The sequence below is a fragment of the Achromobacter sp. Marseille-Q0513 genome (assembly GCF_018195695.1).
GTDB lineage: Bacteria > Pseudomonadota > Gammaproteobacteria > Burkholderiales > Burkholderiaceae_B > Achromobacter.
The window spans coordinates 1-51,677 of sequence record NZ_JAGTJY010000024.1 but is presented as its reverse complement, the minus strand read 5'-3'; the positions used below and the strand labels follow the sequence as shown (position 1 = coordinate 51,677).

The following is a 51,677-nucleotide window of genomic DNA, read 5'->3' as shown; positions in this document are numbered from 1 at the left end:
GTCCAGATGCGCGGATGCGTGATGCCCTGGGCCTCGTCATAGGCGCGCGACACGTCGAACGGCATGCAGTGGTCGAAGATCACCCAGTCGCTGTAGCGCGGCTTCATGAAGTCGTAGACCTCGCGATAGATGGTCTTCAGGTCCTTGCCCTCGGCCACGCCACGGTTCACGGCGCCGTACAGGTCGGTCAGGAAGGCGCGGGTGCCGGCCAGGCCCTTGCGGACTTCCTCGGCGTTCTTCAGGGCCGGGCCGCGGCCGGGCACCATCTTCTCGGCGTTGAAGCCGGACAGCGCGTCCAGCGTCGAGGGCCAGTCGCGGAAATAGGCGTCGCCGCAGTAGGGCGTGGACTGGTATTCGACCAGGTCGCCGGCGAACAGGATCTTCTGCTCGGGCAGCCAGGCGATGGTGTCGCCCTTGGTGTGGCCACGGCCGACCTGCAGCAGCTGGACTTCCAGGTTGCCCAGGTTGACGGTCATTTCGCCCTTGAAGGTCATGGACGGCCAGACCAGGCCCGGCGGAATCGATTCGGCGTTGCGGAACAGGCGCGGGAAGCGGCCGATCTCGCTGGCCTTGTCCTGCTCGCCGCGCTCGGCGATCAGGTCGTAGGTGTCGCGGCTGGCCAGGATTTCCTGGGCCTGGTAGGCCGACGCGCCGAACACGCGCACGGCGTGGTAGTGCGACAGCAGCACGTACTTGATCGGCTTGTCCGTCACTTCGCGGATGCGGCGGATCACGTCCTGGGCCATGACCGGGGTGGCCTGGGTGTCGACCACCATGACGGCCTCGTCGCCGATGATCACGCCCGTGTTGGGATCGCCTTCGGCGGTGTAGGCATAGGCGTTGTCGGACAGTTTTTCGAACGAGACGACCTTGTCTTCCAGGTCGGCGTGCGAGGCGAATTGCTTGCTCATGGGGGCTCCTTCCACTGTTTTATAGGAATAGGGTGTGGAAGGAATATAGTCTGGCGTTAGTGTTTGTGCAATACGTTTGCTATAAACAAACTCTCACAAACCTCCATCGTGCCGCACGACATGACGGGCGAGGGCGGAACAGCCGCCCCGCTCCCAAGCCGCCCCAACCGGGGCCGCGCGGATCCGGTTTTGCCGGTCCGCGGCGGCGCCCCTTGAGGGGGAGCGCGTAGCGCTCGGGGTGGGGCTCGCCTGCCGGTCCGCGGCGGCGCCCCCCTGGGGGGGAAGCGCGCAGCGCTTCGGGGGGGTTACACCCTCTGGCATTTGGGGCAGTAGTAGGTCGCCCGTTGCCCTTGGACAATGCGCTTGATCGGGGTGGCGCAGACCCGGCAGGGCTGGCCTTCCCGTTCGTAGACGGCGGCGTGGATCTCGAAGTAGGCGCCCGGCTCGCCGGTGGCGCCCACGTAGTCGCGCAGGGTGCTGCCGCCCGAGGTCAGGGCGTCTGATAGCGTGGCGCGCACGCATTCGGCCAGCCGGTCGCAGCGGGCGGGCGACAGCTTGTTGGCCGGCGTCTTGGGGTTGATGCGGGCGCGGAACAGGCTTTCGGATGCGTAGATATTGCCCACGCCGACGACGGCCGCGCCGGCCAGCAGCACCTGCTTGATGGCGGCGCTGTGGCGCTGGAAATGCCGATGCAGCCAGGCGCCGTCGAAGCGCGGGTCGAAGGGTTCGATGCCCAGCTTGGCCAGCAGCGGATGCGCCTCGATCGGGCCGTCGCCGGCGGCGTGCCACAGCACCGCGCCGAAGCGGCGCGGGTCGTGCAGCCGCAGCACCGCCTGGTCGAAGATCCATTCGACGTGGTCGTGCTTGCGCAGGAATTCACCCGGCGCGACGCTGCGCAGCGAACCCGACATGCCCAGATGCACGATCTGGGTGCCATGCTCGAAGCGCAGCAGCAGGTACTTGCCGCGGCGCGCGCATTCCAGCACCTCGCGGCCGGCCAGCAGGCCGGGCAGATCGGGCGGAATGGGCCAGCGCATGCGGGCTTCGTGGATGACCAGCCGGGCGAGCTTGCGGCCGGTGATGACGGCGTCTATTCCCCGACGCGTGGTTTCGACTTCGGGCAGTTCCGGCATGAGCCAGTGTAAGATCAACAATTGGTGTTCGAAGATTGTGCCATCAACCGGACGGGCCGCGTGAAGTCGTCTATCAAACAAATGAATATCGGTATCGCCGCATTGGCGCTTGCTCTGGCGTCAACGCTGGCCCAGGCGGCGGACGGCCGGGCGCGGGACGCGACGGGCCCGCGCATGGCCCCCCAGACCCGCCAGGCGGAAACCGAAGTGATCCGCCTGCGGGCGGGCCAACTGCCCTATGTGTCGCTGACCGCCGACATCTTCTATAGAGTGCTGGCGTCCGAGATCGCCGCCCAGCGCGGCATGTACGGCACGGCTGCCACCACCATGGTCGGCCTGGCGCGCGACACCGGCGACCCCCGCCTGGCGCGCCGCGCGCTGGAATTCCAGCTGGCGGGCGGCAACCTGCCCGGCGCCCTGGACGCGGCCCGCGTCTGGGCGCGCCTGTCGCCCAACGACCTCGAGGCCAGCTCCACCGAGCTGGCGCTGGCGGCGGCCAACGGCCAGACCCGTGGCCTGTCGCAGGCGCTGCGCAACCGCATCGACGCCTCGCGCGACAAGCCCGCCGCCATCGGCCAGGCCCTGGCCGTGCTCAGCCGCCTGAACGACCGCAGGCTGGCCCTGCGCATCCTGGACGAATCCTTCAGCGACGGCGTGCGCAAGCTGCCCGCCGCTCATATGGCGCTGGCCGACGTGGCCTCGGCGGCCGGCGACGACGAGCGCGCGGCCCAGGAAGCGCGCGCCGCGCTGGCGTCCGATCCCAAGTCGGAACCCGCCGCCCAGCGTGTGCTGGAGTACGGCTTCAAGGTCGATCCGCAGCGCGCCCAGACCGAGGCGCGCGCCTATATCGCGCGCAATCCCAACGCGCGCAAGGTGCGCCTGATGCTGGCCGGTCAACTGGCCGACAGCGGCGATTACAACGCCGCGCTGGCTGAGTTGCAGTCCATGTCGCGCCGTTCGCCCGAGGACTTCGACCTGCTCTTCATGCAGGCCCAGCTGGCCTACAAGGCCGGCCAGTTGCAGCAGGCGCGTACCTTGCTGCAGCAGTACCTGGACGTGCAGAACCAGCGCCAGCGGGCCACGGTGCCCGGCGCCACCGACGCCGGCGCGGCGGCTGCCGACGCGCACGTGCTGCTGGCGCGCATCGCCGAGGATCAGGGCCGCTACGACGAAGCGATCAACGAACTCGGCCGTATCGAGGATCCCACGCTGCGTTTTTCCGTGCGCATGCGCCAGGCCGCGCTGCGCGCCAAGGAAGGCCGCGTCGACGACGCCCTGGCCATGATCGATGCCGCCGGCCCGCAGGACGAGGAAGAGCGCACCCAGGGCGTACTGACCAAGGCGCAGATCCTGCGCGACGCCGATCGCGTCGGCCAGGCGGTGGCGGTGCTGGAGGCCGCCGACCGCGACCTGCCCGACACGGTGGAAATCAAGTACGAGCTGGCCATGCTGTACGAGCGCCAGGACCGCGTGGCCGACCTGGAGCGCCTGCTGCGCCAGGTCATCGCGCTGGACCCGGACCACGCCCACGCCTACAACGCGCTGGGCTACACGTTGGCCGACCGCAACCAGCGCCTGCCCGAGGCGCTGGACCTGATCACGCAGGCGCTGGAACTGGCGCCCAACGATCCGTTCATCCTGGACAGCATGGGCTGGGTCAAATTCCGCATGGGCGACCAGGCCGCCGCGGCCGAATACCTGCGCCGCGCCTACAGCACGCGTCCCGAGGCCGACATCGCCGCCCACCTGGCCGAAGTGCTGTGGAGCCAGGGCAAGCGCGACCAGGCGGTGGAACTGCTGCGCGGCGCCAAGCTCAAGGATCCGACCAACCGCGCCCTGCTCGACACCATCAAGCGGCTGGGGGTCGCGCTTTGACCACGGCCGTCATGGTCCGCTGGCGCGACGCGTCGGCGTGGCTGCGCGGGGCCTTGATGGTCATGCTGGCGTTCACGCTGGCGGCCTGCACCACCACGCCCAAGCCCATCGAGGGCATTGGGCCCGACGCGTTCTCGCGCATCGGGCGCTTCGCCATCACGGTCAACGAGGAAAGCGGCAAGCAGAATGCCGTGCAGGGCGGTTTTTCCTGGTCCGACGATGGCCGTCGCTACGTGCTGGACCTGACCAATCCGCTGGGCTCCACCGAGGCGCGCGTCGAAGGCCTGCCCGGCAGCGCCAGCCTGACCAAGGCCGATGGCACCCGTCTGGTGGCGGACAACCCCGACGCGCTGGCCGAGGACGCGCTGGGCAGCAGCATGCCGGTGTCCGGCCTGCGCGACTGGCTGCGCGGCAAGCTGCCCGCCGAACCCGAGCCGGGCGAGTTGTCGCGCGATGAACTGGGCCGTCCGGCCGGCTTCGAGCAGGGCGGCTGGCGCGTGCGGCTGTCGCGCTACGACACGAAAGGGCCGATGCTGCTGGTGATGGAACGGCAGGAGCCTGGCCGGCGCATCCTGGTGCGGCTGGTGGTCAACCAGCCCTGACGCGTCGTGCGCGGTTGCGCATGCCAGGAACAAGGCGCCCCATGGGGCGCCTTTTGTTTGCCTGCCGCATGGCTGACTTGCGTGTCTGTTCCGCCCTTTCTTCGGCACGAGGCTGCAAAGGGCCTGCCCGCGGACCGCATGAGGGCTGCGCCGGTGCTACAGAAAGATTTCATCGATGCAATAAACAGAAGGAAATCAGTATTGTTACTGATGGAAATATTTCGTCGAAGTTGAATAATTCTCCTCATGCCCGTTCGGGCTACGAGCCCGGACGGACCGCAAGACCGGCGTCGAACCAAGCCGCCGCCCCTACGGAGAATTGCCCATGTTCAGGAACACCCGCGTCGCGACGATACTGCTGGGAATCATCGCGACTTTCTTCACCTTCCAGTTGCTGGTCGGAGGCATGGGCTTCGTCGCCCTGCGACAGACCAATCAGGATGTCGGACAGCTCTACCGCCTGTCCTCGGAGCAGGTCAACGCCGTCAATTCCGCCGCGTTGTCGCTGGTGGCGGCGCGCACCGACCTGACCCGTTATGCCGCCCGCGTGGCCAAGGGCAATCCCGGAGACACCACCGCATTGCGGCTGGCGCGCCAGCGCATCGCCGCCGGCGACCGCAATTTCCAGGGCTTCGCCAGCGGCCTGAGCGCCGAGGAGAAAACCGCGTCGGCGGATCTGATCGAGGCCTACACCACCTTCAGCGGCAATCTGCAGTCCCTGGGCAAGGCGCTGGAGGGCGGCGACGCCGACGCCTACGGCAAGCCCGCCACGCAGCAGGCGCAGGAGATCCTGGTCAACGAGCGCGACGCCTTCATGCGCCGCGCCGAGGAGGCCGGGCAGGGCGTGATGGAAGAGATCTCGCTGTTCCAGTCGCTGTTCGTCTATGTGCTGGCGGGCCTGCTGGTCGCGGGGTTGGTCATGGCGGTCGGCGCACACGTGCTGATCCGGCGCATGATCGTGCGGCCGTTGCTGGAGGCGGGCGAGATCTTCAGGCGCATCGCCGAGGGCGACCTCACGCGCCGCGTGGCAGATCGAGGCCGCAACGAGATCGGCGCCTTGCTGGCGGCGCTCAAGGGCATGCAGGATGGCCTGGTCCGCACGGTGTCCTCGGTGCGTCGCGGCGTGGATGAGATCCATGTGGGCTCGCGCGAAATCTCCTCGGGTAACGCCGATCTTTCCAGCCGCACCGAGCAGCAGGCCGCGTCGCTGGAGCAGACCGCGGCCAGCATGGAGGAACTGGCTTCCACCGTGAAGCAGAACGCGGGCATCGCGCACGAGGCCAACCGCATGGTGGGCGAATCGGCGGCGGTCGCGCGGCGCGGCGGCGAGGCGGTGGCCGGCGTGGTCGAGACCATGCGCGCCATTTCCGGCAGCTCGGCGCGCATTGCCGACATCGTAGGCGTGATCGACGGCATCGCGTTCCAGACCAATATCCTGGCGCTGAACGCGGCCGTGGAAGCGGCGCGCGCGGGCGAGCAGGGCAAGGGTTTCGCCGTGGTCGCGAGCGAGGTGCGCACGCTGGCCCAGCGCAGCGCCGCGGCGGCCAAGGAGATCAAGCAGCTGATCGAGGACTCCACGCAGAAGGTCGGCGTGGGCTCGGCCCAGGTCGAGCGGGCCGGCGCCACTATGCGCGAGATCGAGGACTCCGTGCAGCGCGTCACCAGCCTGATGGGCGAGATCTCGGCCGCGTCCGAAGAGCAGTCCAGCGGCATCGATCAGGTCAACCGCGCCGTCGCGCAAATGGACAACGTGACGCAGCAGAACGCGGCGCTGGTGGAGCAGGCCGCCGCCGCGGCCGGCGCGCTGGAAGAGCAGGCGCGCCAGCTTGCGGACGCGGTGTCGGTGTTCAAGCTGCCCGGCGGGCAGGTGATCGAGGCACAGGCCGCGCAATTGCAGGGCGCGCCCGGCGCCACGCCGCAGCTGGCCTGAGCGCGCTGGCTAAAATCCGGGAATCGCATCCGTTTCGGCCGATTCCCGTGACTCTCTACGACGTACCCGCGCCCGCCAAGCTCAACCTGTTCCTGCACGTCGTGGGGCGGCGCGCAGACGGCTACCACCTGCTGCAGACCGTGTTCCGCTTCATCGACCTCTGCGACACGCTGCATTTCGAGACGCGCGCTGACGGCATCATCAGCCGCGCCACCGATCTGCCCGGCGTGCCCGAGGACCAGGACCTGACGGTGCGCGCCGCGCGCGCGCTGCAACGCGCCACCGGCACGCGCCAGGGGGCGCAGATCAGCCTGGAAAAGCGCATCCCGCAGGGCGGTGGCCTGGGCGGCGGCTCCAGCGACGCGGCCTCCACGCTGATCGCGCTGAATCGCCTCTGGGGCACGAATCTCAGTCGGCGCCAGCTGATGGATCTGGCGTTGCCGCTGGGCGCGGACGTGCCCGTGTTCGTGTTCGGGCAATCGGCTTTTGCCCAGGGCGTGGGCGAGGATCTCAGCGCGGTGGCGCTGCCCGAGCGCGCCTATCTGGTGGCCCAGCCGGATGCCAGCGTGCCCACTGTTGGAATTTTTTCCGCAGAGGATTTGACAAGGGATACTTCTTCGATCACAATAGCGGACTTTCTTGCTTCGCCTACTTTCTGCACCGAAAATTGCACTGAAAGCGAACGGGGATCTGGTCTAAACGCCGGGCCCGCCAGCTTCGAATTTTTTGGCAGAAATGATCTGGAGCCGGTGGTTTACCGTCTTTATCCTGAGGTTCTCAGGGCATCGCGGTGGCTTACTGAACATGGAGTCCATGTTCGTATGTCGGGGTCTGGTGCGTGTTTGTTCGCCGAATACTCCAAACTTTCCGAAGCCGCTTTGGCGAAAACGGAAATTACCGCTACAATGCGCGGCGCTGTTAAAACAAATAGTTTTCAGCAAACCGCTCATCCACGGTTTCGGTTGGTTCAGGCTTGCGCCGGATTAGCTGAACACCCACTGCGGGATTGGATTGCAAGATAGTTGGGGAGTCGCCAAGCTGGTTAAGGCACCGGATTTTGATTCCGGCATGCGAAGGTTCGAATCCTTCCTCCCCAGCCAGCCGAATACATAAAAAAGCTGTTGAACACGCCTGTCAGACACTGGCCCCGGTTCAGCAGCTTTTTTGTTTTCCGGCCAGGTTCTGCTTTAGCGCAACACCTCGCGTCACCCTGCATCACCCCCGCTTCACTCCGTTCGCGTCTGTTTCAAACGACCATCGCATCATCCATCATGGCAAACGATAGTTTCATGATCTTCACGGGCACCGCCAACACTCGGCTGGCCGTGGACGTAGTCAACCACCTCGACATGTCCCTGGGCAAGATGACCGTGGGTCGCTTCTCGGACGGCGAGGTGATGGTCGAGATCAACGAGAACGTGCGCGGCAAGGACGTCTTCGTCCTGCAGCCCACCTGTGCGCCCACCAACGACAACCTGATGGAAATCATGGTGATGGTCGATGCCCTGCGCCGCGCCTCGGCCGGCCGCATCACCGCCGCGATTCCCTATTTCGGCTACGCCCGCCAGGACCGCCGCCCGCGCTCGGCGCGCGTCGCGATCTCGGCCAAGGTCGTGGCCAACATGCTGCAAGTGGCCGGCGTGGACCGGGTCCTGACGATGGACCTGCACGCCGACCAGATCCAGGGCTTCTTCGACATCCCCGTGGACAACATCTACGCGGGTCCGATCCTGCTGGGCGACATCTGGCGCCGCAACTTTTCGAACCTGGTCGTCGTGTCCCCGGACATCGGCGGCGTGGTGCGGGCCCGCGCGCTGGCCAAGCAGCTCGAAGCCGACCTGGCCATCATCGACAAGCGTCGTCCGCGCGCCAACGTGTCGGAAGTGATGAACATCATCGGTGAAGTCGACGGCCGCACCTGCATCATCATGGACGACATGGTCGACACCGCCGGCACGCTGTGCAAGGCGGCCCAGGCCCTGAAGGACCGCGGCGCCGGCGCCGTCTACGCGTATTGCACGCACCCCGTGCTGTCGGGCGGCGCGATCGAGCGCATCGAGGGCTCGGCCCTGGACGAGCTGGTCGTCACCGACACCATCCCGCTGTCCGAAGAAAGCCAGGCCAGCGGCAAGATCCGCCAGCTGTCCTGCGCGGCGCTGCTGGGCGAGACCATCCTGCGTATCTCGAACGCGGAATCGGTCAGCTCGCTGTTCGTCGACTGAGGCCAGTCGGCACTACCCGGATTTGCGTCTTGCTGGTCGCGGCAGGACGCGAAAAACACGGCGCGCACCTTGCGCGCCGTGAACACAACCGGCGAACCCGTTTCGCCATTTTTTGCTTTTGGAGTTTTCCATGAAATTCAATGCCACTGCGCGTAGCGTCCAGGGTTCGAGTGCGAGCCGCCGCCTGCGCCGCGCGGGCCGCGTTCCCGCCATCGTTTATGGCGGTACGGCTGCCCCCCTGAACATCGAACTCGACCACAACGAGATCTACCACGCCCTGCGCAAGGAAGAGTTCCACGCTTCCATCCTGCAAATGGCGCTGGAAGGCGCTGCCCAGGAAGAGCAAGTCCTGCTGCGTTCGGTTCAATGGCACGCCTACAAGCCGCAAGTCCTGCACGTGGACTTCCAGCGCGTGGACGCCAACCAGGCCCTGCGCACCAAGGTGCCGCTGCACTTCCTGAACGCTGAAGTCTCGCCGGCCGTCAAGCTGAGCGGCGCGATCATCAGCCACGTGCTGACCGAGCTGGAAGTCACCTGCCTGCCGGCCTCCCTGCCGCAGTTCATCGAAATCGACCTGAAGGACCTGCTGCCCGGCGCGTCGGTCCACCTGGCCGACATCAAGCTGCCCAAGGGCGTGACGTACGTCCCGCACGGCGCTGAAGCCAACCCGCTGCTGGTCGCTGCCGTGGTCAAGGGCGGCGCCGCCGCTGACGACGCCGCCGAAGCTGCTCCGGCCGCCTAAGCCAGGTCGCAAGCCCCCGGGCTTGCGCAAGGCTGACGCCGAAACCCTGCGCGTGCATTTGCATGCGCAGGGTTTTTTGGTTTAAACACCCCCATCATGTCTACTCCCATACGCCTCATCGTCGGGCTGGGCAATCCCGGCCCCGACTACGAAACCACCCGGCACAATGCCGGCTTCTGGCTGGCCGACCATCTGGCCGACGATCTGCGCGCGTCCTTCGCGCTGGAGAAGTCGTTCTTCGGCATGGTCGCCAAGGCCCGGCTGGGCGCGGACAACGTGCTGCTGCTCAAGCCCAACACCTACATGAACCGTTCCGGCCAAGCGGTCGGCGCGCTGGCGCGCTTCTACAAGCTCGCGCCTGAGGCCGTGCTGGTGCTGCACGACGAGCTGGACCTCATGCCCGGCCAGGTGAAACTCAAGCAGGGCGGCGGGCACGCCGGCCACAACGGCCTGAAGGACATCCAGGCGGCGCTGGGCAGCCCCAATTTCTGGCGCCTGCGCATCGGCATCGGCCATCCGCGCACGCTGGGGCTGGCGCAGCAGGTCGCGGACTTCGTCCTGCACCCGCCGCGCCGCGAAGAGCAGACGGCGATCGAAGCGGTGATCGATCGCTGCCGCGCCGTGGTGCCGGCGATGCTGGCCGGTGATTTTCCGCTGGCGACGCGGCAACTTCACAGCGGCAACGATGCCTAAAGGGGTTGTAGCCGTCTGCCGCGGGCGATGAGCCCGCACCTTGAATCGTTGAAATGCACATGTCCGCCCAGCCTGTCGTGTCCACATCCCGCAAAACGCGTTTTCGCGACGAACTGGTCGATTTCTGGCGCTTCATCCGCCGGCCGAGCCCGGCTCGGCTGCCGGGGCGCGGACCGGGCGGCGGCGTGTGGCGCGATTTCTGGCCCGGCGTGCGCCCCGGCCGGCTGCTGGCCTGGGCGCTGCTGCTATGGTGCGTGAACCTGTTCGCGCTGGGACCGGTGGCGGTCGCCGCCGCCGGACTCGCGGGCGCCACGCATAGGCTGGATCCCACCAACATCCCCTGGCTGACCGCCATCATCTGGGCGCCGCTGGTCGAGGAAATGCTGTTCCGCTACGGCCTGCGACGGCCCAGGCAGGCGTTGTGGCTGTGCCCGGCGCTGGTGCCCGTGGTGCTGTGGGGGCCGCGCATCTGGACCGGGCTGCTGCTGGCCGCGTTCCTGTTGCTGGCCGTCTGGGCGCTGATCCGGCGCGCGCAGCCGTTGCAAGGCTGGGATACGACCTGGCGTCGCTACTACCTGAAGCATTTCGGCCTGGTGTTCCACCTGGCCACGCTGACCTTCGCCGCCGTGCACCTGAGCAATTTCGTCTTCAGCAAGACGCCGTACTGGCTGCTGCCCCTGCTGGTGCTGCCGCAATGGCTCACGGGTCTGGCGCTGGGCTGGATGCGGGTGCGCAGGGGCATCGGCGCGGCCATCGCGCTGCACGCCGTCTTCAACGCGGGGCCGATCGTGCTGATCTGGGCGGTGATGCGCTGGGTGCCTGGGGCGGCCACCTAGCGTGGCATGTCGCCGGAAGCTGGCCCGCACGCCCGCCGGCCAGGCTGCCGCGTCCCCATATGCCTGACGCAGGGCCGGGGTAAACTAGAACGTTAACGATCAATACCGTACCTACACAGGATTCCCATGGCTCTGCAATGCGGCATCGTCGGCCTGCCCAATGTCGGCAAATCGACGCTTTTCAACGCTCTGACCCGCGCCGGCATCGCCGCCGAGAACTATCCGTTCTGCACCATCGAGCCCAACGTGGGCGTCGTGGAAGTGCCGGATCCGCGCCTGCAGAAGCTGGCCGAGATCGTCAAGCCCGAGCGCATCCTGTCGGCCACGGTCGAGTTCGTGGACATCGCCGGCCTGGTGGCCGGCGCGAGCAAGGGCGAAGGCCTGGGCAACCAGTTCCTCTCGCACATCCGCGAGACCGACGCCATCGTCAACGTGGTGCGCTGCTTTGAAGACCCGAACGTGATCCACGTCGCCGGCAAGGTCGACCCCATCGCCGACATCGAGGTCATCGAGACCGAGCTGGCGCTGGCTGACCTGCAGACCGCCGAGAAGGCCCTGCAACGCCACCAGAAGACCGCGCGTTCCGGCGACAAGGAATCGCAGCGCATCGTGGCCGTGCTGGAAAAGTGCGTGGCCCAGCTGAATGAAGCCAAGCCCATCCGCGCGTTGGACCTGACGACCGAAGAAAAGGCCGACATCGCCCAGCTCTGCTTCATCACCGCCAAGCGCGCGATGTACGTGGGCAACGTGGCCGACGATGGTTTCACCAACAACCCGCTGCTGGACCGCCTGACCGAGTTCGCCGCCAAGCGCAACGCGCCCGTGGTCGCCATCTGCGCCGCCATCGAGTCCGAGATCGTCGACCTGGACGACGCCGACCGCCAGGCCTTCCTGAGCGACATGGGCATGGAAGAGCCGGGCCTGAACCGCCTGATCCGCGCCGCCTTCAAGCTGCTGGGCCTGCAAACGTACTTCACCGCCGGCGTGAAGGAAGTGCGCGCCTGGACCGTGCCGATCGGCGCCACCGCGCCCCAGGCCGCGGGCGTGATCCACACCGACTTCGAACGCGGCTTCATCCGCGCGCAGACCATCGCCTATGAAGATTACATCGCCTACAAGGGCGAGCAGGGCGCCAAGGAAGCCGGCAAGATGCGCGCCGAAGGCAAGGAGTACATCGTGCAGGACGGCGATGTGATGAACTTCCTGTTCAACGTCTGATCCCGGCCCGCGCACCCGCTTCTCACGGAACGGATGCGCCCAGCGGCAAAAGCCGAGGCCCGCCATCTGGCGGGCCTCGGCTTTTTTTCATAGCGCCTCATCGCGCCTCAGCGCCCGCGCTTGCGCCTGATCGCCACTTCATACGCCCGCAGCGTTTCATCCATCTTGCGCCCTAACTGGAAGTTGTCTTCGGCGAAGGCGCGCGCCTGCTCCGCCACCCGACGCGCCCGTGCGGGATCGCTCCAGATGCCGGCCACATGCCCGGTGAATCCGGCCACGTCGCCCGGCTCGGCCAGCCAGCCGGTCTCGTCCGGCTTCACGATCTCGGGCAGTCCGCCCACATTGCTGACCACCACCGGGCAACCGGCGGCGAAGGCTTCGGGCACGACGCGCGACCAGGCCTCGTTGGACGAGGGCACCAGCAGCGCGTCGGCGGCGTGGATGACCTGATCGATGTCGCCGCGATGGCCGGCGAATACGGTGTGGGCCGCGATGCCCAGTTCATCGGCCAGCGCGTGCAGCCGGGGGCCGAAGGCGGCCTTCTCGGCGGTGGGCGTGCCGACCACGAGCGCGATGGCGGGGATCGCGCGCTGACGCAGCTGCTGGACCACGCGCAGCAGATCGTCCTGGCGCTTTTCCGGGCGCAGCATGCCGATGGTGGCGACCACGAAGGCGTCGGCGTCCAGCCCGAGTTCGGCGCGCATGCGCTGGCGCAGCGCGGCCTTGTCCACGTCCAGGAAGAAACGCTGGTCGGCCCATTCGCCGACCACGCTGACGCGTTCGGCCGGCGCGAAGCCGGCTGACACGATGTCGTTGCGGCCTTCGCCGCTGGTGGCGATGACGTGATGGCAGCCGACGCGCCATTCCAGGCGCTTGCGCAGGCTGCTGCGCAGGTACTTGGCGAAATGGCGGGTGCGCACGACGGCGCACAGGTCCTGGCACAGCGCGCTGGTCTTGCCGTCCGCGCGGCTGTGGGCGTCGATGACCTCGATGCGCAGGCGCTTGACCAGCCGGCGCAGCCCCATCACGGTGGGCGGCGAGTAGGCGGATTCGAAGTCGATGCCCACGGCTTCCAGCGAGCGCTCGTGCGCCGCTTTCAGCGTCTCGCTGCCGGGCGGCGCGGCGATGGCCACGACATGCCCATGCTCCTTGAGCCACTGCGCCTGTTCCAGGACGCGGAATTCCATGCCGCCCAGATGGGAGCCGGCCAGGGTGTGCAAGATCTGCATGAGGGTCGATAAAGAGGGAGGGGCGCGCCTTGCTGAAGGCCAATCCGGCTGGAAGCGCTGGAGACGCCGTGGCGTCGCGCACGGGCCGTTCGCGGCGCGTGGCCAGCGGGCGGGTTGGCGGCGCGGGGCGCGGCCCTGGAGCCGTGCCTGTGGCGTGGCTGCGTCCTGCCGCCCGGGTAGCGGCGCGTGGCAGGATTCTAGGGGCTTTTCGGGAAATGTAAAGACGGCCCGCGCTCGCGGGCCGTCATGAGGCTCACAGGCGCGGCCTGTGCATTGGCGCTGCGTGGCGCGGCGCGTTCAGCTTCGTTGCGCGCGGCGGGCGACGGATCAGGACGCCAGCACCGCCCGGCATGCCAGTCCGGCCAGATACAGCCCGACGCCGAAGGACGCGTGGGCCATCAGGCTGCGCAGCCGCGCGACCGGGGGATTGGGCGTCCTGGACGCGGCGATGCCCGCGCCCATGCCGGGCTGCAGGATGAAGAAGGGCGCGGCCACCGTGCCGATGCCGACCAGCAGCGCGGGCAGGAAGGTCGGGCGCTGCGCCCATTGTGGTCCGGCGATGAGCAGCAGCAGGGCCGCGAAGGCGACGCCGATGGCGTAGTGCGCGATCCAGCCGATGGCGGCTTCCGCCGCGACCGGTTCGGCCTTGCCAATGTTCGGGTGGATAAACCGCCCGCGCGGCAGATGGCCGATCCAGCGGCCCACCATGGCGTAGTTCAGGCCGGGGATGTTGAAGCAGCGCTTGAGAAACAGCGCCCAGGCGTCCATGACCAGCGTGGCGCCGGCGCCGATCAGCAGGATGCGGACGAGGAAATCGGAATCGATGGTCATGGTGTCGGGGCGCGCCGCAAGACGAGTGCTCCATACATTCAATAAATTAATTGAATGATATTAAATATCAAGACCGCCTGTCAACGCCGACTTCGGTCGGACCGCCTGCGCGCGCCGGCCGGTTCATCGCCGCGGCGCTCAGCAGGATCAGCGCCGCTCCGGCGATCTGGATGGCGTTCATGCGCTGATCGAAGGCCAGCGCATCCACTAGCATCGCGACGATGGGGTTGATGAAGGACAGCACGCCGATGAGGCTGGTCGCGGTCTTTTGCAGCGCGCTGTAGAGCAGCGTCGACATCAGGCCGGTATGGACCACGCCGATCGCGACAAGCAGGCCCCAGGCGCGCGGCTGGTCGGGCAGGGCGGCCGAGGGCGCCATCAGCGCCGCGCCGATGAGGAGCTGGATCAGCACGATCAGATGCGGCGGCACGCCCTTCAAGCCCTTGGCGATGATGGCGGCGATCGCGTAGAAGAACGCCGCGCCCAGGGCCAGCGCGACGCCGGTGGCGAACGAGCCGCCCGCATGCAGGGCCGCCGCCGGCCGGCCCGCGACGATGGCCGCCAGGCCGCCGAAGGCCAGCGCCAGGCAGGCGAGCTTGCGCGCGCCCGGTTTCTCCTTGAAGCACAACGTGCCCAGCGCGACCAGCATGAAGGGCTGCGTGTGATAGACGATGGTGGCGACCGAGATGGACGCGTGGCCGTAGGCGCCGAACAGCAGCGTCCAGTTCAGCGCCAGCGCCACGCCGCCCAGCGCGCACAGGCCAGCCTGGCGGCGGCTCAGCAGGCCCGGCCGCAGTTGCCCCAGCCAGCCGCAGACGGCCAGCATGGCCAGCGCGCCGAACAGGCAGCGCCAGAACACCGCGGCGCGCGGCGACACGCCGGCCGCCAGCACGAACCAGCCGACGGTGCCGGAAATGATCATCGCGGCCGTCATCTGCAGGCCGCCTCGGGTGTTGTCGGTGATGGGCATGAGTCGTCGCTGGCTGGCGCCGGCCTTTCATATCGAACGATGGATTGATATAGTGAACAAATATTTAATATCGTTCGTCAAGTCGAACGTCCGGGGCCGCAGAAAAAGCGGACCCGCCATGGATCGGACCCGCACCATGCACCAGCCATCTTCCCCAACCGCTGACTCGGCGCCCACCGCCGCCTCGCCGGCTCCCATTGGCCTGCTGGCAACCGCGCTGCGCCGCGAGCGCGAACGCGCCGGCATGTCGCTCGCCGAATTGGCCCGGCGCGCCGGGTTGGCCAAATCCACCTTGTCGCAGCTGGAATCGGGCGTGGGCAATCCCAGCCTCGAAACGCTGTGGGCGCTGGCGATGGCGCTGGATGTGCAGGTAAGCCGGTTGATCGGCGAAGCCCAGGCCAGGGTGCAGGTCATTCGCGCGCACGAAGGCGCCGCTGCCGTGTCCGAGCAGGGCAACTATGCGGCGACGCTGCTGGCCGCCTGTCCCGCGGGCGCGCAGCGCGATGTGTACCGGGTGCGGGCGCAGCCCGGCGAGCCGCGACTGTCCAGGCCGCATGGCCCGGGCATGATCGAGCATGTAATCCTGGCGAGCGGCCGCGCGCGGATCGGGCCGCTGGGGCAGGAGGTGGAGCTGGCGCCGGGCGACTACATCCGTCATGCGGCCGACGTGCCGCATGTGTTCGAGGCGCTGGCGCCCGACACCGTGGCGGTGATGCTGCTGGAGCACGGCTGAGCGCTTGAACTTGTCTTGAGGATGATCCTCGCTTTAAGAATCTTCCCGCAGACTGAGCCCTGTGTCTTGCCTATAGTCTTGTCGCCAAGATGAGGAAGGAGCAGGACATGAAGTCGTGGGCGATACGGATTGCGTTGGCGGGGGCGGCATTCGGCATGCTGACCTGCCTGTCCAGCGCCTGGGCGCCCGCGGCGCGCGCGCCGTTGGCGCAGGACCAGCCCATCGAGGACTAGCCGCGATGGCCGGGACGCGGGCATGACGCAGGCACGCGTTCTCCGATTTGTTACGATAGCGATATCTGCATGCCGGCGTCGCCGGCGCTTTCCGCAGGCTTTTCCTTCAAGCACGCTTCTTCTCCGGCGCCGCGCCGCGGATCTGGCCGGCGTGGGGATTTGCAGCCGAAGGCAAATGGATTTCAAAACGCCCGCGGCCCGGCCGCCGGCGAAGCGCCAGCGCCGCGCGGCAGCGCGGCATCACAGGGATTTCCAGTCGAGGTACCGACGGGGCAGCAATGAAAACGTGGTTCAAGCGCATATTGATAGGCCTGGTAGTGTTGGTTGTCGTGGCCGTCGTTGGCCTGGCCATCTTCTTGCTGACATTCGATCCCAATGCGTACAAGTACAAGCTGGAAGAGCTTGTCAAGGAACGCTATGACCGCACGCTGACCATCGACGGCGAGATCGAGCTCTCGCTGTTCCCGCGCATCGGCCTGGCCGTGCAGGGCGTGTCGCTGTCCGAGGCCGGCAGCAAGGAAACCTTCGCGTCGATCGACAGCACGCGCCTGGCGGTGGCGGTATGGCCGCTGCTGTCCAACAGCTTCGTGGTGGACCACGTCGCCATCAGCGGCCTGAAGGCGCGCGTGATCCGCGGCAAGGACGGCCAGTTCAATTTCAGCAACCTGGTGGGCGGCACGGCGCCGGTGGTGACCGCGCCGGCCAATCCGGCCGAGGCCATCGCGGGCGCGGCCCAGACCGCGGCGCAGGCCATCACCAGCGGCAACCTGCCGTCGTCGGGCAGCAATATGCAGATCGATATCGCCGGCCTGGACCTGAAGGACGGCGAGGTGCAGCTGCAGGACGCCATCTCGGGCATGGCCGTGGCGGTGACGCGCATCAATGCCAATACCGGCCGCGTCACCTTCAACCAGCCTTTCGACGTGCGCCTGACCGCCAAGCTCGAAGGCGGCAATCCGCGCGTGGACGCCAACCTGACCGGCCAGGCGCTGCTGACGCTCGATCCCTCGGCCAAGCGCTATGCCGCGCAGAAGCTGGATCTGCGGGTCGACGGCAAGCTGCCCGGCGCCGAGGCCAAGAGCCTGTCCATGCGCGGCAATCTCGCGTTCAACGGCCAGAAGTCGGCGCTGGACCTGTCCGCGCTGGAAGTGCTGTTCCAGGGCGAGATCACCGATCCGGCCGCGCGCGCGACCAATGTCGAAGCCAGCGTGGCCGTGCCCAAGCTGTCCGTGGATCCGCACAAGAGCCAGCTGCAGATCGAGAAGCTGGCCGTGCGCGCCAAGGGCGGCTTGGCCGACGGCCCGTTTGAATTCGCCGTCGACGCGCCCGCGCTCAATATTTCCCCGGCATCCGCCACCGGCGAGGCCCTGACCGGCCGCGTGCGCGTGGGCGGCCTGGACGCCAGCTTCGGCCTGAACGGCATCAGCGGCAACGCCGGCGAGCTGGACATCAAGGAAGCCAAGCTGGACAGCACGTCCAAGAGCGGCGAGCGCATCGTCAAGCTGAACTTCGCCTCGCCGCTGTCGCTGAACCTGCTCCAGCGCAGCGGCGGCCTGTCCGGGCTGCGCGGCGACGTCAACATCACCGATCCCGGCCTGCCCAAGGGCAGCCTGCAGATCCCGGTCATCGGCAGCCTGAACGTGGACCTGCTCAAGGACCAGGCCAGCACCAAGATCAACGCCGTGCTCGAGGGCGGCAAGTTCGACCTGAGCGCCGACATCAGCAAGCTGCGCGACACGCCGCTGGTCAATTTCGCGCTGGCCGTGGACACGCTGGACCTGGACAAGCTGGCGCCGCCGGCCGCGGCCGCGCCCGCCAAGGCGCCCGCCGAAGGCAAGAAAGACGAATCCAAGCCCGCGCAGCCGGCCCCCGCGCCGGCCGCCGACGACAACATCAACCTGTCGGCCCTGGTCGGTCCCAGCGTCAACGGCACGCTCAAGATCGGCAAGCTGGTGGTGCGCGGCCTGAAGGCCGACGACGTGGCCGCCACGGCGAAGCTGGACAAGGGCAAGCTGGATGTGTCCAGCCTGACCGCCGGCCTGTATGGCGGCAAGCTGGCCGGCACCTTGAGCCTGGATGCGGCGCAGGGCAATCAGATCGCCACCAAGCTGTCGCTGGCGGGCATCGCGATCGAGCCGCTGCTGATGGACCTGGCGCAGAAGAACGTGCTCAGCGGCACGGGCAGCCTGGCGCTGGACCTGAAGACCGCGGGCGCCAACGCCTACGCCATGAAGAGCGGGCTGGGCGGCACGCTGCAGCTGCGCCTGCGCGACGGCGCGGTCAAGGGCATCAACCTGACCCAGACGCTGCGCGAACTCAAGGCCGCCATCTCGCCCGATGCGCAGGACCACACCGTGGCCGCCGACAGCGGCAAGCAGACCGAGTTCTCCGAGATGGACGCCGACCTGGCCTTCACCAAGGGCGTGGCCGCGGTCAAGCGCCTGAACTTCGTTTCACCGTTGCTGCGCGTGACGCAGGGCGAGCCGGCTTCCATCGATTTCGTCCGCAACGAGCTGGACCTGGTGGCGCGCGCGCGCGTCGTCAATCCGTCGGCCAGCGAGGAAGGCAAGGAACTGATCGACCTGAAGGACGTGACCATCCCGGTCCACGTCCGGGGCACGTTCGACAAGCCGTCTTATACCGTGCTGTGGAAGGAAGCCATTGGCGGCATCCTCAAGCGCAGCCTGGAGAACAAGCTGCGTGACGCCGTCACCGGCAAGGGCAAGGGCGGCGCGGCCGTGGACAAGGCGCTCAAGGGCCTGCTGGGACGATGACCGGCACGCCGCAGTACCAGCCCGTCGCCGAGTGCGGCCTGACCGCGCAGCCCGAGGCCGCGCCCTATCACCGGCAATGGCTGGTGGCCAACGATTCGGGGCAATGGCTCAACCGCGAGCTGTGCCCGCGCCTGGCCGATGTGTCGGTCGAGCTGCGCATGGGCTACCTGGTGCTGAAGGCGCCCGGCATGCTGCGCATGGACATCCCGCTGGACGTGATCGAGGACGACGACAGCGTGCGCTACAGCATGCGGGTCGGCGAGCTGGTCATCGACGTGGTGGATGAGGGCGAGCTGGCCGCGGCCTGGATCTCGAACTTCGTGCAGGTACCCTGCCGCATCATGAAAGTGCATCCGGACACGCCGGTGTCCGCTTGGCCCGATACCCCCTCGCCCTAAAGCGCACACCCGCCATGCAACGATCGGGGCAACGCGGAGCCGGCTTTGCCGGTCCGCAGTTGCGCCCCCTTGAGGGGGAAGCGCGTAGCGCTTCGGGGGTGGGTCACCCCTTCTCAAATAGGGTGTGGGCCAGCAGGCCCGCCACCAGGCCCCAGAAGGCCGAACCGATGCCCCAGAAACTGAAGCCCGAGGCGGTCGCCAGCAGCGTGATCAGCGCGGCCTCGCGCCGCGCCGGATTGGCCATGGCGGTGGCCATGCCGCCCATGATGGTGCCCAGCAGCGCCAGGCCCGCCAGCGCGGCCAGCAGCGCCGCGGGCAGCGCCTGGAAGAACACGGCCACGGCGCCAGCCACGATGCTCAGCGCGAAGTACGACAGGCCGTAGGTGGCGGCGGCGATGTAGCGCTTGGACGGATCGGGATGCGCCTCGGGGCCGGTGCAGATGGCGGCGCTGATCGCGCCCAGCGTGACGCTGTGCGCGCCAAAGGGCGCGGCCAGCAGGCCCAGGATGCCGGTGGCGGCCACCAGGCGCGACGCGGGCGGACGATAGCCCGAGGCCTGCAGGATGGCCAGGCCCGGCAGGTTCTGCGAGGCCATCGCCACCACGAACAGCGGAATGCCCAGGCTGATGGCGGCCTGCGCGCTGAATACCGGCGTGGTCCAGACGAACTCGGTCAGGTGCAGGTCCAGCTGGTCGGTCTGGATCAGGCCCTGCGCGGCGGCCACGGCCACCGCCACGCCCATCACCACCAGCACGGCATAGCGCGGCGCCCAGCGCCGGCACAGCAGATAGGCGGCGCACATGGCCAGCACCAGCGCGGGCTGCTTGCCCAGGCTGGTGAACACGCCCATGCCGAAATTGAGCAGCACGCCGGCCAGCATGGCCGCGGCGATTTCCCCGGGAATGCGGCGCAGGATGGGATCGATCCAGCCGAACAGGCCACAGGCCAGCGTCAGCGCCGCGGCCAGCACGAAGGCGCCCACGGCTTCATTGAAGGGCACGCCCGCCAGCGCGGTCACCAGCAGGGCCGCGCCGGGCGTGGACCAGGCCATGACGACGGGCAGGCCGGTGCGCAGGCTGTAGGCCGCGCCGCCGGCGCCCAGCACCAGGCTGAGCGAGCCGATCCAGGAGCCGATCTGGGCGGCGTTCAGGCCGGCCGCATGGCCTGCCTGCACCATCAGCACGGCGGTGCCGCCGAAGCTCACCAGCACGGCGACCAGGCCGGCGGCGATGGCCGAGGCCGAGACGTCGCGGCGGGCGTGGGGGCGGGGAGAGGGAACGGAGTCTGGCTGGGCGGCGCCGCTCATGCGGCACCCGTCAGGCGGCGGTACTTGGCCATGAGCTGCTCCTGGCCTTCGTTCCACTGCGGATGCAGCTCGATGCACTCCACCGGGCAGACCACCTTGCACTGAGGCTCGTCATGATGGCCGACGCATTCGGTGCAGCGGTCGGGGTCAATGACGTAATACTCGTCGCCCATGGAAATCGCGTCGTTCGGGCACTGGGGCTCGCAAACGTCGCAATTGATGCATTCTTCGGTGATGGTCAGGGCCATGATGGGCGGCGGAGTCTGGCTGGGGGCTGGCCCATTGTAGCGCCGGGCCGCGCGGGCTCCCTGGCATGCCCATGCCGGCGACGGGCGTATCAACGCAAAGGGCGCCGCTGGGGCGCCCTTCCGGAGATGACGGGGACGGGTTCGTTCAGCCCGGCCAGGACTGCTCGCGCCGTTCCTTGGCCTTTTCCTGCAGCCAGCGCTCGACCGAGGGGAACACGAACTTGCTGACGTCGCCGCCCAGCTGGGCGATCTCGCGCACGATGGTGCCCGAGATGAACTGGTACTGGTCCGAAGGCGTCATGAACAGCGTCTCGACGTCGGGCAGCAGATGGCGGTTCATGCCGGCCATCTGGAATTCATATTCGAAGTCGGACACGGCGCGCAGGCCGCGCACGATCACGCGTCCGCCCTGGTCGCGCACGAAGTCCTTGAGCAGGCCGCCGAAGCTCTGCACTTCCACGTTGGGATAGTGGCCGAGCACTTCGCGCGCGATCTCGACGCGCTCGTCGATGCTGAAGAAGGGCTTCTTGTTGCGGCTGTGGGCGATGCCCACCACGACTTTGTCGAAAAGCGCGGCGGCGCGGCGGACCAGGTCTTCGTGTCCTCTGGTCAGCGGGTCGAAAGTGCCGGGATAAACAGCGATGATCATGCGAGCTCCGTACCGTTATAAGTGGTGTACACCATCCTCCGAAGCTCGGATTATTGATCTATTTGCGCAATGCAGCAAATTCCAGCAGATGGTAGTGGACGGCGCCGGCCTTGTCCTGGCGCAGGATCTGGAATCCCGGGGGCGGTTCGATGGGGGTTTCGGCCTCGACATAGACCAGTCCGTTTTCGGTCAGGATGCCCGGCAAGAGCGGCCACAGGCGCGGCAGCCAGCCCTGTCCGAAGGGCGGATCGAGCAGGATCAGGTCAAAGCGGGACGCATCCATCCGCTCCGTGACCTGCATCGCGTCGCCCACATGGATGCGTATCATGTCGGCCTTGAGCTTATCGCGCAGCGTCCGCAGCGCGGACGCCGCCGTCCTGTCGCACTCGACCATCTGCACATGCGCCACGCCGCGCGACGCCGCCTCGAAGCCGAGCGCGCCGCTGCCGGCGAACAGGTCCAGCACCTGCTTGTCGGAGAACTCGCCGCCCCACAGGTGATTGAGCCAGTTGAACAGCGTCTCGCGCACCCGGTCGGGCGTGGGGCGCAACGTCTCCACGTCGGGCACGGCAATGGGGGTGCGCCGATATTGGCCCCCAACGATACGAATATCCTTGTTACCCATGTTCAGCCGCTTCTTCAAGAAAAAATCCCCTCCGCCCGCCGCGCCGGTCCAGCCCGCGCCGCCGCCGGAGGCCGTGGACGCCGCTCAGGCGCCCGCGATCCCCGCCGCGCCGGCCCAGACGGCCGTCGCGCCCGCCATTCCGGCGACCGTTTCCACGCAGCATAGCGCCGTCGCACAGCCCGTCGCGTCGCCGGTAGCGCCCGCGCCGTCGGCTCCCGTGGCGCCGTCCGCGCCTGCCGCCTACACGCCCGCTGCCGCGCCGGTCGTCACGCCCGCGCCGTCGCTGCCCGCCGCTGCGGCGCCTGTGCCGGCCACGCCCGCTCCGGTGTCTGATACGCCCAAGGCGCCTGACGTCGTCATTGAACCGCCCATCGCCGCGCAGGCGCCGGCGGTCCAGGCGCCAGTGGCTGCGCCGGCAGTTGCCTCGGCAGTTGCTCCGGTCGCTGCTCCGATCATCGCCCCGGTCGTCGAGCAGACGGTCGCGCCGCAGCCCGTCCCGGCTCCGGTCGCCGAGGCCGCGCCGCCGGCGCAAGAGGCGCCGAAGAAAGCATCCTGGCTGAGCCGGCTCAAGCAGGGCCTGTCGCGCACCGGCCAGAGCATCGGCGGCCTGTTCGTCGGCGTGAAGGTCGACGAGAACCTGTTCGAGGAACTGGAATCGGCGCTCATTATGGCCGATGCCGGGCTGGAGGCCACCGAGACGCTGCTCACCGCGCTGCGCGCGCGCGTGAAGAAGGAACGCATCGAGGACCCCGCCCAGGTCAAGGCGGCGCTGCGCCAGCTGCTGGCCGACCATCTGCGCCCGCTGGAGCGGTCCTTCGATCTCAAGGGCGCCAAGCCGCTGGTGGTGATGATCGCCGGCGTCAACGGCGCGGGCAAGACGACGTCCATCGGCAAGCTGGCCCATACCTTCCAGCGCCAGGGCGCCAGCGTGCTGCTGGCGGCGGGCGACACGTTCCGCGCCGCCGCGCGCGAGCAGCTGATCGAATGGGGCAGCCGCAACAACGTCACCGTGATCGCGCAGGATGGCGGCGATCCGGCAGCCGTGGCCTTCGACGCGGTCAATGCCGGCCGCGCGCGCGGCATCGACGTGGTCATGGTGGACACCGCGGGTCGCCTGCCCACGCAGCTGCACCTGATGGAAGAGCTGAAGAAGATCCGCCGCGTCATCGGCAAGGCCGACGCCGCCGCGCCGCACGAGGTGCTGCTGGTGGTCGACGGCAATACCGGCCAGAACGCGCTGGCCCAGATCCGTGCCTTCGACGCTGCCATCAACCTGACCGGCCTGGTCGTGACCAAGCTGGACGGCACCGCCAAGGGCGGCACGCTGGCCGCCGTGGCCGCGGGCAGCCAGGGCGTGCGCCCGGTGCCGGTGTACTGGATCGGCGTCGGCGAAAGCCTGGAAGACTTGCAGCCCTTCGTGGCGGACGAGTTCGCCGGAGCGCTGCTGGCCGATTGATCACGATGGTGGTCGCGCCTTGAAACGCCACGGGCGTCCTGCGAAGGACGCCCGTTTTTCATCCGCGACGCGGTTTGGAGGCAGGCCCGCGCCTGCCTTACTTCCAGAACGGCTTGCTGTGTGCCAGGTCGTCGAAGGCCTGCTGCGCTTCCGTCGCCAGCTCTTCCAGCCGCGCGCTGATCCAGCCCAGCGCGAACCAGGCCTGCGGGTGCGTGGCCGTACACGCCTCGTAGTGTTCCTTGGCCACGGCCAGGTCGTTGATCTCGCCCAGGATGTCCTGCACGCGCGACAGCAGCTTGCGGTAGCCGCGCAGCTTGGCGGCGGGCAGCAGCGATTCGGCGAAGGCCAGGCTGTAGCGCAGCCGCTTGCCGCGCTTGCGCAGCTCGTGGCGCGCGGGAATGTCCAGCGAGGCGAATTGCAGGCCCTGGTCGGCGACCTTGCCGTGCCAGCGGCGCAGCCGCCGCGCCAGCTGCTTGTGCAGCCGAGGCGTTTCGGGCTCCGCGCCCTGCAGCGGAATGATGGTGGGCTGCACCAGCGCGCCGGGCACGCCGCCTTCCAGGCGGATGGCCGGCTCGGGCGCGGCGTCCGTGGGCGTGCCGTTGGCGATCGCGTGGCCGTCCGGGGCGGCCGCTGGCGGCGGCACGTCCAGGCTCCATTCCAGCAGGTCCAGCAGCCAGGCCTGGAAGGCCTTGCCGCCGGCGATGGTCTGGGCGTCTTCCTCGGGCGGGGTCGATTCCACGGGGATCACCGGCATGCCGGCGCGGGCCAGCGCGGGCGCCACGGTTTCGTTCAGCACGTCCTGGTCGCGGTTGGCGCCGAAGGCGGCGAAGTGCGCGCGCGCCTGCTGCAGCATGGCGTCGGGCACCGGCGCGATCCAGCCGTCGAACAGCTTCCAGGCCGAGCGCAGGCGGCGCACGCCCACGCGCAGCTGGTGCACGTGTTCGGAATTGCCGGCGCGGTACACGCCTTCGGTGTCCACTTCGGCCAGCACGGCGGCGTTGCGCGCGATCTGGTCCAGGCATTCGGCGGCGATGGCGCCCATGGCCTGCGGCGGGCTCATGTCCTCGCGCAGCTTGATCGCGGCCGCGCCGCGCGGCGCCCAGAACCGGGCGATGGCCTCGGCGCGGCGCGCCTGATGGTCGTCGCCGGCGGCGGCGTCAACCTCGGCCAGCTTGTGCGCCAACTGCGCCAGCGCGTCGCCGCGCTCGGACTTGCTGCGCGGGTCCAGCACCAGCGCGTGGCGCTGCTGCCAGCCTCGGGCCGCGGCGAAGATGGCGCGCGGCTTGCCCGACACCAGTTCGAATTCCAGTTCGGAGATGGGCAGTTCCAGCGTGCCCGCACGCAGGATGCCGGTGTCATAGGCCAGCTCGACCATGCCGTGGCGCGTGCGCACGCGGCGCAGCAAGCGCAGCACGTCGGTCTCGTAGCGCAGGCCCAGCTCGCCCTTGATCGCCGCCAGCGGCGCTTCGACATCGGTGCCGGCATAGACCGACAGGTCCAGCACCGGACCGGGCCGCGGGTGATTCATTTCGATGCGGGTGATGGCGTCGGCGCCGGGCATCTTCAGCGTCTGCACCCAGTCGCGGCCTTCCAGCCGCAGGCGGATCGCGATGCGCGCCCGCGCCAGCTCGCGCTCGGGCGTATCGAAGTACATGGCATGCAGGCGGATGCGGGTGGCTTCGCGCTGCTTGATCTCTCGCTGTACGGCTTGGCGAGACGCCGCGGGCACGTGCAGTTTCAGTTCCTGTTCCGACATGGCGGCGGGTGTCCAACGGCAAAAGCCGAGATCTTAATCAAACGGGGAGGGAGGTTTGATGACCGGTCATATTTATTTCACAAAACCCACACGAGCATATACGGGGTTGCGGTGCATCAACAATCATCCGCGCGCGGGCTGTCGGACATTTTCGGCTTTGATTGCGTCCGCGCAATTACCCAGTTTCAGTGATAGGCAAGGGCGGGTCGAACTTTTCTAATTGTAATTGGCGGGCCGGACGCTTCCTGCGAGGCCTCGATATCCATTCGCGCCCGCCCCGGCATCGCCGGCGACGGGCCATGACAAGAGAAAAGAGAGGCCCCATGAACCGCGCGTATCGCATCGTCCTGAACCGAGGCACCGGCCAATGGCAGGTTGCCAGCGAGCACGCCCGGGGGCGGGGCAAGAGCCGGTCGCGGAGCGTGGCGCTGGCGGCCGTATTGGCGGCGGCCTGCGCCGCACCCGCCGCGCAGGCGCTGGCCGGTACGGTGGCGTCCGGCGACGTGACACCCTCGGTGAACTGGAACGACTCCAATGACATGGTCGTCGGCAATGCCGCGTTCGGTTCGCTGCTGATCGAGTCGCCGACGACGATGGTGCGCAGCGCCAACGGCTGGCTGGGGGCGACGCCGAGCGGCGAGGGCGCGGCGACGGTCTCGGGCCTGGGCGCGTCCTGGGGGGTAAACGGCCGCCTGGTCGTCGGCGCCAATGGCAGCGGCACGCTGACGCTCGCCAATCAAGGCACGGTCTCTGTGGGCGCCAATGGCCAGGGGGGTGTCGAGCTGGCCAGCAATCGCGATGCGGTCGGCGTCATCAACATCGGTAGCGCGCCCGGCGGCGCGGCCGCCGATGCCGCCGGCATCCTGGATGCATCGGAGGTGCGCTTTGGCGCGGGCCGCGGCATGCTGAACTTCAATACGACGGGCTCCCAGTTCTTCGCGTCCGCCCTGAGCAGCGGCCAGGCGGGTCAGCACCAGCTCAATCATTACGCCGGCGTCACGCTATTGCTGGGCAACAGTTCCCGGTTCGACGGCGATACCACCGTCACGGGCGGATCCCTGCAGATCGCCAACATGCTGGGCACCGCGCAGGGCCGGATCGATGCCGGCGCGGCGTCCAACGCCTCGGCCCGGGTCAACGTGTACAACGCCGGCGCGACCTGGGCCCTGACCGGCAACCTGTTCGTTGGCGGCAGCGGGCTTGGCGACCTGAGCATCTACTATCAAGGCACGGTCTCGAACCAGTTCGCCACGGTCGATGCGCAGCAGAACGGCGCGGCGACCGTCTCGGTTTCGGATGTGGGGGCGCTCTGGAACAATCGCGCGGCGCTGCTGGTCGGCTCGGAGGGCGGCAGGGGCGCCGTGTCGGTCTTGGCGGGCGGGTATGTCGCCAGCGTCGATGGCGTCGTCGGGCGCAATCAGAACGGTACCGGCAATTTCCTGGTGTCGGGACGCGGTTCGACCTGGGCCAATGCCGGCGAGCTCAGGGTGGGCGATGTATACGGCCAGGGCAGCCTGAATATCGAATCGGGCGGCACCGTCTCGAACCGCGACAGCTATGTGGGCAGCATGAACGGCAACGGCGACGTCGTGGTGCGCGGCGCCGGCTCCACCTGGAACAACAGCGGCGCGATGATCCTGGGATTTGGCGTGGGAACGGGCACGGGCACCCTGACGATCGGGCAAGGGGGCGCCGTCAACGTCGGCGCGTTCGGCACGGGGATCGTGTCGCTGGCGCTGGACCGGTTCCTGATCGTTCCCACCCGCGGCACCCTCAATATCGGCGCGGCGCCGGGGCAGCCGGCCACGGGCGCGGGCACGCTCAACGCCGGCGCGGTCCAGTTCGGCGCGGGCATTGCCACGCTGAACTTCAACCATACCGATACCGCCTACCGGTTCGCGACACGGCTGCTGAGCACGGGCAGCGGCGTGCACAGCCTGAACCAGATCGCCGGCACCACGTTCCTGACGGGCGCCAATGGCGCCTTCCTGGGCAAGACCACGGTGTCGGGCGGCAAATTGGTGGTGCTGGGACAACTGGGCGGTTCGGCACAAGTGACGGGCGGAACGCTGCAGTATGGCGATGGCGCCTCCGGCGCGGGCAGCAGGCTGGCCGGCGACCTGAAGGTGGCGGGCGCGGGCAGCACGCTGGCGGTGCAGGGACCGGCGACGCTGGGGACCTCGGGCGATATCGGCATGGCCGACCACACCATTCTCGACCTCACCGTCGGCGCCAACGGCGCGCCGTTGCGCGCAAGCACGGTGACGCTCGGCGCCGACGTGATCTTCCGGCTGGGCGGCATCAACAGCGCCAGCCCGGCCGAGGTCGTGCTGATCGACACAACCGGCGGCATCAACGGCGACTTCGCCAGGATCAGCACCGGCGGCTTTGCCGGCGCCGTGGATTACCTGAGCGTCAACACGCGCAAGTCGGCGGACAAGCTCCAGTACCTGGCCCGCTACGGCCTGAGCTGGACCGCCGGCAACGGCCTGGGGCATGGCACGTTCACGCTTACCAACGCCACGGATCGCTTCACGGTCGGCTCGGCGCTGGCCGACCAGGCCGCCAATGCCGCGACCGGCTGGAATGGCGCCACGCTGACCAAGGCCGGCGCCGGGACGCTGGTGCTGAGCGGCGCCAACACCTACAGCGGCGGCACGACGATCACGGGCGGCACCTTGCAGGTCGAGCGCGACGCCAACCTGGGCCATGCCGCCGGCGGGCTGGCGTTCAACGGCGGCATGCTGGCGACCACCGCGTCCTTCGACACGGCGCGCGCCGTGTCGATCACGCAATCCGGCGGCTTCGATGTGGCCGCGGGCACGACGCTGGGCCTGGCCGGCGCGCTGTCCGGCAATGGCGACCTGATCAAGGCCGGCGCCGGCGCCTTGAACCTGAATGGCGACAGCGCGGGCTACGCCGGGCGCATCGTCGTCAACGACGGCCGCCTGGCGATCAACGGCAGGCTGGGCGGCTCGCTCGACGTGGGCGCCGGCGGCATGCTGGGCGGCAACGGGACGATAGGCGCGGGCGCGGGCTCGCGCGTAACGGTCGGCGCCGGCGGCGTCCTGTCGCCGGGCAACTCCATCGGCACGCTGACCATCGACGGCGATCTGGTCATGCAGGGCGGGGCGCGCCTCGTGGTCGAAACCGATCCTGCCGGCGTTGGCGCGGACCTGGTCCGCGTCACCGGCAATGCCACGCTCAATGGCGGCGCGGTGGCGCATGTCGGCGCCCAGGGCGACTATGCGCTGAATGCCCGCTACACCATCATGGAAGTGGGCGGCACGCTGTCCGGCCGTTTCGACGCCGTGTCCTCCGACTTCGCCTTCCTGACGCCGAGCCTGGCCTACGATTACGGCGCCGGCCGCGTATCGCTGAGCCTGGCGCGCAACGATACGCGCATGGCGTGGACGGGGGCGACGCGCAACCAGCGCGCCGCGGCCGCCGCCATCGACAGCATCGGCATGGGCAGCGGCAATCGGCTGTACGACGCCGTGGTGCGCCTGCCTGACGATCCGGCGCTGCTGCATGCGGGTTTCGATCAGTTGTCCGGCGAACTGCACGCCTCGGCCAAGACCATGCTGTTGCAGGACAGCCGCTATCTGCGCGATGCCATGAGCGACCGTCTGCGCGTGGCCGCCGACGGCGCGCGTTCCACGCCCCTGCTGGCCGCCGCCGGGAATGATGCGGGGACGCTGGCAACCGGCGCGCAGGAAGGCGCGTATGGGCCGGCCAGCTGGATCCAGGGCCTGGGCGCCTGGAGCCGGACCGACGGTGATGGCAACGCGGCCGGGCTCAAGCGTTCCAGCGGCGGCTTCCTGATGGGGCTGGACGCGCCGCTCGCCAAGACCTGGCGGGTCGGCGTGATGGCCGGCTACAGCCGCAGCGATTTCGATGTGAACGACCGCGCCTCGTCGGGCCGCAGCGATAACTACCATCTGGGCGCCTACGGCGGTGGCCAATGGGGCGCGCTGGGCCTGCGCGGCGGCGTGGCCTACAGCTGGCACGACATCGCCACCCGCCGCTCGGTCGCCATGCCCGGTTTCTCCGACCGTCTCAAGGCCGGCTACGACGGCCGCAGCGCCCAGGCCTACGCGGACCTGAGCTATCGCATCGACCTGTCCGCCGTCGCGCTGGAACCTTTCGTCAACCTGGCCTACGTCAATCTGCGCACAGGCGGCTATCGCGAGAGCGGCGGCGCGGCCGCGCTGCATGCGGCAGGCCAGACGAGCGAGACGATCTTCTCGACCCTGGGCGCGCGGGCCACGTCGCGCTTCGAACTGGGCGGCGCGCAGGCCGCGCTGCGGGGATCGCTGGGCTGGCGTCACGCCACGGGCGATGTGAAGCCGCAGGCCACGCAAGCGTTCTCCGCGGGCGAATCCTTCACGGTGGCGGGCGTGGCGCTCGCCAGGAACAGCGCGGTGATCGAGGCCGGCCTGGATCTGCAGGCCACTCGCAAGACCAGCGTCGGCCTGGCCTATCAGGGCCTGCTATCGGGGGCGGCGCGGGACCATGGCGTGCGCGCGAACCTGACCGTTCGTTTCTAGGCGCGGCAGGCTCGCGCCGTCCAGGCGGCGCGAGCCGTCCGTGCACGAAGGCTGTCGCACGGATTCAGCCTTCCAGGAAATCCTCGGGATCTTCCTCGATCTGCTCCAGCGTCTGCGCCAGCAGGGTGGGGAAGTCCACGCACACGTAGTCGATGGAATCCGGATCGTGGGTGAAGGCGATGATCTGCCCCGGCCTGCCTTGCGCCGTGGGCGTGTGGTCCAGCATCAGCATCAGGGTCGGCGCGGAAAACCCGGCGAAGGGCAGCCAGCCTTGCTGAAACCAGCCGTCCTGGATCTGCGGGTCGCGCGGCGTGGGCTGCCTGTAGCCGGCATAGCGCGGCGCGCGGGTGCGCAGGCCGCGCCACTGCTTGAGCGCGTCCTGCAACGGCAGGAAATCGTAGCCCGTCAGATAGCCCTGGCGCGCGAACACGGGCTTCCACGACGGTCCGCCGTTGGCCGCCAGCCAGGCCGCCTTCAAGGCCGGGTCGATCTCGAAGCCCAGTTCCTGTTCGGCGGCTGCGATGTCGGCCTTGCTGGTCTTGGGCTTGAGCCGCAGCGGCTGGTCGTTGTCCTGGTAGAACGCCTTGAGCGCCGACACAAAAGCGGGAAATTCCATGTAGGGCCTGCCATGCAAGGGGAGGGAGGGCAGATGATAGCGCCCGGTCCCGCGCGGGAATCCCGCATCTTGCGATGCGCGCGCTTGCGGTTCCCGCGAGGACCTTCCTGCCTCGTGGCGGGCCCAGGCAAAAAAAACCGCCCGTTGCCGGGCGGCGCAAAGGAACTCGGGGGCGGGCGGCGTCAGAGGATGCGTTTGCGCGCCTGCGTGATCAGGATCTCGGCCAGCACCACGACCGCGAAGATGGAGGCCAGCACCAGGGCCACGCGGTCCCACTGGAACAGGTTCAGTGCGGTGTCCAGCGCCATGCCGATGCCGCCGGCGCCGACCAGGCCGAGCACGGCGGATTCGCGCACGTTGATGTCCCAGCGCAGCAGCACGATGGACCAGAACGCCGGGCGGATCTGGGGCCAGTAGGCGTACCAGATCACGGCGGACTTGCTGGCGCCGGTGGCGGTCACGGCCTCGATCGGGCCGCGTTGCGCCTCTTCGACCGCTTCGCCCACCAGCTTGCCGACGAAGCCGATCGAACGGAAGGCGATGGCCAGCGTGCCCGCCAGCGCGCCGGGGCCGAAGATGGCGATGAACAGCAGCGCCCAGACCAGCGAGTTGACCGAGCGGCTGGACACCAGGATCAGCCGCGCCAGCATGTTGATGGTCCGGCTGGGCGTGAGGTTGTTCGCCGCCAGCAGCCCGACCGGCACCGCCAGGATCACCGACAGGATGGTGCCCAGCGTGGCGATGTGCAGGGTCTCTACCAGCGCGGCGTGCACGCCGCCCGGGTAGTAGGCCCAGTCCACCGGCCACATGCGCTGGAACAGGTCGGCCATCTGCTCGGGCGCGTCGTACAGGAATTCCGGAATGATCTCGACGCCGCGCATGGCCTGGCCGATGGCGAGCGCCAGCAGCAGGTAGAGCGCGAAGCGCAGCAGCCGCTGGCCCAGGCTGTAGCGGTGCCATTCGCGCGGCGCGCCGGCGTTGTGCAGGGTGGCGTGCGCGTTCATTCGTCCGCCTCCGCCTTGCGTGTCACGGCGGTTGCGCCGCGCGTGTTCAATCCCGTATTCGACGTCGGGCCCGAACCCAGGCCGCGCGCGCCGGCGAAGCGCCCTTGCAGGATGCGGTCGAAGCCCAGGTTGTCCAGGAACACCGCGCGCACGAAGCCGGCCAGGATCTCGCCCAGCATGATGATGGCGATCAGGGTCAGCAGGATGGCGCTGACGAAGTCGTAGTCAAAGCGCTGGAAGGCCGAGAACAGCGTGCCGCCGACCCCGCCCGCGCCGACGATGCCCACCATGGTGGAGTTGCGCAGGTTGGAATCGAACTGATAGGTGGCGAAGCCGATGAAGCGAGCGAACACCTGCGGCAGCACGCCGAAGATGAGCACGTTGCCGAAGGACGCGCCGGTGGCGCGCACCGCCTCGACCTGCTTGAGCGAGATCTCCTCGATGGCCTCGGTGAACAGCTTGCCGATGAAGCCGATCGAGGCCACCGTCAGCGCCAGGATGCCGGCCAGCGCGCCGAAGCCCACGGCCTTGACGAACAGGATGGCGACGATCACCGGATGCAGCGCGCGGCACAGCGCCACCAGCGCGCGCGCCGGCCACGAGACCCAGGCCGGCATCAGGTTGCGCGCGCCCAGCAGGCCCACCGGCAGCGCGCAGGCGATGCCCAGCACCGAGGCCAGCACGGCGATCTCCAGGCTTTCGGCGATGCCCTTCCACAGCGTGGCGGGCTTCTCGAAATTGGGCGGGAACATGCGCGCCAGGAAGGTGGACGCGTGGCCCAGCCCGGTCTCGAAGCGGTTCCAGCTGAAGTCCAGCTGCGCGCTCGCGTACAGCGTGTAGAGCAGCAGCAGGACCGCGCCGGCCTTGACGCGGCCGGACAGGGCGAAGGGGCGGGCGCCCCGCTGCGGAATCATTCCAGCCAAGACTCGCCTCCGTAGATGGTCTTGAGCATGGCGGCGTCCAGGCCCTGTCCGTCGCCGTCGTAGACCACGCTGCCGCCGGACATGCCGACGATGCGCGTGGCGTAGCGTCGGGCCAGCTCCACGTCGTGGATGTTGACGATGACGGGGATGCCGCTGGCGTCGCCCTGCGCCGCCAGCAGCTCCATGATCTCGACCGAGGTCTTGGGATCCAGCGACGAGGTCGGCTCGTCGGCCAGCAGCAGCTGCGGGCGCTGCATCAGCGCGCGGGCGATGCCCACGCGCTGGCGCTGGCCGCCCGACAGCGCGTCGGCGCGCTGGTCGGCGAAGCCCGCCAGGCCCACGGTGTCCAGCAGCCGGTAGGCGTGCTCGATGTCCTCGGACTCGAAGCGGCGGGTCCAGGCCTTGAAGGCCGAGGTGTAGCCGAGCCGGCCGGTCAGCAGGTTCTCCATGACCGTCAGGCGCTCGACCAGGTTGTATTCCTGGAACACCATGCCGATGCGGCGGCGCGCGCGGCGCAGGGCCGCGCCACGCACGCGCGCCAGGTCCACCGAGTCCTGCCCCGAACGCAGCGTGATCTCGCCCCGGGTCGGCTCGATCAGCCGGTTGATGCAGCGCAGGAGCGTGCTCTTGCCGGTGCCCGAGGGGCCGATGATGGCGGTCAGGCCCTGGCCCGCCACCTCCAGGTCGATGCCGTTGAGCACCGGGCGGCCGGCCCGGTATTCCTTCACCAGGCCGGAAATGCGTAGCGACGTGCTCATGCGGCTTACTTCTTGCTCTTGGCGGTTTCGCGGTCGTAGGCGGCGCGGTTGAAGCTCTCGCCGCCGGATTCGGCGACCTGGCGCACGATGGCCCAGTCCTTCTGGTAGGTCACCGGATAGAAGCGGTCGGCGCCGTCGAAGGCCTTGGACATCTCCGCCGGGAAGCGGTAGTCGTAGAAGCACTTGAGCATCTGGTCGCGGAACTTCGGCTCCAGGTCATGCGCGTAGGCGAAGGACGAGGTGGGGAATTTCTCGCTGCGGTAGATCACGCGGAAATCGGCTTCCTTGACCTGGCCGCGCTCGACCATGCGCTTGAACACGTCCGAGGCCACGGCGGCGGCGTCGTAGTCGCCGGAGTTCACGCCCATGACCGACTGGTCGTGCTTGCCCGAGAAGATCACCTTGTAGTCCTTGTCAGGCGTCAGCCCTTCCTTCGGGAACAAGGCCACCGGCGCCATGTGGCCGGAGTTGGACGAGGGCGCGGTGTGCGCCAGCTTCTTGCCCTTCAGGTCGGTCAGCTTCTGGTACGGGCTGTCCTTCTTGACGATGACGATCAGGTTGTAGCCCTGGAAGCCGTCGGCATAGCCCTTGACCGCGAAGGGCACGGCGCCGGCGATGTTGACCGCGAAGGCGGTCGGGCCGGTGGAGAAGCCGCCCACGTGCAGGCGGCCCGAGCGCATGGCCTCGATCTCGGCGGCGTTGCTCTGCACCTGGTAGAACACCACGCGCTTGCCGGTGCATTCCGACAGGTGCTTGGTGAAGGGCTTGAAGATGTCTTCATAGACCGCCGGATCTTCCACCGGCGTGTAGGTGAACACCAGGGTGGACGGGGTCTTCAGCTTGGCCGGATCGGTGGGCGTGTCGGCCACCAGGTCCTTGTTGGCGTCGCAGTACATCTGGTCCAGGTCGCCGCGATTGGGGCAGGCGTCGGCGGCTTGCGCGGTGGACGCGCCCAGGGCGAACGCGGCCAGCGCGGCCGTTTGCAGCAGGCGCAAGGCGTGCATCGTGTGTCTCCTCTTTCTATGTCTATGTGACTTGTCACTGAATTCAATCTGAATTCAAACATGGAAGAGGAGGGCTCACACTTGGGAAAGTCCCTGCCTTTCTTTTCGGCTTTTGTTCGCTTTGTTCGGTTCGTGTTCGCTTTTGCTCGTGGCCGGCAGGTCAGCCGCGATAGCCCAGCTTGCGCGAGATCTCCTGCGCGCAGGCCAGCAGCGGCCGGGCGATGCTGCCGTCCCAGGCCACGTCGAACAGCCCGGTCGGGCCCAGGCTGGTCAGCGCCAGCGCGATGTTGCCGGTGCTGTCGAACACCGGCACCGACAGCGCGTCCACGCCGGGCAGCGGATTGCCCAGCGCGCGCGCCATGCCGTGCACGCGGATGTCGGCCAGCTGCGCCTCGACGTTGGCGCGCGAGGCCTTGCGCGGCGGCGTCAGGCTGGCGATGACGGCGGTGTCGCCTTCCTCGCGGGCGATGTAGTGCTCGCTGACCTTGGGCGGCAGCCAGGCGGCGAACACCAGCCCGGTGGCGGTGTGCAGCATGGACATCACCGTGCCCTTGCGCATGTTCACGTGCACCGGATAGCTGGCCTCGGTCATGTGGATCATGGTCGGGCCGTGCGAGCCCAGCACGGCGATGCCCAGCGTGTGGCCGATCTCGGATTGCAGCTTGGCGATCTCGGGCATGGCGATGCGCACCGGGTCCAGCCGCTGCAGGCTGACCAGCCCCATCTGCAAGGCGAATGGTCCCAGCTCGTACTGGCCGGTGGCGCCGTCCTGCTGCACCAGGCCCACGCGGATGAAGCTGACCAGATAGGGGTGGGCCTTGGCCGAGGTCATGCCGGCGCCGGCGGCCAGGTCGCGCAGCGTCAGCGGCTTGCCGGCATCCACCAGCGCGGCCAGCAGCGGCACGCCGACCTCGATGGACTGGATGCTGCGGCGGCCATCGTTGGCCGCGGCGGGAGCGGCCTTGGGCGCGGATTGCGGGGTGGTTTTCGGTGTGGTCGCCACGGCGGTTTCCAGGGTAGGGGTCAGGCGCGGGCGGCCAGCAGCCGGTCCGCCATCTCGACGAAGCCCGCGCCGCCGTGGCCGGCGGCCACATAGGCCGGCCGGCGTTGCAGGCGGTGCAGCTGCGACTGGATGTTGGCCACGCCGACCGAGATCGGGAAGTAGGCGAACATGGGCTCGTCGTTGGGCGAGTCGCCGATGAACAGCGTGCTGTCCAGCAGGGTCGCCACGTCGGCGCCGAACTCGCGCTGGAACAGGGTCTGGGTCATGGTCAGCTTGTCGTAGTCGCCGAACCAGCCGTTGACGTGGATCGAGCTGACCTTGGCCTGCGCGCCGGCGGCCTCGAAGATCGCCACGATGCGGCCCACGTCGGCTTCGGGCAGGGGCGGCACGTCCTCGCAGAAATCGATGGCCAGGTCGGCCTTGCGGTAGTCCTGGTCGCTGGCCACCGCGGTGCCGGGCACCTCGGCCAGCACGCGGTCGCGGATGGCGTCCAGCCGGGCGCGGCTGGCCTGGCGGGCGGCGGCGTCGGTCCAGTAATGCGCGGTCATGCGGCGGGCCTGGCGGTCGTAGGCGTAGTAGAAGGCCCCGTTCTCGCCGACCACGGCGCGTACCGGCCACATGCGGGCGATGTGGTCGCACCAGCCGGCCGGGCGGCCGGTGATGGGCACCACCTGGATGCCGGCCTGTTCCAGGCGTTCCAGCGCGGCGTAGGCGTCGGCCGGCAGGCGGCCGTCGGTGGTCAGCGTGTCGTCGATGTCCGTCAGCACGACGCGGACGGCGGCCGCGACGGCGGAAGGCATGGCCGCAAGGGCTTGCATGGCGTTTTTCCTTGGTTTTCCGGGGGGAAGCTTCGGCCGGGAGTTTAACCGCAGCCCCCCGGCCGCCAGGGGCGGTAAAATCCGGACTTTCCCGCCTGGTTTGCGTCCAACCCATGTCCGTCCAGTTGTCCTCCCTGCCCGGTTCCGAGCCGGAATCCTACGGCATCGCCTCGGTCTCCGAGATCATCGCCGAGCTGCGCGCCGGCCGCATCGTCATCCTGGTCGACGAGGAAGACCGCGAGAACGAAGGCGACCTGGTCATGGCCGCCGAGTTCGTCACGCCCGAAGCCATCAATTTCATGGTCACGCACGGCCGTGGCCTGGTCTGCCTGACGCTGACCGAAGAGCGCTGCCGCCAGCTGGACCTGCCGCTGATGGCCGCCCGCAACGGCACGCGATACGGCACCAATTTCACCCAGTCGATCGAGGCCGCCGAGGGCGTCGAGACCGGCATCTCGGCCGCCGACCGCGCCCGCACCATCCAGGTGGCGGTGGCGCGCGACGCCAAGCCGTCCGACCTGGTGCAGCCCGGCCACATCTTCCCGGTGCGCGCGGTGCCCGGCGGCGTGCTGGTGCGCGCTGGCCACACCGAGGCCGGCTGCGACCTGACCGCCATGGCCGGCCTGACGCCCGCCGCCGTGATCTGCGAGATCCTCAAGCCCGACGGCACCATGGCGCGCCTGCCCGACCTGGTGCAGTTCGCCCGCCAGCACCAGCTCAAGATCGGCACCATCGCCGACCTGATCCAGTACCGCAGCGAGCATGAATCCATCGTCAAGCGCCTGGGCCGGCGCCGCATGCAGACCGCCTGGGGCGAGTTCGACGCGGTGGCCTACCAGGACGCCGCCACCGGCTCGGCCCACCTGGCCCTGGTGCACGGCACGATCCACCCCGACGCTGAAACCCTGGTGCGCGTGCACGAGCCGGCCTCGGTGCTGGACGTGCTGGACACCGGCGCCAGCCCGCACAGCTGGAGCGTGCCCAACGCGCTGGCGGCGATCACCGCCTCGCCGGCCGGCGTGCTGGTGCTGATGAACTGCCAGTCCTCGGCCGAGCACCTGTTCGGCCAGATCGCCGGCTGGGACGGCGCCAAGGCCCCGGCCGAGCCGGCCAGCGCCGACCGCCACGGCCTGCGCACCTACGGCATCGGCGCCCAGATCCTGCGCGACCTGAACGTGGGCCAGATGAAGCTGCTGGCCAAGCCGCGCAAGATGCCCAGCATGGCGGGCTTCTCGCTCACCATTACGGGTTACGATTGCGACCCTCCCGAATCTTCCCGCAACACACAGAAGGCCGACACATGAACCCTTACATTCTCACCCCCGACCTGAACGGCGAAGGGCTGCACATCGGCATCGTGCGCGCCCGGTTCAACGAGGAAATCGGTCAGGCCGAGCTGGAAGCCTGCCTGAAGGAACTGGCCGAGCTGGGCGTGGACGAGCGCGACGTGATGGTCGCCACCGTGCCTGGCGCGCTGGAACTGGGCGTGGCCCTGTCGCACATGGCCGAAACGTTCGAATTCGATGCCCTGATCGCGCTGGGCGCGGTCATCCGAGGCGAAACCTATCACTTTGAAGTGGTCAGCAATGAAATGGCCACGGCAATCACCCGCATCTCCCTCGAGACCGGCATCCCCATCGCCAACGGCGTGCTGACCGTCGACACCGACGAGCAGGCGCAGGCGCGCGCCGCCGGCAAGGGCCGCGACTGCGCCCAGGTGGCCGTCGAAATGGCCAACCTGGTCGCGGCGCTGGAACCCGAGGAAGAAGACGAAGACGACGAGGACGAAGATTTTGACGACGAAGAAGACGACGACCAGCGCTGATAGCGCGGCGCAAGCGCGCGCCAACGCCCGCAGCGCCCGCCGCCGCGCCCGCGAATTCGCGCTGCAGGGCGTGTACGCCTGGCTGCTGCGCGGCGGCGAGGGCACGCAGGACGCCGGCGAGATCGACGCCCATCTGCGCGACACCGAGGATTTCTCCGAGGCCGACGCGCAATGGTTCAAGACCTTGCTGCATGGCGTGCTGCGCGAGGCGCCCACGCTGCGCGAGCGTTTCACGCCCTACATCGACCGCCCGCTGGCCGAGCTGTCGCCCGTCGAACACGGCATCCTGCTGATCGGCAGCTTCGAACTGATCCATCACGTCGAAGTGCCGTACAAGGTCGCCATCAATGAAGCGGTGGAGCTGGCCAAGTCCTTCGGCGGCACCGACGGCTTCAAGTTCGTCAACGGCGTGCTCGACAAGCTGGCGGCCGACGTGCGCGCGCACGAGGTCCAGGCGGCTGCGCAGCAGCGGCGCTGAGGGGGCCTCCCCGCAGCGCCGCGCGCCTCCCCCTCGCGGGAGGCGCGCCCGCGTGCCGGCAGGGCCGGACCGCGCGGTGGCGGCAGCATTGGAGTCAACGCCGGTCCGCAAGGGCCGGACAGCGGAGTCGCCGTGGCGTCCGAATTCGATTTGATCGCGCGCTATTTCACGCGGTCGGCGCCCGCCGGCCTGCTGGGCGTGGGCGACGACTGCGCGCTGTTTCCCGCGCCCGCTGGCGAGCAGATCGCCACCAGCACCGACCTGCTGCTGGAAGGGCGGCATTTCTTTCCCGACGTCGATCCCCGTTCGCTGGGGCATAAATCGCTGGCCGTGAACCTGTCCGACCTGGCCGCCATGGGCGCGCGCCCGATCGGCTGCGTGCTGGGCCTGGCGCTGCCCCGGCTGGACGAACCCTGGCTGGCGGCCTTCGCCGACGGTTTCCATGCGCTGGCGGCCGTCCATGGCTGCCCGCTGATCGGCGGCGACACCACCCGCAGCGCGCATGACCTCGCCATCAGCGTGACCGTGTTCGGCGCCGTGCCGGCGGAACTGGCGCTGCGCCGCGACGGGGCGCGCGCCGACGACGATATCTGGGTGTCCGGCGAACTGGGCGCGGCCGACGTGGCCTACCGCCTGCTCGATGGCCAGTATCCGGCCGACCCGCAGCGGCTGGCCGCCACCCGGCGCGCGCTGGAATGGCCCGAGCCGCAGGTGGCACTGGGCCTGGCGCTGCGCGGCGTGGCGCGGTCCGCCATCGACATCTCCGACGGCCTGCTGCAGGACCTGGGCCACATCCTGGCCGCCAGCCGGGTGGGTGCGGCGCTGGACTACGCCAGCCTGCCCGTGGCCGCGGCGCTGGACGGCATGCCCGAGGACCAGCGCCTGCGCGCCATTTTGGGCGGTGGCGACGTCTACCAGCTCTGCTTCACCGCGCCGGCCGCGCGCCGCGACGAGGTGTCGCGCGCCGCCCTGGCCGCCGGCGCGCGCGTCACGCGCATCGGCCGCGCCACGGCGCAGCCGGGGCTCACGGTGCTGGATGCGCGGGGCCGGCCCATGGACGCGCTGCCGCGAGGCTACGATCACTTCCCGGCGGCCTGAGCCGCCACCCCACTGGATATCGGCCGACACCATGCCTGCCAACGACTCCCATTCCCCCACCATGCGCGAGCGCAGGCGGGCAGCCTATCCCACGCTGGCCTGGGTCTGCCGCGATCCGGGGCGGCTGATCGCCTTCGGGCTGGGCAGCGGCCTGATCCGCCCGGCCTCGGGCACCTGGGGCACCTTGCTGGCCTGGATCATCTGGGTGGCCGCCGCGCCGGCCGCGACCGATCTGATGATCGGCGTGTTCCTGGCGCTGGCTTTTTTGTATGGCTGCTGGGCCTGCGATCGCGTGGGCCGGGAACTCCAGCAGCCGGATCACGTCGGAATGGTCTGGGACGAGATGGTGGCGTTCTGGCTGGTGCTGTGGCTCACGCCGGCGGGCTGGCTGCCGCAGGCCGTGGCGTTCGTGCTGTTCCGCGCGTTCGACATCGTCAAGCCGCCGCCCATCAAGTTCTTCGATGCCCGCCTGAAAGGCGGATTTGGCGTCATGTGGGACGATATCGTCGCGGCGGGCTATGCCCTGCTGATCATGGCGCTGGCGGTGCGCACAGGAGTCTTCGCATGAACTCGCAATCTCACGCCACTTCGTCCGGCCAGCCTGCTGCGCCGCTGGCGCAGGCCACCATCCTGGGCCTGTCGGAACTGCTGGGCGACGCGCTGCGGCGCCATGGCTGGATGCTGGGCTCGGCCGAGTCCTGCACCGGCGGTCTGCTGGCCGGCGCGTTCACGGCCGTGGCCGGATCCAGCGAATGGTTCGAGCGCGGCTTCGTCACGTACAGCAACCAGGCCAAGGTCGACGAGCTGGACGTGTCGCCCGACGCGCTCAATCATTTCGGCGCAGTCAGCGAACCGGTGGCGCTGGAAATGGCCACCGGCGTGCTGTTGGCGGCGCCTGCCGCGCATGTGGCGGTGTCGACCACCGGCATCGCCGGACCGGGCGGCGCCACGCCGGGCAAGCCGGTGGGCATGGTCTGCTTCGGCTTCGCCATGCGCAACGGCGACGGTATCAGCAGCCGCGCGGTCACCCATGTGTTTCCCGGCGACCGGGCGCAGGTGCGCCAGGGCGCGGTGGAATACGCGCTGCGGGGACTGCTGGAATTCGTGGGGGCGCCGGTCAACCGGCGTTGATGCCGCAGCGCCGGGCGCGATGCGTCCGGCCTGGATGTGAAACGGGGCTGCCATGGGCAGCCCCGTTTTCTTTTGCCGTCACAACAAGGCCCCCTTGTCGGCAGCCAGTCCGCGTCGGCGGGCGCCGTCCGTGGGGCGCGTCGTTTCAGCGCACCGCGTTGATCGCGTCGCGCAGGCCCTTGGCGGCCGCGCCGGCCGCCGCGCGCCAGTCGTCGCCGCCGCTGGCGTAGATGATGGCGCGCGAGGAGTTGATCATCATGCCGCTGCGCGCGCTGTTGGCGCCGGCGTTCACGGTGGCGGTGATGTCGCCGCCCTGGGCGCCGATGCCGGGCACCAGCAGCGGCACCGCGTCACCGATGCGCTGGCGCACCGCGGCCAGCTCGTTCGGGTAGGTCGCGCCCACCACCAGGCCGCACTGGCCGTTGGCGTTCCACTTGTCGGCCACCAGGCCCGCCACGTGCAGGTACAGCGGCTGGCCGTCTTCCATCTTCAGGAATTGCAGGTCCGAGCCGCCGGGGTTGGACGTGCGGCACAGCACGATCACGCCGCGGTCGCGCCAGGCCAGGTAGGGCTCGACCGAGTCCAGGCCCATGTAGGGGCTGACGGTCAGCGCGTGCGCCTGGTAGCGCTCATAGGCTTCGCGCGCGTAGTTCTCGGCGGTGGAGCCGATGTCGCCGCGCTTGGCGTCCAGCACGATAGGCAGGTCGGGATGCTTGTCGCGGATATGGGCGCACAGCGCTTCGAGCTGTTCCTCGGCGCGGTGGGCGGCGAAGTAGGCGATCTGCGGCTTGAAGCTGCAGGCGTAGGGCGCGGTGGCGTCGACGATCTCGCGGCAGAACTGGAAGATCGCGTCCGGCTTGTCCTGCAGTTCGCGCGGGAAGCGCTGCGGATCGGGATCCAGCCCGACTTGCAGGAGCGATTGCCGGGACGTCCAGGCGTGTTCGAGTTTTTGCAGGAAATTCATGGGGATTCAGTGCAGTTTGACCCGCGGGCGGGTGCGGCGCATGAGCAGGCGCGCCAGGGCCAGGGAAGCCGTGCGCGAAAAGCCCAGCACCGCCTTGTGGTGCATCAGGTGCAGGCTCATGTACATCAGGCGTGCCAGTGTACCGCTTACGAACAGCCCCCGTCCGGCCAGCTTGCCCATCAGGCTGCCCACGCCGGCGTCCTGGCCCAGCGATACCAGCGAACCGTGGTCATGGTAGACATAGGGCTCCACGGGCTCGGGCGTGCCGCGCAGGCGGGCGGCGAGCTTCTTGACCAGGTAGTCGGCCTGTTGATGCGCGGCCTGGGCGCGGGCCGGCACGCTGCGCCCGTCGCGCCAGGGCACGGCGCAGCAGTCGCCCAGCGCCAGCACGTGCGGATCGCTGGTTTCCAGCCGTTCGTTGACTTCGAGCTGGCCCAGCTTGTTCAGCGGCAGGCCCAGGTCGGCCAGCAGGGCCGGACCCTGGATGCCGGCCGCCCACATGCACAGCCGCGCGGGAAACTGGCGGCCGTCGGCGGTCAGCACGGCATCGGCGCCCACTTCCGCGACGCGGCAGGACGTTTCCACGCGGATGCCCAGCTCGGTCAGGCGCGCGGTCGCGGCCTGCGAGATCTTCTCGGGCAAGGCGGACAGGATGCGCGGCGCGCCCTCGACCAGCGTGATCGCCAGGTCGCGCTCCGCGCGGAAATTCGGCAGGCCGTAGGCGCTGACCACGTGGCTGGCCTCGACCAGCTCGACCGCCAGCTCCACGCCGGTGGCGCCGCCACCCACGATCACCAGGTCCAGCCGCGCGGATGGATCGCGCACCTTGGCCTGGTCCACCAGCACCATGGCCTTGAGCATGGTCAGGCGGAACTGTTCGGCGTTCTCGGTCGAGTCCAGCGTGACCGCGTGCTCGGCCGCGCCCGGCGTGTTGAAGAAGTTGGAGGTGCTGCCCAGCGCCAGCACCAGCGTGTCGTAGCCCAGCTCGCGGCGCGGCAGTACTTCCTGTCCCTGCGGGTCGGCCACCGCGTCCACGGTGATGAGCCTGCGCTCCCTGTCCACCGAGACCAGCCGGCCCTGCGCGAAGGAAAAGCCGTTCATGTGCGCCAGCATCAGGTACGACAGGCCTTCCTGGTGGATGTCCAGCGTGCCGGCCGCGGCTTCGTGCAGCGAGGGTTTCCAGATATGGAAGGGCCGGCTGTCGACCAGCGTGACGCGTTCGCGGCCATGGACGCGGCCCAGCTTGGCCGCCAGTTCCAGGCCGCCGGCGCCGCCGCCGACGATGACGATGCGTTCCGAGGATGAGGCGGACGTCGAGGTAGGCATCATGGCTCCCAGCAGATCACGAACCGCCAGTATAGACAGTGCCGCCTGAATACTGGCGCCACCAATTGCCAGGCGGCCAAGGCGCAACCACCGCAACCCACTGCGCCCGCAACCAGGCCAGTATTGCCGCGACCCGCACAGCGCCCGCAGCCCGCGGGGCCGCGCGGAGCCGGCTTTGCCGGTCCGCAGCGGCGCCCCCTTGAGGGGGAGGCGCTTAGCGCCTCGGGGGTGGGCTCATCTCTCAGTGCATGACGAAGCGGCTCACGGCGACGCCCACCCACACGGCGACGGTGAACAGCAGCAGCAGCATCACCGCCGCGCTGCCCAGGTCCTTGGCCCTGCCCAGCAGCGGATGCGTCTCGACCGACAGCGCGTCGGCCAGCGCCTCGATGGCGGAGTTGACCAGCTCCACCGCCAGCACCAGGATCACGGTGCCGATCAGGAAGAAGACCTCGACCGTGGTGCGGCCCAGGAAGAACGCGGCCGGGATGAGCAGCACGGCCAGCGCCAGTTCCTGGCGGAAGGCGGCCTCGTACTTGATCGCGGCCTGCAGGCCCTGCAGCGAATAGCGCAATGCGTTGAGGATGCGGCGCAGGCCGCCGGTGCTTTTATAGGGCGAGGGATGCGGATTCTGTGACATGGATGAGCAGGAAAGCCGAGTGTGGCGGCTTTTTAACAGATATGGGTTGCCCGCGTGGCGGTGTTTCCCATGCTTACAGCGATCATCGGGACGTGCTATACCCTCGCCACGCGCCGGGCCGTGATGTCGCTCATCGACGAGACGCCCGCCGCCCTACCATCTCACTCTTCCCACCAACGCGCCCGTCCGCCGGTCAGCCGGCGGCCGCCTGCCGGCGCTTCAAGACCCTGGCAATCCATGCTTGAACGTTTGAACTCAGAATCCCTGTCGCAGCTGCCCAAGGATGTGGAGCTTCCTGGCTACGACCGCAGCCGGGTCACGCCCGGCATCGTGCATCTGGGGCTGGGCGCGTTTCACCGCGCGCATCAGGCCGTGGTGACCGACCTGGCCATGGCCGCCAGCGGCGACCTGAGCTGGGGCATCCTGGGCGTGTCGCTGCGCAGCCCGGCCACGCGCGACGCGCTGACGCCGCAGGACGGGCTGTATACGCTGGCGCTGCGCGACGCCGGCGACGATGGCCAGCCCAAGGAACAGCTGCGGATGGTGGGATCGGTGCTGCGCATCATGGTGGCCGAGGAAGACCCCAACGCGGTGCTCGAACGCATCGCCTACCCGCAGACGCGCATCGTCAGCCTGACCATCACCGAGAAGGGCTACAGCCACGAGCCGTCCACCGGCTACCTGCGCTGGGACGACCCGGACATCCTGCACGACCTGGAGCATCCGGAGCGCCCGCGCAGCGCCATCGGCATCCTGACCTATGGCCTGGCGCTGCGCCGCGAGCGCAGCCTGCCGCCGCTGACGCTGCTGTCCTGCGACAACCTGCACGCCAATGGCGACACGCTGCGCAACCTGGTGCTGGCCTTCGCCTTGCGGCTGGACGCGACGCTGGCCGCCTGGATCGACAAGAACTGCACGTTTCCCAATTCCATGGTCGACCGCATCGTGCCCGGCACGTTGGACGAGGACCGCGCGCGCATCTCCGCCCGGCTGGGGTTCGAGGATGCCTGGCCGGTGGTCGGCGAACCCTATCTGAACTGGATCATCGAGGACCGGTTCGCGGCCGGCCGCCCGGCCTGGGACCTGCCCGGCGGCGCCACCTTCGTGCGCAACGCCGCGCCCTACGAACGGCTCAAGCTGCGCATGGTCAACGCGCCACATTCGGGATTGGCCTACCTGGGTGCCATGCTGGGCATGCGCACCGCCAGCGAGGCCGCGCAGGATCCGGCGTTGCGCCGCTACGCGGAAGACCTGATGCAGCTGGAAATCGCGCCCACCCTGCGCGGTATTCCGGAATCGGGCCTGGAGGAATACCGCCGCCGCTTCATGGCGCGCGTGTCCAATCCCGCCTTGTCGCAAAGCCTGCAGCAGATCGCCATGGACGGCTCGCAGAAGGTGCCGCAGCGGCTGCTGGGCGCGATCCGCGACCGCCTGCGGCGCGGCGACGACTGCGCCCGGCTGGTGCTGGCCGTGGCGGCCTGGCTGCACTATCTGCGCGGCCACGACGAGCGCGGCGACGCCTACGCGGTGCAGGATCCGCTGGCCGACGCGCTGGCCCGGCTGCTGTCCCGCGCCGACGTGGCCGCGACCGCCGCGGCGCCCGCGCAGGCGGCGCAGCGCCGCGCCGTGGTGCTGGCCGGCTTCAAGCCGGTGTTCGGCGATCTGGGCAGGAAGCAGGCCTTCGTGCAGGCGCTGGCGGTGCAGCTGGAGCGGCTGCGGGAGCAGGGCGTCAGGGCAGCCCTGGCGGAACTGGAGCGCGAAGCCGCCCTGGCGCGGGCGCTGGAGGCCGAGCCGGCCGCGCAGTGATGCGGCGGCGCATGCCGGCGCAGGAGCAAGAGGCATGGGCCGATGCGAGCATGCATCGAGGGCCAGACGTTCAAGGCGATGCCGGTATGAACGAGGACCAGGCTCCTGGGCCGATGTCGGTATGAACGAGGGTCAGGCTTCCGGGCCGATGCCGGCATGTGCCCGCGCTGCCGTGCAGGCGGCGCTCAGGCGCGCGGCGCTTGCCCGGGCTGGACGGAATCCGGCTCCGCCGCCTGTTGCTGCGGCGCCTGGCCCGTTTCAGACGTGTCCTGCGGGGATGGAGGGGCCGGAGGGATCGCCGTATCCGCATTTGCTCCAGAGCCGGGCGATGGTTTGGACGCCTTGCCGAAGCGCAGCGCGAACTGGCGCGTGAACACCGCGCCGAAGAAGAAGATCTGCGCCGAGTAATAGATCCACAGCAGCAACGCGATCAGCGAGCCCGCCGCGCCATAGGCCGACACGGCCGCGCCCCGGCTCAGGTAGACGCCGATGCCCCATTTGCCCACCAGGAACAGGGCGGCCGTCACGATGGCGCCGGGAATCACGTCGCGCCAGGTGATGCGCGCGCTGGGCAGCAGCTTGAAGATGACCGCGAACAGCGCGACCACCACCGAGAAGGAAAACAGGTTGGAGATCGACTCGGCCACCACCGCGAAGGACGAGGCCGTCCACAGATCGCCATAGTATTTGCGCGCCGCCGCCAGCCCCGCGTTCACCGTCAGCGAGATCAGCAGGAACAGCGCCAGCACCAGCACCAGGCCGAACGACAGCATGCGGCTGCGCACCATGCCCTGCAATCCCTTCTGCTTGGCGGACACGTCCCACAGCTCGTCCAGGCTGGCCTTCAGCTCGGCGAAGGCGGTGGTGGCGCTGAAGATCAGCACGAAGATCGAGATCAGCGCGGCGATCCAGCCGCCGCCCGATTCGTGCGCGCTCGCCAGCACGGTCTGGATGACCTCGGCGCCGCGCTCGCCGGTCAGGTCGCGCAGCTGCGTGAACAGCTCCGAGCGCACCGCGTCCTCGCCGAAGAACGCGCCCGCCACCGCGATCACCAGGATCAGCATGGGGGCGAGCGAGAACACCATGTACAGCGCCAGCGCCGCGCCCTTGCTGGACGCGCGGCGGTCGGACCACTGGTTGATGGAATCCATCAGCAATCCACCGATCTCGGAGGGGCGCAGGAGTCGCAGGCTGGGAGGCAGGCGCATGGGACGGGCTCGGGCTGGGAAGCCTTCATTGTAGGGACGGATGCAGCGCGACGAAACCTTCCGTTTGTGCGCAAACGTTCCAGCGGCGCCGTGGCGGGCGCATCGGTCAGGTCCGGCCCGGGCGGCGGAAGCGGCGGGCGGACGGTGCGCGGCGCGCTGCGATCCGCGCGCGCAAAAGAAAACCCCCGGGGGCGAAGGACCCGGGGGTTCTCAGGATTTGCTTGCCCCGGGCGTCCCCGGGGCGGGCAAGGCAGTGACAGCGGGACTTAGAAGTCCATGCCGCCCATGCCGCCCATGCCACCCGGCATGGCCGGGGCTGCGGGCTTGTCTTCGGCCAGTTCGACCACGGCGGCTTCGGCGGTCAGCAGCAGGCTGGCGACGGAGGCGGCGTTTTGCAGGGCGGTGCGGGTCACCTTGGTGGGATCCAGCACGCCTTGCTCGACCAGGTCGGTGTACTCGCCGGTCGCGGCGTTGTAGCCGTAGTTGCCCTTGCCGTTCAGCACGTTGTTGACGACGACGCTGGCTTCTTCACCGGCGTTGGCGACGATCGTGCGCAGCGGCTCTTCGACGGCGCGCAGGATCAGCTTGATGCCGGCGTTCTGGTCGGGCGTGTCGCCCTTCAGGTCGGTGATGGCTTGCTTGGCGCGCAGCAGGGCGACGCCGCCGCCGGCCACGACGCCTTCTTCAACGGCGGCACGGGTGGCGTGCAGCGCGTCTTCGACGCGAGCCTTCTTTTCCTTCATTTCGACTTCGGTGGCGGCACCGACGCGAATCACGGCAACGCCGCCGGCCAGCTTGGCCACGCGCTCTTGCAGCTTTTCACGGTCGTAGTCGGACGTGGCTTCTTCGATCTGGACGCGGATCTGCTTGACGCGAGCTTCGATCGACTTGCTGTCGCCAGCGCCGTCGATGATGGTCGTGTTTTCCTTGCCCACTTCGATGCGCTTGGCTTGGCCCAGTTCAGCCAGGCCGGCCTTTTCCAGCGACATGCCGGTTTCTTCGGAGATCACCGTGCCGCCCGTCAGGATGGCGATGTCTTCCAGCATGGCCTTGCGGCGGTCGCCGAAGCCCGGCGCCTTGACGGCGGTGGTCTTCAGGATGCCACGGATGTTGTTCACCACCAGGGTGGCCAGCGCTTCGCCTTCGACGTCTTCGGCGATGATCAGCAGCGGACGGCTCGACTTGGCGACTTGTTCCAGCACGGGCAGCAGGTCGCGGATGTTGCTGATCTTCTTGTCGAAGATCAGGACGAACGGGTCGTCCAGGGCGGCAACTTGCTTGTCCGGGTTGTTGATGAAGTAGGGCGACAGGTAGCCGCGGTCGAATTGCATGCCTTCGACGACGTCCAGCTCGTTTTCCAGCGACTTGCCGTCTTCGACGGTGATGACGCCTTCCTTGCCGACCTTGTCCATCGCGTCAGCGATGATCTGGCCGATGGAGGTGTCGCTGTTGGCCGAGATCGAGCCGACCTGGGCGATTTCCTTGCTGGTCGTGACCGGCTTGGATTGCTTCTTCAGTTCGGCGACGGCGGCGGCGACGGCCTTGTCGATGCCGCGCTTCAGGTCGATCGGGTTGAAACCGGCGGCAACGTACTTCAGGCCTTCCTGAACGATGGCCTGGGCCAGCACGGTGGCGGTGGTGGTGCCGTCACCGGCGTTGTCGGAGGTCTTCGAGGCGACGTCCTTGACCAGCTGGGCGCCGATGTTCTCGAACTTGTCCTTCAGTTCGATTTCCTTGGCGACGGACACGCCGTCCTTGGTCACGGTCGGGGCGCCGAACGAGCGCTCCAGCACGACGTTGCGACCCTTGGGGCCCAGGGTGGTCTTGACGGCGTTGGCGAGAACATTCACGCCACGGACGATGCGCACGCGGGCGTCGTCACCGAACAGTACTTGCTTGGCAGCCATTTTTATCAGCTTCCTTCGAAAATTCGTTTAGGCGGGGATTTACTGGATCACGGCGAGGATTTCGTCCTCGCGGATGACGAGCAGCTCTTCGCCATCAACCTTCACCGACTGGCCGGCGTACTTGCCGAACAGCACCTTGTCGCCAGCCTTCAGGTCGACCGGCAGGATCTTGCCGTCTTCGGTCTTCTTGCCCGGGCCAACGGCGACGACTTCGCCTTGGTCCGGCTTTTCAGCGGCGCTGTCCGGGATGACGATGCCCGAGGCGGTCTTGCGCTCGTTGTCCAGGCGTTTGACGATCACGCGATCGTGCAGGGGACGCAGGGCCATGAGGAACTCCTGTTTCTAGAAGAGATTTGAAATGGTTCGGGGTGCCCCGGGAGCGTTGTTAGCACTCACCGGTGTCGAGTGCTAATTATAGGGATGAAGTTTGGGGCTTCAAGGGGGGGAGGGTGGCTGTTACATATTTGAGGGTAGTAATGTGACCCTAATTTTCTTGCCAGCAAGCTGTACTCGGCTTGGGACCGATGCAGTCGAATTCCACGGCGTTTGGAATTCTTCCCGCCCGCTTTGGACTTCACAGAACAAGGGGGTGGCAAGCAGAGCCGCGTCAGCGGGGAAAACTACGCCACGATGCGCCGCGTCGGGGTCTGACAACAATATGGTTTAGTGCAGGGGCACAACTGCGCAGCAGGTGGATGGCTGGGAAATAAAAAACCGGACCTCATCGGGTCGGGCTTGGCTGTGGGGCGTAATAAGCAGGTGGCAGGGGAGGCTTGTTGACCTTCCCGCAGTGGCGTCTAGCGCTTGGAGTCCGTTTCGACCATGCCCTTCAATGACGGACTCAAACGCAGGAACCGATATTGCGCTGCCCAAGCTTTGCGGCGCCGGGTCGCTTTTTGGCGTAGGGCCAGGCGCAAGCCACGCTCAGAGAGTTTCCGCAGCCGACCTGAAATGATCATCCGTTCGCGCGCCATACCAGGACTTCTTCTTCGAAAATTGATTCGGCATGCGCGCGCTTGAGTGATTTCGCAACATCAAATCCCGGCAAAACAGATTGCAGATGGGCGAGTACGGCGGCAGCTCCGTTGTCTCGGCCAAAGAAGCCTATATGCTCCGCGGTTTTTCCTTGTAGCAACCAGCAGTCATCAGCGGGAGCGACGTCGTAGAGTGGCACGATGGATATCTCGACGATGTCCGCCCAGGCAAGCTTCTTCGCCTTCCTGGTACTGCCCACGTAGACAAATTGCCCGTCCACCCGTACAGAGTCCGACTTCATACGTCGGTCCGCCCACCAGATGACGGCGCCGAGGCAGCCGAGAGCGGCCGCCGCGCCTGTCGTCAAAGCGATGTGCAGTCCAGTCATGGATTTCCTGGGGCGTTGCTGGAATTTTGGCTGGCAGGTTAACGCCTTTCCAGCCTCCGCGGCTTACCAATCGTGTATGCCTTGTCCCCGCATGACGAACGCGCCAAGGTCAGTGTCGGAGCGGGCGCGCTGGTGCCGGACGGGCTGGCGGAGCGCGCCGCCAGCCGCAGGCCATTTTTGACCGGAGCATCAGCGAGGCGCGGCTGTCGCCTGGCGCGGGTCATCGGCCTCCGACGACAGGCTGGGCCCCGAAATCGTCATCAGCCTGACCGGGGCGTGGGCCAGCTGGCGATGCCATAGCCCTTTGGGTACGATACAGACGCAGCCCTGCCGCAGCACTTCCGTCTGCGATCCCGTATCCGTCAGGATCGTGATCTCGACCTCGCCCTCGACGGCATAAAGGAGTTCATCGGTATCGGGATGGTTTTCCCAGGGCGCCAGTCCGACGAAGCCGCCGATGAACAGGCCGCCGCTGCCGAAGGCCGCCTGCATCGGAAAGGCGTCGGCGTCGTCCTCCTGCTCCACGCCACGGCTGAGATCGGCCAGCGGCAGGCCGCCGAGGATTTGATTGACGTTGAAGATACGCAAGGGTTTCTGGTCCATGCCGCATTCCTGAAGTGGTCGGGAATGACATCCTGGACGGCAAGGCCGGTCGCGTCTTGAAGAAAAGTTACCTGGCCGCGTGACGCGCGGCCTAGGAAGGAGCGCCCCATGGCTGGAAATCGCCTGTACCGATGGTCATCGTCCCGCCCGGGCATCCCGGGCGCCTGCCGGCCATAGCCATGCGGGACTGGATCGAGACGTCGGCGGGCCCGCTGCCGCCAAGCATGCAAGGCGTCACCCTGTGGCGCAGGGCGCCGCACGCCGTGCTGCGGCATGACGTGGTCGATATTTCCGGCTATCAGGAAAACGTGGTCGAGCGCGTCCGGCAGCTGCAGCCCGCGCGCCTGGAAATCCCCTGGATCATCAGCTTCGGCGCGCCGTTCGCGATCAGGATCGGCGAGGCCTCGCAGCCCGCCGTCATGGACGGCAGTTTCGTCGCCGGCCTGGTGGCCGGCCCCGCCCTGATCGAATCGGGGGGCGGGAGCGCATGCATCAGCGTGAGCTTCACGCCGTCCGGCGCGCGCCGGTTCTTCGATCTGCCGATGTCCGAGATCGCGGGAGGCATGGCCAGGGCTGAGGATCTGCTCGGGAACACGGTCGCGGCATTGCGCGAGCGTTTGGGCGACGAGGCGGATTGGGAGCGGCGCTTTGACATCGTTGAGGCGTTTCTCGCGAGCCGCCTGTTGGCCATGGCCAGGACAGGCTCGCCCGCCACCTGGGCTTACGAGCGACTGCGGCAGTCGCACGGCATGGAAAGAATCGAGGCCATCGCGAGCCAGCTGGGCTGGAGCCGCAAGCATCTGGCGGCCCGGTTCCATGACGAGATCGGCCTGTCGCCGAAGACGATCGCGCAGATGATGCGCTTCAACCACGCCCTGGCGCATGCGCGGCGCCGGACCTGCGGCTGGGCCGAGCTCGCGGGCCAGTGCGGTTATGCCGACCAGGCGCACCTGATCCGGGATTTCACCCGGTTCTCGGGGGAGAGTCCGACGGCATGGGGAAACCGGCTCGCGCTCTAGGCGCCGCTTCATGGGCCGCGGCTTGGCCCAACAAAGAAAAAAGCCCGCTCGCGCGGGCTTTCTCCTACCAAGCAAAGACGGCGCCTACTTCACCGCCGACACATCCAGCTTGGCCAGCGTCTTGGACTGGATCTCGTCGACCGTCACGCCCGGCGCCACTTCCAGCAGCTTCAGGCCGCCCTCGGTGACTTCCATCACGCCCAGGTCGGTGATGATCAGGTTGACCACGCCCACGCCGGTCAGCGGCAGGTTGCACGCCGGCA

At 68.4% G+C, this 51,677-nt stretch carries 46 protein-coding genes, 1 tRNA gene and 3 pseudogenes; 24 read left to right on the top strand and 26 right to left on the bottom strand.

Annotated features, from left to right (window positions below; genetic code table 11):
• Together KDH83_RS07955 and mutM are read right to left on the bottom strand one after the other, a co-directional pair.
• Positions 1 to 911, bottom strand: a 911-nt coding sequence (locus tag KDH83_RS07955; RefSeq protein ID WP_212314194.1) for an MBL fold metallo-hydrolase, incomplete at its 3' end; no start/stop codon positions are given.
• A 305-nt stretch (positions 912 to 1,216) separates the two neighbouring features.
• Complete coding sequence (gene mutM, locus KDH83_RS07950; RefSeq protein WP_212314207.1) at positions 1,217 to 2,044, bottom strand: bifunctional DNA-formamidopyrimidine glycosylase/DNA-(apurinic or apyrimidinic site) lyase; 828 nt, start codon at positions 2,042 to 2,044, stop codon at positions 1,217 to 1,219.
• On the opposite strand from mutM, the pseudogene KDH83_RS07945 reads away from it, so the two are divergent.
• From KDH83_RS07945 to ychF, 10 genes and pseudogenes are all read left to right on the top strand, one after another.
• Positions 2,043 to 3,919: pseudogene (locus KDH83_RS07945) on the top strand (tetratricopeptide repeat protein). The gene mutM and the pseudogene KDH83_RS07945 overlap by 2 nt on opposite strands.
• A 56-nt stretch (positions 3,920 to 3,975) precedes the next feature.
• Positions 3,976 to 4,521, top strand: coding sequence for a lipoprotein insertase outer membrane protein LolB (gene lolB, locus KDH83_RS07940; RefSeq protein ID WP_249204932.1), 546 nt, complete (start codon positions 3,976 to 3,978; stop codon positions 4,519 to 4,521).
• Positions 4,522 to 4,846: 325 nt separating this feature from the next.
• The gene (locus tag KDH83_RS07935; RefSeq protein WP_212314190.1) at positions 4,847 to 6,451 is read left to right on the top strand and encodes a methyl-accepting chemotaxis protein; all 1,605 of its coding nucleotides are present in this window, start codon (positions 4,847 to 4,849) and stop codon (positions 6,449 to 6,451) included.
• 47 nt (positions 6,452 to 6,498) lie between these two features.
• The gene (ispE, locus tag KDH83_RS07930) at positions 6,499 to 7,473 is read left to right on the top strand and encodes a 4-(cytidine 5'-diphospho)-2-C-methyl-D-erythritol kinase (protein ID WP_212314188.1); all 975 of its coding nucleotides are present in this window, start codon (positions 6,499 to 6,501) and stop codon (positions 7,471 to 7,473) included.
• 1 nt (position 7,474) lies between these two features.
• A tRNA-Gln gene (locus KDH83_RS07925) sits at positions 7,475 to 7,551 on the top strand.
• A 171-nt stretch (positions 7,552 to 7,722) separates the two neighbouring features.
• A complete protein-coding gene (locus tag KDH83_RS07920; protein WP_212314186.1) occupies positions 7,723 to 8,673 on the top strand; it encodes a ribose-phosphate pyrophosphokinase in 951 nt (316 codons plus the stop codon).
• Between the two features lie 130 nt (positions 8,674 to 8,803).
• Complete coding sequence (locus KDH83_RS07915) at positions 8,804 to 9,415, top strand: 50S ribosomal protein L25/general stress protein Ctc (RefSeq protein WP_212314185.1); 612 nt, start codon at positions 8,804 to 8,806, stop codon at positions 9,413 to 9,415.
• Between the two features lie 96 nt (positions 9,416 to 9,511).
• Positions 9,512 to 10,108, top strand: coding sequence for an aminoacyl-tRNA hydrolase (gene pth / locus KDH83_RS07910; protein ID WP_103271073.1), 597 nt, complete (start codon positions 9,512 to 9,514; stop codon positions 10,106 to 10,108).
• A gap of 59 nt (positions 10,109 to 10,167) precedes the next feature.
• A complete protein-coding gene (locus tag KDH83_RS07905; RefSeq protein ID WP_212314183.1) occupies positions 10,168 to 10,944 on the top strand; it encodes a CPBP family glutamic-type intramembrane protease in 777 nt (258 codons plus the stop codon).
• A 126-nt stretch (positions 10,945 to 11,070) separates the two neighbouring features.
• Positions 11,071 to 12,162 carry a redox-regulated ATPase YchF gene (gene ychF / locus KDH83_RS07900; protein ID WP_212314181.1) on the top strand — a complete coding sequence of 364 codons (1,092 nt, stop codon included), beginning with the start codon at positions 11,071 to 11,073 and terminating at the stop codon, positions 12,160 to 12,162.
• A 107-nt stretch (positions 12,163 to 12,269) separates the two neighbouring features.
• Here ychF and KDH83_RS07895 read toward each other — a convergent pair whose 3' ends face one another.
• The 3 genes from KDH83_RS07895 to KDH83_RS07885 all read right to left on the bottom strand — a co-directional run bounded on the left by KDH83_RS07895 (position 12,270) and on the right by KDH83_RS07885 (position 15,192).
• Positions 12,270 to 13,391, bottom strand: a complete 1,122-nt coding sequence (locus KDH83_RS07895; RefSeq protein WP_212314178.1) for a glycosyltransferase family 4 protein — start codon at positions 13,389 to 13,391, stop codon at positions 12,270 to 12,272.
• A gap of 327 nt (positions 13,392 to 13,718) precedes the next feature.
• Complete coding sequence (locus KDH83_RS07890) at positions 13,719 to 14,222, bottom strand: DUF2938 domain-containing protein (RefSeq protein ID WP_212314176.1); 504 nt, start codon at positions 14,220 to 14,222, stop codon at positions 13,719 to 13,721.
• A gap of 67 nt (positions 14,223 to 14,289) precedes the next feature.
• Positions 14,290 to 15,192, bottom strand: a complete 903-nt coding sequence (locus KDH83_RS07885; RefSeq protein WP_249204927.1) for a DMT family transporter — start codon at positions 15,190 to 15,192, stop codon at positions 14,290 to 14,292.
• Between the two features lie 118 nt (positions 15,193 to 15,310).
• Between KDH83_RS07885 and KDH83_RS07880 the strand changes: the two genes are divergently transcribed.
• The 4 genes from KDH83_RS07880 to KDH83_RS07870 all read left to right on the top strand — a co-directional run bounded on the left by KDH83_RS07880 (position 15,311) and on the right by KDH83_RS07870 (position 19,330).
• Positions 15,311 to 15,925, top strand: coding sequence for an XRE family transcriptional regulator (locus tag KDH83_RS07880; protein ID WP_249204926.1), 615 nt, complete (start codon positions 15,311 to 15,313; stop codon positions 15,923 to 15,925).
• Between the two features lie 107 nt (positions 15,926 to 16,032).
• Positions 16,033 to 16,158, top strand: coding sequence for a hypothetical protein (locus tag KDH83_RS32850; RefSeq protein ID WP_283093806.1), 126 nt, complete (start codon positions 16,033 to 16,035; stop codon positions 16,156 to 16,158).
• Between the two features lie 278 nt (positions 16,159 to 16,436).
• Positions 16,437 to 18,932 carry an AsmA family protein gene (locus KDH83_RS07875; RefSeq protein WP_212314175.1) on the top strand — a complete coding sequence of 832 codons (2,496 nt, stop codon included), beginning with the start codon at positions 16,437 to 16,439 and terminating at the stop codon, positions 18,930 to 18,932.
• The gene (locus KDH83_RS07870; RefSeq protein WP_212314172.1) at positions 18,929 to 19,330 is read left to right on the top strand and encodes an MOSC N-terminal beta barrel domain-containing protein; all 402 of its coding nucleotides are present in this window, start codon (positions 18,929 to 18,931) and stop codon (positions 19,328 to 19,330) included. The genes KDH83_RS07875 and KDH83_RS07870 overlap by 4 nt, the downstream gene beginning before the upstream one ends.
• 103 nt (positions 19,331 to 19,433) lie before the next feature.
• Here KDH83_RS07870 and KDH83_RS07865 read toward each other — a convergent pair whose 3' ends face one another.
• The 4 genes from KDH83_RS07865 to rsmD all read right to left on the bottom strand — a co-directional run bounded on the left by KDH83_RS07865 (position 19,434) and on the right by rsmD (position 22,158).
• The gene (locus KDH83_RS07865; protein WP_212314170.1) at positions 19,434 to 20,636 is read right to left on the bottom strand and encodes a benzoate/H(+) symporter BenE family transporter; all 1,203 of its coding nucleotides are present in this window, start codon (positions 20,634 to 20,636) and stop codon (positions 19,434 to 19,436) included.
• Complete coding sequence (locus KDH83_RS07860; protein ID WP_103271062.1) at positions 20,633 to 20,884, bottom strand: YfhL family 4Fe-4S dicluster ferredoxin; 252 nt, start codon at positions 20,882 to 20,884, stop codon at positions 20,633 to 20,635. Before KDH83_RS07860 ends, KDH83_RS07865 begins: the two co-directional genes overlap by 4 nt.
• Positions 20,885 to 21,029: 145 nt before the next feature.
• Positions 21,030 to 21,533 carry a pantetheine-phosphate adenylyltransferase gene (gene coaD, locus KDH83_RS07855; protein ID WP_103271061.1) on the bottom strand — a complete coding sequence of 168 codons (504 nt, stop codon included), beginning with the start codon at positions 21,531 to 21,533 and terminating at the stop codon, positions 21,030 to 21,032.
• 58 nt (positions 21,534 to 21,591) lie between these two features.
• Complete coding sequence (gene rsmD, locus KDH83_RS07850) at positions 21,592 to 22,158, bottom strand: 16S rRNA (guanine(966)-N(2))-methyltransferase RsmD (protein ID WP_212314199.1); 567 nt, start codon at positions 22,156 to 22,158, stop codon at positions 21,592 to 21,594.
• A 451-nt stretch (positions 22,159 to 22,609) separates the two neighbouring features.
• Between rsmD and ftsY the strand changes: the two genes are divergently transcribed.
• The gene (gene ftsY / locus KDH83_RS07845; protein WP_349291606.1) at positions 22,610 to 23,614 is read left to right on the top strand and encodes a signal recognition particle-docking protein FtsY; all 1,005 of its coding nucleotides are present in this window, start codon (positions 22,610 to 22,612) and stop codon (positions 23,612 to 23,614) included.
• 97 nt (positions 23,615 to 23,711) lie between these two features.
• Here the strand turns inward: ftsY and KDH83_RS07840 are convergent, their stop codons facing one another.
• The gene (locus KDH83_RS07840) at positions 23,712 to 25,370 is read right to left on the bottom strand and encodes a CYTH and CHAD domain-containing protein (protein ID WP_212314164.1); all 1,659 of its coding nucleotides are present in this window, start codon (positions 25,368 to 25,370) and stop codon (positions 23,712 to 23,714) included.
• A 323-nt stretch (positions 25,371 to 25,693) separates the two neighbouring features.
• Here KDH83_RS07840 and KDH83_RS07835 point away from each other — a divergent pair, with 323 nt between their 5' ends.
• Positions 25,694 to 29,920, top strand: coding sequence for an autotransporter domain-containing protein (locus tag KDH83_RS07835; RefSeq protein WP_212314163.1), 4,227 nt, complete (start codon positions 25,694 to 25,696; stop codon positions 29,918 to 29,920).
• Between the two features lie 64 nt (positions 29,921 to 29,984).
• Here the strand turns inward: KDH83_RS07835 and KDH83_RS07830 are convergent, their stop codons facing one another.
• From KDH83_RS07830 to KDH83_RS07800, 7 genes are all read right to left on the bottom strand, one after another.
• Complete coding sequence (locus KDH83_RS07830) at positions 29,985 to 30,536, bottom strand: SMI1/KNR4 family protein (protein ID WP_212314155.1); 552 nt, start codon at positions 30,534 to 30,536, stop codon at positions 29,985 to 29,987.
• A gap of 182 nt (positions 30,537 to 30,718) precedes the next feature.
• Positions 30,719 to 31,540 (bottom strand): phosphonate ABC transporter, permease protein PhnE, encoded by an 822-nt coding sequence (phnE, locus tag KDH83_RS07825; protein WP_212314153.1) that lies wholly within the window; start codon positions 31,538 to 31,540, stop codon positions 30,719 to 30,721.
• Positions 31,537 to 32,454 (bottom strand): phosphonate ABC transporter, permease protein PhnE, encoded by a 918-nt coding sequence (phnE, locus tag KDH83_RS07820; RefSeq protein WP_249204930.1) that lies wholly within the window; start codon positions 32,452 to 32,454, stop codon positions 31,537 to 31,539. Before phnE (KDH83_RS07820) ends, phnE (KDH83_RS07825) begins: the two co-directional genes overlap by 4 nt.
• A complete protein-coding gene (gene phnC / locus KDH83_RS07815) occupies positions 32,451 to 33,221 on the bottom strand; it encodes a phosphonate ABC transporter ATP-binding protein (protein ID WP_212314151.1) in 771 nt (256 codons plus the stop codon). Before phnC ends, phnE (KDH83_RS07820) begins: the two co-directional genes overlap by 4 nt.
• A gap of 5 nt (positions 33,222 to 33,226) precedes the next feature.
• Positions 33,227 to 34,225 carry a phosphate/phosphite/phosphonate ABC transporter substrate-binding protein gene (phnD, locus tag KDH83_RS07810; RefSeq protein WP_212314150.1) on the bottom strand — a complete coding sequence of 333 codons (999 nt, stop codon included), beginning with the start codon at positions 34,223 to 34,225 and terminating at the stop codon, positions 33,227 to 33,229.
• 160 nt (positions 34,226 to 34,385) lie between these two features.
• Entirely contained in the window at positions 34,386 to 35,228 is an 843-nt protein-coding gene (locus KDH83_RS07805; RefSeq protein WP_103271051.1) for an IclR family transcriptional regulator, read from the bottom strand.
• Between the two features lie 20 nt (positions 35,229 to 35,248).
• On the bottom strand, positions 35,249 to 36,046 hold the full coding sequence (locus tag KDH83_RS07800) for an HAD-IIB family hydrolase (RefSeq protein ID WP_212314140.1): 798 nt from the start codon (positions 36,044 to 36,046) through the stop codon (positions 35,249 to 35,251).
• Positions 36,047 to 36,159: 113 nt separating this feature from the next.
• Here KDH83_RS07800 and ribBA point away from each other — a divergent pair, with 113 nt between their 5' ends.
• The 6 genes from ribBA (at position 36,160) to KDH83_RS07770 (ending at position 40,578) form a co-directional block, all read left to right on the top strand.
• Positions 36,160 to 37,350 carry a bifunctional 3,4-dihydroxy-2-butanone-4-phosphate synthase/GTP cyclohydrolase II gene (gene ribBA, locus KDH83_RS07795; RefSeq protein ID WP_212314138.1) on the top strand — a complete coding sequence of 397 codons (1,191 nt, stop codon included), beginning with the start codon at positions 36,160 to 36,162 and terminating at the stop codon, positions 37,348 to 37,350.
• A complete protein-coding gene (gene ribH / locus KDH83_RS07790) occupies positions 37,347 to 37,871 on the top strand; it encodes a 6,7-dimethyl-8-ribityllumazine synthase (RefSeq protein ID WP_103276188.1) in 525 nt (174 codons plus the stop codon). Before ribBA ends, ribH begins: the two co-directional genes overlap by 4 nt.
• Positions 37,840 to 38,349: a transcription antitermination factor NusB gene (gene nusB, locus KDH83_RS07785; protein WP_103276187.1), complete on the top strand. Its 510-nt coding sequence runs from the start codon at positions 37,840 to 37,842 to the stop codon at positions 38,347 to 38,349. Before ribH ends, nusB begins: the two co-directional genes overlap by 32 nt.
• 132 nt (positions 38,350 to 38,481) lie before the next feature.
• Positions 38,482 to 39,447 carry a thiamine-phosphate kinase gene (gene thiL / locus KDH83_RS07780; protein WP_212314136.1) on the top strand — a complete coding sequence of 322 codons (966 nt, stop codon included), beginning with the start codon at positions 38,482 to 38,484 and terminating at the stop codon, positions 39,445 to 39,447.
• Between the two features lie 61 nt (positions 39,448 to 39,508).
• On the top strand, positions 39,509 to 40,015 hold the full coding sequence (locus KDH83_RS07775; RefSeq protein ID WP_212314196.1) for a phosphatidylglycerophosphatase A: 507 nt from the start codon (positions 39,509 to 39,511) through the stop codon (positions 40,013 to 40,015).
• On the top strand, positions 40,012 to 40,578 hold the full coding sequence (locus tag KDH83_RS07770) for a CinA family protein (protein ID WP_212314134.1): 567 nt from the start codon (positions 40,012 to 40,014) through the stop codon (positions 40,576 to 40,578). Before KDH83_RS07775 ends, KDH83_RS07770 begins: the two co-directional genes overlap by 4 nt.
• A 145-nt stretch (positions 40,579 to 40,723) precedes the next feature.
• On the opposite strand, the gene pyrF is transcribed toward KDH83_RS07770, so the two are convergent.
• The 3 genes from pyrF to KDH83_RS07755 form a co-directional block, all read right to left on the bottom strand.
• On the bottom strand, positions 40,724 to 41,542 hold the full coding sequence (gene pyrF, locus KDH83_RS07765) for an orotidine-5'-phosphate decarboxylase (protein WP_212314132.1): 819 nt from the start codon (positions 41,540 to 41,542) through the stop codon (positions 40,724 to 40,726).
• Positions 41,543 to 41,548: 6 nt separating this feature from the next.
• A complete protein-coding gene (locus KDH83_RS07760; protein ID WP_212314130.1) occupies positions 41,549 to 42,871 on the bottom strand; it encodes an NAD(P)/FAD-dependent oxidoreductase in 1,323 nt (440 codons plus the stop codon).
• A 238-nt stretch (positions 42,872 to 43,109) separates the two neighbouring features.
• On the bottom strand, positions 43,110 to 43,508 hold the full coding sequence (locus KDH83_RS07755) for a diacylglycerol kinase (RefSeq protein ID WP_103276183.1): 399 nt from the start codon (positions 43,506 to 43,508) through the stop codon (positions 43,110 to 43,112).
• A 237-nt stretch (positions 43,509 to 43,745) separates the two neighbouring features.
• Here KDH83_RS07755 and KDH83_RS07750 point away from each other — a divergent pair, with 237 nt between their 5' ends.
• On the top strand, positions 43,746 to 45,314 hold the full coding sequence (locus tag KDH83_RS07750; RefSeq protein ID WP_212314129.1) for a mannitol dehydrogenase family protein: 1,569 nt from the start codon (positions 43,746 to 43,748) through the stop codon (positions 45,312 to 45,314).
• A 344-nt stretch (positions 45,315 to 45,658) separates the two neighbouring features.
• Here KDH83_RS07750 and KDH83_RS07745 read toward each other — a convergent pair.
• The 5 genes and pseudogenes from KDH83_RS07745 to KDH83_RS07725 all read right to left on the bottom strand — a co-directional run.
• Positions 45,659 to 46,522 (bottom strand): annotated as a pseudogene (locus KDH83_RS07745) (YihY/virulence factor BrkB family protein); the annotation flags it as partial.
• A gap of 266 nt (positions 46,523 to 46,788) precedes the next feature.
• Positions 46,789 to 48,429 carry a chaperonin GroEL gene (gene groL, locus KDH83_RS07740; RefSeq protein WP_103276179.1) on the bottom strand — a complete coding sequence of 547 codons (1,641 nt, stop codon included), beginning with the start codon at positions 48,427 to 48,429 and terminating at the stop codon, positions 46,789 to 46,791.
• Positions 48,430 to 48,468: 39 nt separating this feature from the next.
• Positions 48,469 to 48,756: a co-chaperone GroES gene (groES, locus tag KDH83_RS07735; RefSeq protein ID WP_103276178.1), complete on the bottom strand. Its 288-nt coding sequence runs from the start codon at positions 48,754 to 48,756 to the stop codon at positions 48,469 to 48,471.
• Between the two features lie 628 nt (positions 48,757 to 49,384).
• Positions 49,385 to 49,792, bottom strand: a complete 408-nt coding sequence (locus KDH83_RS07730) for a hypothetical protein (RefSeq protein ID WP_212314127.1) — start codon at positions 49,790 to 49,792, stop codon at positions 49,385 to 49,387.
• 189 nt (positions 49,793 to 49,981) lie between these two features.
• Positions 49,982 to 50,395 (bottom strand): cupin domain-containing protein, encoded by a 414-nt coding sequence (locus KDH83_RS07725; RefSeq protein WP_212314125.1) that lies wholly within the window; start codon positions 50,393 to 50,395, stop codon positions 49,982 to 49,984.
• A 179-nt stretch (positions 50,396 to 50,574) separates the two neighbouring features.
• Here KDH83_RS07725 and KDH83_RS07720 point away from each other — a divergent pair, with 179 nt between their 5' ends.
• Positions 50,575 to 51,414 (top strand): helix-turn-helix domain-containing protein, encoded by an 840-nt coding sequence (locus KDH83_RS07720; protein ID WP_212314124.1) that lies wholly within the window; start codon positions 50,575 to 50,577, stop codon positions 51,412 to 51,414.
• 84 nt (positions 51,415 to 51,498) lie between these two features.
• On the opposite strand, the pseudogene KDH83_RS07715 reads toward KDH83_RS07720, so the two are convergent.
• Positions 51,499 to 51,677, bottom strand: a pseudogene (locus KDH83_RS07715) (succinyl-CoA--3-ketoacid-CoA transferase); the annotation flags it as partial.

Excerpts from the sequence above, each read along its gene's own strand:
- mutM (WP_212314207.1), bottom strand. The coding sequence starts at position 2,044 with ATGCCGGAACTGCCCGAAGTCGAAACCACGCGTCGGGGAATAGACGCC.
- lolB (WP_249204932.1), top strand. The coding sequence starts at position 3,976 with ATGGTCATGCTGGCGTTCACGCTGGCGGCCTGCACCACCACGCCCAAG.
- KDH83_RS07935 (WP_212314190.1), top strand. The coding sequence starts at position 4,847 with ATGTTCAGGAACACCCGCGTCGCGACGATACTGCTGGGAATCATCGCG.
- KDH83_RS07920 (WP_212314186.1), top strand. The coding sequence starts at position 7,723 with ATGGCAAACGATAGTTTCATGATCTTCACGGGCACCGCCAACACTCGG.
- KDH83_RS07915 (WP_212314185.1), top strand. The coding sequence starts at position 8,804 with ATGAAATTCAATGCCACTGCGCGTAGCGTCCAGGGTTCGAGTGCGAGC.
- pth (WP_103271073.1), top strand. The coding sequence starts at position 9,512 with ATGTCTACTCCCATACGCCTCATCGTCGGGCTGGGCAATCCCGGCCCC.
- KDH83_RS07905 (WP_212314183.1), top strand. The coding sequence starts at position 10,168 with ATGTCCGCCCAGCCTGTCGTGTCCACATCCCGCAAAACGCGTTTTCGC.
- ychF (WP_212314181.1), top strand. The coding sequence starts at position 11,071 with ATGGCTCTGCAATGCGGCATCGTCGGCCTGCCCAATGTCGGCAAATCG.
- KDH83_RS07895 (WP_212314178.1), bottom strand. The coding sequence starts at position 13,391 with ATGCAGATCTTGCACACCCTGGCCGGCTCCCATCTGGGCGGCATGGAA.
- KDH83_RS07890 (WP_212314176.1), bottom strand. The coding sequence starts at position 14,222 with ATGACCATCGATTCCGATTTCCTCGTCCGCATCCTGCTGATCGGCGCC.
- KDH83_RS07885 (WP_249204927.1), bottom strand. The coding sequence starts at position 15,192 with ATGCCCATCACCGACAACACCCGAGGCGGCCTGCAGATGACGGCCGCG.
- KDH83_RS07880 (WP_249204926.1), top strand. The coding sequence starts at position 15,311 with ATGGATCGGACCCGCACCATGCACCAGCCATCTTCCCCAACCGCTGAC.
- KDH83_RS32850 (WP_283093806.1), top strand. The coding sequence starts at position 16,033 with ATGAAGTCGTGGGCGATACGGATTGCGTTGGCGGGGGCGGCATTCGGC.
- KDH83_RS07875 (WP_212314175.1), top strand. The coding sequence starts at position 16,437 with ATGAAAACGTGGTTCAAGCGCATATTGATAGGCCTGGTAGTGTTGGTT.
- KDH83_RS07870 (WP_212314172.1), top strand. The coding sequence starts at position 18,929 with ATGACCGGCACGCCGCAGTACCAGCCCGTCGCCGAGTGCGGCCTGACC.
- KDH83_RS07865 (WP_212314170.1), bottom strand. The coding sequence starts at position 20,636 with ATGAGCGGCGCCGCCCAGCCAGACTCCGTTCCCTCTCCCCGCCCCCAC.
- KDH83_RS07860 (WP_103271062.1), bottom strand. The coding sequence starts at position 20,884 with ATGGCCCTGACCATCACCGAAGAATGCATCAATTGCGACGTTTGCGAG.
- coaD (WP_103271061.1), bottom strand. The coding sequence starts at position 21,533 with ATGATCATCGCTGTTTATCCCGGCACTTTCGACCCGCTGACCAGAGGA.
- rsmD (WP_212314199.1), bottom strand. The coding sequence starts at position 22,158 with ATGGGTAACAAGGATATTCGTATCGTTGGGGGCCAATATCGGCGCACC.
- KDH83_RS07840 (WP_212314164.1), bottom strand. The coding sequence starts at position 25,370 with ATGTCGGAACAGGAACTGAAACTGCACGTGCCCGCGGCGTCTCGCCAA.
- KDH83_RS07835 (WP_212314163.1), top strand. The coding sequence starts at position 25,694 with ATGAACCGCGCGTATCGCATCGTCCTGAACCGAGGCACCGGCCAATGG.
- KDH83_RS07830 (WP_212314155.1), bottom strand. The coding sequence starts at position 30,536 with ATGGAATTTCCCGCTTTTGTGTCGGCGCTCAAGGCGTTCTACCAGGAC.
- phnE (WP_212314153.1), bottom strand. The coding sequence starts at position 31,540 with ATGAACGCGCACGCCACCCTGCACAACGCCGGCGCGCCGCGCGAATGG.
- phnE (WP_249204930.1), bottom strand. The coding sequence starts at position 32,454 with ATGATTCCGCAGCGGGGCGCCCGCCCCTTCGCCCTGTCCGGCCGCGTC.
- phnC (WP_212314151.1), bottom strand. The coding sequence starts at position 33,221 with ATGAGCACGTCGCTACGCATTTCCGGCCTGGTGAAGGAATACCGGGCC.
- phnD (WP_212314150.1), bottom strand. The coding sequence starts at position 34,225 with ATGCACGCCTTGCGCCTGCTGCAAACGGCCGCGCTGGCCGCGTTCGCC.
- KDH83_RS07800 (WP_212314140.1), bottom strand. The coding sequence starts at position 36,046 with ATGCAAGCCCTTGCGGCCATGCCTTCCGCCGTCGCGGCCGCCGTCCGC.
- ribBA (WP_212314138.1), top strand. The coding sequence starts at position 36,160 with ATGTCCGTCCAGTTGTCCTCCCTGCCCGGTTCCGAGCCGGAATCCTAC.
- ribH (WP_103276188.1), top strand. The coding sequence starts at position 37,347 with ATGAACCCTTACATTCTCACCCCCGACCTGAACGGCGAAGGGCTGCAC.
- KDH83_RS07775 (WP_212314196.1), top strand. The coding sequence starts at position 39,509 with ATGCGCGAGCGCAGGCGGGCAGCCTATCCCACGCTGGCCTGGGTCTGC.
- KDH83_RS07770 (WP_212314134.1), top strand. The coding sequence starts at position 40,012 with ATGAACTCGCAATCTCACGCCACTTCGTCCGGCCAGCCTGCTGCGCCG.
- pyrF (WP_212314132.1), bottom strand. The coding sequence starts at position 41,542 with ATGAATTTCCTGCAAAAACTCGAACACGCCTGGACGTCCCGGCAATCG.
- KDH83_RS07760 (WP_212314130.1), bottom strand. The coding sequence starts at position 42,871 with ATGATGCCTACCTCGACGTCCGCCTCATCCTCGGAACGCATCGTCATC.
- KDH83_RS07755 (WP_103276183.1), bottom strand. The coding sequence starts at position 43,508 with ATGTCACAGAATCCGCATCCCTCGCCCTATAAAAGCACCGGCGGCCTG.
- KDH83_RS07750 (WP_212314129.1), top strand. The coding sequence starts at position 43,746 with ATGCTTGAACGTTTGAACTCAGAATCCCTGTCGCAGCTGCCCAAGGAT.
- groL (WP_103276179.1), bottom strand. The coding sequence starts at position 48,429 with ATGGCTGCCAAGCAAGTACTGTTCGGTGACGACGCCCGCGTGCGCATC.
- groES (WP_103276178.1), bottom strand. The coding sequence starts at position 48,756 with ATGGCCCTGCGTCCCCTGCACGATCGCGTGATCGTCAAACGCCTGGAC.
- KDH83_RS07730 (WP_212314127.1), bottom strand. The coding sequence starts at position 49,792 with ATGACTGGACTGCACATCGCTTTGACGACAGGCGCGGCGGCCGCTCTC.
- KDH83_RS07725 (WP_212314125.1), bottom strand. The coding sequence starts at position 50,395 with ATGGACCAGAAACCCTTGCGTATCTTCAACGTCAATCAAATCCTCGGC.
- KDH83_RS07720 (WP_212314124.1), top strand. The coding sequence starts at position 50,575 with ATGCGGGACTGGATCGAGACGTCGGCGGGCCCGCTGCCGCCAAGCATG.